The organism is Halomonas sp. 5021, assembly GCF_036663435.1.
Classification (GTDB): domain Bacteria; phylum Pseudomonadota; class Gammaproteobacteria; order Pseudomonadales; family Halomonadaceae; genus Vreelandella; species Vreelandella janggokensis.
This window is the reverse complement of sequence record NZ_JAXOVU010000005.1, coordinates 115,343-171,964: the sequence shown is the minus strand read 5'-3', so window position 1 is coordinate 171,964 and position 56,622 is coordinate 115,343. Positions and strand designations below refer to the sequence as shown.

The following is a 56,622-nucleotide window of genomic DNA, read 5'->3' as shown; positions in this document are numbered from 1 at the left end:
GCGGCGTGGTCACCATTCGCCACTCCCATGAAAAGGCCCGCAGACAACGGGCAATCAAAAAACGAACAGCGAGCCCAGGCCAATCGTGTAGATGCCTGGGCTCGCCGTCGGATGAACGTATCTTAACGGCCGGATTTTACGCGGTTCCAGATGCGAGTGCGAGCGCGCTGGATGTCCTGAGGCTTTTCAACCTGCACGTAGAGGTTATCCATCACGTCGGTATCAGGGTAGATGGCGGGATCGTTGAGAATCTCATCAGAAAGGTATTCATCCGCCGCAGCGTTAGGGTTGGCATACCGCACGTACTCGGTTATTTCGGCGGCGATTTGCGGGTCGAGAATAAAGTTGATAAAGGCATGGGCGTTATCAGGATTGGGCGCATCGGCGGGAATCGCCATCATGTCAAACCAGAGTGCCGCGCCTTCTTTGGGAATGCTGTAGGCAATTTCAAAGTCACGCCCAGCTTCTTCTGCCCGGTCGGCCGCCTGGAAAATATCACCTGAGTAACCGGCCGCGACACAAATATCACCGTTGGCCAGATCCGACACATAGCGAGACGAGTGGAAGTAGGTTATGTCATCACGTACTTTAGCAAGTAACTCACCTGCCGCCTCAAGGTCTTCACGGCTTTCATTTGTGGGGTCCAAGCCCAGATATACCATCGCGGGCGAGAGCATTTCATCGCCGGAATCCAGCATTGACAGCCCGCAACCTGCCTCGCTGAGTTGTCCGGTAATCTCAGGGTCAAAAAGCAAGGCCCAGCTGTCGACCGGGGCATCCTCACCCAGGATTTCTTTGACGCGATCAACATTATAGCCGATCCCGTTGGTACCCCACATATAAGGCACAGAGTACTCACTGCCTGGATCAACCGCTTCCAGGTTCTCCATCAATGCCGGGTTCAAGTGCTTTAAATTGGGAATCTTGTCGTGATCCAGCGGTTGATAAACATCGGCTTTCATCTGCCGCGTGAGGTAGTAGGTAGACGGTACCACCACATCGTAGCCGGACCGGCCCGAAAGCAATGCCGCATCCAGTATTTCGTTGCTGTCAAACACGTCGTACGTGACGTCAATGCCCGTGCGTTCCGTGAATTTTTCCAATGTATCGGGTGCAATATAGTCGGACCAATTGTAAACCCGGACTTCATCGGCATTAACGGTGGTTGCCGCTGCGGCAAGTGAAATGGCCGCAACGGCCCTGGAAAGTTTGTGGATGTTCCCCATTAACCTGCTCCTTAGTGAAACTAACGATAAACTCAAGTAAGGTTCTTGACCTTACCCGTTCGCCACTGCGCGACTGACCGTGCGAATTTTGCGACGCGGAGCCCGCTATCGCAAGACGATTGAGAAAAGTATTCTTTCCGCAGGTAGTCGGCCCACCTCCAGCGTAGCGCAACACATCACCTTGATGAATGGTGGTGCCTTCAATAGTTTTTTTCTATCTAACCGATGTTTTTTCCCAATTTTATTAGACATGACTTAATCCTTAGTCTAATAAGCAAGTTATTTTACTGTCATTCGCTGCCAATGGAGATGTTCTGAATGTCTTTGATCAATTCTGAAGTTAAACCTTTCAACGCAACCGCTTACTTGAACGGAGAGTTCGTTGACGTTTCTGATGCCGATCTACAAGGCCAGTGGAGCATCTTCTTTTTCTACCCAGCTGACTTTACCTTTGTCTGCCCCACTGAGCTTGGCGACCTGGCAGACAACTATGAAGAGTTTAAAAAGCTGGGTGTCGAAATTTACAGCGTCTCAACTGATACGCACTTTACTCACAAAGCCTGGCACGATAGTTCAGAGACGATCGGCAAACTGCAATTCCCCATGATTGCCGACCCGACGCTGCGCATTTCACGCAACTTTGACGTTTTGATTGAAGACGCGGGTCTCGCCGAGCGCGGCACCTTCGTTGTCGACCCCGACGGCAAGATTCAAATCGTTGAAATCAATGCCGGCAACATTGGCCGCAACGCCGAAGAACTTCTGCGCAAGGTGAAAGCGGCTCAATACGTTCGCGCCAACCCGAACGAAGTCTGCCCTGCCAAGTGGAAAGAAGGCGAAGAGACCCTCGCACCATCGCTGGATCTGGTCGGCAAGATCTAACCCAATTAACGGCACCGCAACGCGCTAGTTTTCAACAGGCACCCGGGCATCACCCGGGTGCCGTTGTCTGATCCCCCTGAAACGACGACCCAGTTGCCGTCACACACCTTTGCCAGCCAAGAGGTTGTTTCGATCATGCTCGACGCCAATTTAAAAGATCAGCTAAAAGCGTATTTGGAGAAAGTGACGCATCCACTTGAGCTTGTCGCCTCGCTGGATGACGAAGATAAATCAAAGGAATTGCTCAGCCTGCTACAAGAGATTAGCGGCTTGAGCGACAAGATCACCCTGTCAACGGAAGGCGACAATCCGCGCACACCGTCTTTTGCCATTACCCGGCCCGGCGAAGACACTGGCGTCGTGTTTGCTGGCATTCCCATGGGCCACGAGTTCACCTCTCTCGTGCTGGCTTTACTGCAGGTTGGTGGTCACCCGCCCAAGACCAGTGAGGATGTACTCGACCAGATCCGTGCGCTTGATCAGGAACTGGTATTTGAAACCTACTATTCCCTGTCTTGCCAGAACTGCCCCGATGTTGTTCAGGCACTCAACCTGATGGCGATTTTCAACCCCAACATTCGCCACGTTGCCATCGACGGCGCGCTGTTCCAGGACGAGGTGGAAAACCGTGAGATCATGTCGGTGCCCAGCATCTACCTCAATGGCAAACCCTTTGATCAAGGCCGCATGACCCTTGATCAAATTCTTGCCAAGGTGGATACCGGTGCCATCGAGCGCGAGGCCAAAAAGCTCAGCGAAAAAGCCGCCTTTGACACCCTGGTGATTGGCGGTGGTCCCGCCGGCGCCGCCGCGGCCATTTATTCGGCACGCAAAGGCATCAATACCGGCATTGCTGCCGAACGGTTCGGCGGTCAGGTGGCCGACACCATGGGCATCGAGAACTTTATCTCGGTATCGCATACCGAAGGACCCAAGCTGGTCAGCGCGCTTGAAGAACACGTCAAGGACTATGAAGTGGACGTGATGAACCTGCAGCGCGCCAACTCGCTCAAAGCTGCCGATACCGAAGGCGGCCTTCACGAAGTGATACTGGCGTCCGGTGCCACGCTTAAAAGCAAGACCCTGGTACTGGCCACTGGCGCGCGCTGGCGTGAAATGAACGTGCCCGGTGAACAGACCTACCGCAACAAAGGCGTGGCGTACTGCCCTCACTGCGATGGTCCGCTTTTCAAGGGCAAGCATGTCGCCGTGATCGGCGGCGGCAACTCTGGCGTAGAGGCCGCGATTGACCTGGCAGGCATTGTCAGGCACGTGACGCTGATCGAGTTCATGGGCGAAATGCGCGCCGACGCTGTCCTGCAGAAAAAGCTCAAGAGCCTGCCCAACGTGGATATTATCCTCAACGCCCAGACCACCGAAGTGATCGGCGATGGCAGCCGCGTGAATGGCTTGACCTACAAGGACCGCACCAACGACGAAATCAAGCACGTCGCGCTGGAAGGTATTTTTGTGCAGATTGGCCTGGTACCCAACACCGAATGGCTGAAAGACTCGCCCATCGAGATGAGCCCGCGCGGCGAAATCATTGTCGATGCACATGGCATGACATCAGTACCGGGCATTTTTGCCGCCGGGGACGTCACCACCGTACCTTACAAACAGATCGTCATTGCCATGGGCGAAGGCGCCAAGGCATCACTGGGCGCCTTTGACTACCTGATCCGTCTCTAGTGCCGACCCCAAAGTCCCCTGACCGATCCACGGGTAGTTGCTAACTACGTTTGGATAGGTTCCCTTTGACGTTGATCACACTGACGTCGCGCCCGCTACCAAGCGGGCTTTTTTATGGTCATCTACCCGTGGGCTGACAGGCTGCGACGGTACCTGTGACCTTGGCACCTGAATGGCATTCAAAGCGGTTCGTTGACATCGCACCACGCACGTTGGCACTCGGCATCAGTGTCAATCGATCACTGGCATGGACATCACCGTCAAGGTAGCCGTCTATACACACATGCCCTCCCTCCAGGTCAGCGCTGACCACGCTACTGGCGCTCAACTGGATCAGTTGATGCCTGGCAATCACAGCCCCCACAACGCGCCCTTTAATCGACACGCCTTCATTGGCAATGATGTTGCCTGCTATCTGCGTCGCGGCGCCCAGATAGCTTCCCTCTCTGCGTGGGGGCTCAAGCGATACACAACCGTCGCGAAGGGGCGACTCGTCAGGCGCCGTGAGCACACCGGACAAAGCTGGCAGGCTCTGTACATTATCAACCATTGCTGCATCATCGGTTCGGGCGCTTACGCTTGAAGCGTTATGGCTGCTCGCTGCCCGTTTTTTCAGTTTTCTACGCCTGCCATCCAAAATAATCAACGTCATAACCGTAACGCCAAGCAAAATCAGCCATGTTTCAGTACCCATGAGATGCGATGCCCCTGCTCTTCATTCAGCGTCAATGTTATAGACCCAAGCTGATAAGCTAACGTCAAGAATACAAGGCGAGTTGCGCGGTATCTTTGCGCTTTGACTTAACAATGTTCAGCGTAAATTAATATTATCGCATGAACCGATGCCATCATTTTGCTATTGACGCCTTGGCACCCCCTATCAACCCCAACAGGTATATCGCATGTTCAGTAAAACCAAACCGCCTACCGCGCCACACAGCACGACTGACGCTCAACAGGAAATACCTCAAACCGAGGAGACCATCAGTCTCCCCAAGGCGTCACGGCAAAGCACCTCGGTCATTGGCAGCAATACGCAGGTTCATGGGGATATCAACAGCGACGAAGACATTACCATCGAAGGCCAGATCACTGGCGTCGTGACCTGCAAACAACACACGGTGACACTGGGCAAAAATGGCAGCCTCAGTGGCGATGTCTACGCGCATACCTTGCGTGTTTCGGGTAGCGTGGACGGCAACCTGGTTGCCCTGCATAAGATAACGGTTCATGACGGGGCGCACGTGACCGGCACCCTCACCACTCCCTGCCTCGTTCTGGAGGACGGCAGCGTCTTTCATGGCAGCATCGACATGAATCCGGATAACGACATTTTCAACAGTGTCTTTTCATCGCAACCGCCGAAGGACTTCAACAGCAAGGGGAAAAACGAGTCGTCAAAGCCACAGGGTCCGCAGAAAGCCAGCTTCCCGGCTGACGACGCCGCCAATAGCAAAGAAACCGATACCCCTTAATGGGCAGGCGCGCACACCGGGCAGGCAGGATCCCTGGGGACATTAAAGTGCCGCCAGTGTCCGCTTAACGCCTCGAAAAGCGACAGTCCCTGGTGGGCTTTGCCTGCACCACTAAGCAGCTTGAACGCCTCAACGGCCTGAAAACAGCCAATCACGCCGACCAAGGGAGCCATCACGCCGCTTTCTGCACAGCTCAACGCATCGTCGCCCTGCCCATCGGGTGGGTACAAACAGGCGTAACAGGGCGCCTCGGGCAGACGCGGGTCAAATACCGCCAATTGACCTGAAAAACGAATCGCGGCCCCGGATACCAGCGGCACCCTGGCTTTTTGCGAAGCGGCATTGATAGCGTAACGGCTGGAAAAGCGATCCGTGCAATCAAGCACCACATCGGCGGCGGCAACCAATCGCTCGAGCAGCTCACCCTGGGCGTGCTCCTCAACCGTAATGACACGGCACTCGGGGTTGAGCGCCTGCACACTGGCCTTGGCTGAATCCGCCTTGTTGTGACCGATACTCGCCTGCTGGTGAGCAATTTGACGCTGCAAATTGGAAAGCTCAACGCTGTCCGCATCGACCAGCGTGATATGCCCGACCCCCGCCGCCGCCAGGTACAGCGCCGCCGGCGACCCTAACCCACCGGCACCGACAATCAGCGCATGGCTATCGATCAGCCGCTCCTGACCCTCGATATCAACCTCTGGCAGCATTATCTGGCGGCTATAGCGCAGCAGCGCGTGATCATCCATCATGGGCTACTTTTCCTCGAATTCCTCAAACTCAGGCACATGCAGGCTGAAGCTTTCTTTTACCTCCTCCATGACCACGTAACTCTTCGACTCCTTGACGCCCGGCAGGGTCAGGACGACATCACCAAGCAGCTGGCGATACGCCGACATTTCCGGAATACGGCATTTTAAAATGTAATCAAACTGCCCTGAGACCAGGTGACATTCCTGAATTTGCGGCAGTTTTTCGACGGCGCGTCGGAATTCATCGAAAACGGCGGGGGACTGGGTTTCCAGACTTATCTCGACAAACACCAGTAAATTCGCCTTGAGTGCCTGAGGGTCGAGAATCGCTTGATAGCCGCGAATAATACCGGCTTTTTCAAGACGCTTGACCCGCTCCAGGCAAGGAGTGGTCGACAGCCCCACCTCGGTGGCCAGATCCACGTACGAAATTCGCGCGTTTTCCTGCAGACAGCGCAGAATTTTCAAATCGATGCGGTCCAGCGTTTTGTTTTTTGCTTTCATGGCAGGATCCATTACTGAAGAATCAGGCGGTAGTTAAAAAGCCTAGCGTAACGCGTTCATGGCCTCCGAGGTCGCGAACCGTTTCAACGTTTTGATAGCCCGCTACCAGCATGGCCTCGCGAAGTTCGGCGGCTTGATCATGGCCATGTTCAAGCATCAGCCAACCCGAATCGGCCAGGTAAGCCTTTGCCGTGACGATGAGATGCAGCAAATCAGCCATGCCATCGGCGTCGGCCACCAGGGCAGACGCCGGCTCAAAACGCACGTCTCCCCGTTTCAAATGTGGATCATCCGCCGCTATGTATGGCGGGTTGGCGACAATCACATCGAAAGCTGCCGTTTCACGGGGCACAGCAAAGGCGCTAAACCAGTCACTTTGCTCGAAACAGGCATTGCCAAGGCCCAGCTTTGCGGCATTTGTTTGCGCCAGCGCGACGGCGGCAGGGAGCAGGTCGACGCCGGTCACCTGCCAATCGGGCCGTTCACTGGCAAACGCCAGGGCAATCGCGCCCGTTCCAGTACCGATATCCAGCAAACGGCCCTGAGGCTGTGCCGCGCGGCTTAACGCCAACGCCACCAGTGTTTCGGTATCGGGCCTGGGAATCAGTGTATCCGGCGATGTCATGAGGCGCAGACCCCAGAATTCGCGTTCTCCGGTCAAGTAGGCCACGGGATAGCCCTGGGCGCGGGCAGCCACAAGCGCATCGAATCGCGCCTGTTGCCAGGTTGAACAGCCTTTATCCCCCCAGGTATACAGCCAGGTGCGGTCACGTTGGATAACATGCCCAAGCAACACCTCGGCATCCAGCCGCGCACTGGGCGAGCCTGCCCGCACTAGCCGCTCCGTTGCCTTTCGTAGCAGCACATCCAGGGTCATCAGGCACCCTGCAGGGCAGATAACTGCTCCGCCTGATACTCGTGCACCAGCGGGTCGATCACGTCATCGAGCTGCTCGCCGCTAACCACTTCGGTCAACTTGTAAAGTGTCAGGTTGATGCGATGATCGGTAATCCGCCCCTGGGGAAAGTTATAGGTGCGAATACGCTCACTGCGATCCCCCGAGCCCACCAGCGAGCGGCGGGTATCGGCCTGGTCCTGGCGCTGTGCGTCCTGGGCACTTTGCTTCAATTTGGCCGCCAGCAGTGACATCGCCTTGGCACGGTTTTTATGCTGGCTGCGCTCTTCCTGGCATTCCACGACCACGCCGGATGGCAGGTGGGTAATGCGAATCGCCGAGTCGGTAGTGTTGACGTGCTGACCGCCCGCCCCGCTTGAGCGGAAGGTATCGACGCGCAGATCACCGGCATTGATATCCACATCACCAACATCGTCGACTTCGGGCATCACGGCCACGGTACACGCCGAGGTATGGATACGCCCTTGGGATTCGGTGGCGGGGACGCGCTGAACACGGTGCGCCCCCGACTCAAATTTCAGCCGGGCGTAGACGCCATCACCTTTAACCCGGGAAATAATCTCTTTATACCCGCCTTGCTCGCCATGGCTGGCACTCACCACTTCCACGCGCCAACCGCGCTTTTCTGCATACCGGGAATACATGCGAAACAGGTCACCGGCAAACAATGAGGCTTCATCGCCGCCCGTTCCCGCGCGGACTTCCAGGTAGACGCCACGACCATCATCAGGGTCCTTGGGCACCAGCAGTCGCTTGAGTTCAGCATCTAACGCGTCCAACTGCCCACGTCCGTCGTCGATCTCCATCTCAGCGAGTTCGCGTATCTCGGGGTCGCTGTCCTGGCTAAGCTGCTGTGCTGCGTCAATATCGTTTTCGATTCGGCGATAGCGCTGCCAAGCCCCCACCAGCTCATCAAGTTCGGCATATTCGCGGGAGTAATCGCGAAACCGCTGCTGATCCTGGATCACCTCAGGGTCAGACAACAGCATCGACAACTCTTCAAATCGGTCGGCAAAGCTATCTAAACGTTGGCGCAGTGTTTCTTTCATGCGGGCGTATCATCCTTCTGGCGATTGGCCGTCGATGTCGAGGGTTTCTCAAAGGCTGGCTTGGGCGGCATTAACAGGCGCGGTGCGGCTTCCAATAGTGCGTGATCTTCCTGAGACGCCGCATCGCGCAGCGTTTGTGTCGGCTGGTGCATCAGCCGGTTGGCCAGTTGGTGAGCCAGACGCTCGACAACCTTTGTCGGGTCCTCGCCACGCGCCAGCCGCTCAAGGGCCTGATCTCGCGCTGTATCCCTCAGCGACTCCCCATGGCGGCGATAACCACGAATAAGCTCGCCACCATGGCGAATACGCCGCTCATGCTGCCAGCCGCTAACGCCATGCTCAATCAGTGACTCCGCCTGATCAGCGGCCACCTGACGATGGCGACGGTTTTCCTGAATAACTTCTTCAAGGTCATCAACGGTATACAGGAACACATCGGCGAGGTCGCCCACTTCGGGCTCGATATCCCGAGGCACGGCAATATCGACCATGAACACCGGGCGATGACGACGTTTCTTGAGGGCACGCTCGACCATTCCCTTGCCTAGAATCGGTAGCGGAGACGCCGTAGAGGAAATCACGATATCCGCTTCTTCCAGCGCCGCCGGGATCTCCGGCAGGGTAATCGCCGTGCCGCCGAGCGGCGCTGATACCTGCTCGGCGCGCTCACGGGTCCGGTTGGCTACCGTCAGCTTTCGCACCCCGGCTTCATGGAGGTGTCGGGCGACCAGTTCAATAGTCTCGCCTGCCCCGATCAACAGTGCTTTTGAACGGCCAAAATCATCAAAAATCCGGCTGGCCATGCTGACCGCCGCATAAGCGACTGACACCGGGTTCTTGCCGATACCGGTTTCTGTGCGTACCTGTTTGGCCACGGCAAACGTATGCTGGAATAGCCGTTCGAGCTCGCTGCCCAAGCCTTGGGCTTCACGGGCCTGTTGATAGGCTTCTTTGAGTTGACCAAGAATTTGCGGCTCGCCAAGCACCATGGAATCGAGCCCCACAGCAACCCGCATCAGGTGGCGAACCGCCTCATTATCCAGGTAGTGGTAGGCACAGTGGGCCAGCTCATCGACCTTTAACTGATGAAAGCGGCTCAGCCAGTCAAGGACGGCTTTTTCGCCTGCCGCGTCAGTCACGCAATACAGTTCTGTCCGGTTGCAGGTCGACAGTACCGCAGCCTCACTGATTTGCGGGAGGGCACGCAGCTCCATCAGCGCGTGGTCGAGCTGCGCCGGTGTAAAGGCAACCTGTTCGCGCACGGCGATGCTGGCGGTGCGATGATTAATTCCCAGGGCAAGGAGCGTCATGGGTTAGGCGTCTTCGCTAGTGTGTCGGTCTTCACGTCAATTTGGGCTTGCTCAGGCAAGTCTGGACAGAGATATGAGGGCTAAACGCCGCACGATAAAGTGCACTATCTTATCACAGCACAGAATGATCTGGCGCACACCACTTTGCCGCAGGCAGGCAAGCCGCTATGCTGAGCACTCGGCCAACTGATTGAGATCCGCATGCCACTACGTCTGCTACTATTTTTCCTGGCCACCATCACGTTATCCGTGAGTGGCTGCCAATTGTCGCCCAATGCCAACGACGAGCGGCTTTCATTAACTGCCGACCCCATGGATAACGCCCCGCCTGTTACGCAGGGACTGGATGCTGCTGGCTTGAGCACGCTGCTGCAAGCAGAGTTTGCCGGGCAGCGCGGTGACTTCAAGCGGGCCAGCCAGGGTTACCTTGAGGCTGCCAGACGCTACGGCGCCGAAGCACTGGCTGAGCGCGCCACTTTTGCCGCCCGTTTCAGCAACGACGAAAGCCTGATCGAAGAAGCGGCGCAGAGCTGGCAAACCCTGAACCCTGAGGCCGACACCCCCAATCGACTTCTCGCTGCGCTTTCGCTGCAGCAGGGCAATTGGATGGAAAGCCTGGAGCGCCGTCTGGCCTTGAGTGAGGCGAATCAGGATGGCGAACTCACCGGTTTCGCCGAAACCGCCATCGCCGAACAGGGCCCTCTCAACCGGCTGCTAAGCCGGCTTGTCGAGCATTTGAATCAGGCCTCGTTCAGTGACCCGGCACAACAAGCCGATGCCCTGCTAGCGGCGGCGCTCTGGGAAGCGGCACTCGGGCGTACTGAACAAGCTCGTGACTATCTTGACCAGGCCTCAGGCTTGAGCGAGCGTCCCTCCTTGCTGCTGGTAGAAGGCCAACTGGCGTTTGAAACCGGCAACCCCGGCCAAGCCCGCCAGGTTGCCCGCCAAGGCCTGCAGGAAAACCCCGATGATGTGCGCTTTTTATTACTGTTGGCTCAGGCCGAGATTCGACTCGACAACCTTGATGCGGCCCAACAGCAGACCGACGCCCTGCTCGATCGACACACAGGCAGCGATGCGTTACGGGTCGCCCTTGCCCAGCTCTATCTGGATGAGGGCCACCCCGACCCCGCACAGCGGCTTCTTCAGCCACTGATGGGCCGGGATGACACACCCAACCTGGCCTACTATTTACTGGGCGTGATTGCCCAGTCTAAAGGCGATACCGACAACGCACTGCTTTACTACAGGCAGGTCGACAGCGGTGAGGAATTCCTGCCCGCTCGCGCCACGGCGGCGCAAATGCTCATTGATGACGACCGGCTCATCGACGCACGTGCTTTTTTACGTGTCGAACGCATGCGTCACGACGATTACTTCAGCGAACTGGTCAAACTGGAAGTGCAACTACTCGACGAACTGGGCCGCACCAATGATGCCGACACTCTTCTTACCCGTGAGTTGGCACGCACGCCAGACGATACCGACCTACTTTACTTCCGCGCGATGCGCGCCTGGGAGATGGGCGATATTGAACAAATGGAGGAAGACCTGCGCCATGTGCTTCGCATCGAACCCGACAATGCCGTGGCGCTGAATGCGCTGGGATATACCCTGGCGGATCTCGATCTTCCCGGTCGTCTGGAAGAAGCCCGCGAGTTGATTGAGCGCGCCTATGCGCTTGACGGCGACAACCCCGCGGTACTCGACAGCCTTGGCTGGGTGTATTACCGCCTGGGCAATGCAGAGAAAGCCCTCCCCTGGCTCGAAAAAGCCTATGCGCGCATGCCCGACCAGGAAATTGCCGGCCATCTTGCCGAGGTGCTGCATGCCTTGGGGCGCAGCGAAGAAGCACGCCAAATCATCCGTGATGTACAGCAACGCACCCAGGACCATCCGACGATTGATGGATTAATACAGCGTTATCCCGAACTCGACCCAGCAAACGACCTCTAAAACATCTACGGCGCTTACCCTCTCGCGACAGCCGTTGACCGATGAACTGACAAGGAGTCCGACATGCCCACTATTGCTTCCACCTGTATACCGCCCCATCCCTTGCGCCGGGCATCGAGGCTTGTGGCCTGTGCAGCGGCATTATTGCTCGCCGGGTGTGCCACTCAAGTCCCCCAGGACGAAGGCAGCCGTCAAGCCGGTGACTGGGACGCCCAGGAAGACCGGGTCAATGACTTTGACACCTGGACGCTGGTTGGCAAGGCCGGGTTGCGCACCCCTGATGAAAACACCAGCGCCAACCTCGACTGGAACCAGCACCCACATTATTTCCGCATGCTGATCAGCGGTCCTTTTGGCGGTGGACGTAACGTGCTGGAAGGACGCGAGGGGCGCTTTACCTTGTCCAACAGCGAAGGCCGCTTCGAGGCCGAAACCCCCGAAGCCCTCATGGAAGAACAATTAGGCTGGGCACTGCCTGTCAGCGCCATGCCCGACTGGGTACGTGGCCTGCCCGGCGGTAATGATAACTACCAGATGGAAACCGACGAATTCGGCTTCCCCAGTCATTTGGTCCAGGCCGGCTGGGAAATCGATTATCGCGACTGGGAGCGATTCGAAGGCATGTGGCTACCGCGCCGCCTGGTGATGAACTACGACGATATCCGCATCACGCTGGTCGTTAACGAATGGCGCTCCACAGACGAAGAAGGCCAGTAAGCCAAGCATTATGACAACCCTGACGCTGCCTGCGCCCGCCAAGCTGAATCGGCTTCTACATATTACAGGTCGCCGTGAGGACGGCTACCATCGTCTGCAAACGCTGTTTCAGATTATTGATTTATGCGACCAGCTAACCATCACCTCCCGCGATGACGGCGTAATTCAACTGACTAGCCGCATGCCTGGCATCGCCGCCGATGACAACCTGATCGTAAGAGCTGCCCAGCTGTTACAAAAGGTGAGCGGCACCCGCCTGGGTGCCACGCTGACCCTGGACAAAACGTTGCCCATGGGCGGTGGACTGGGCGGCGGTAGTTCCGATGCGGCCACGACACTCGTTGGCCTCAACACGATCTGGCAGCTTGGGTTCTCGCTTGACGAACTCGCCGCACTTGGGCTTCAGCTAGGCGCTGACGTCCCTGTCTTTGTTCATGGCCACACCGCCTGGGCCGAGGGCGTTGGTGAACAGCTCACCCCGGTGGGTCTCGACACCCCCTGGTTTGTGATCATTCACCCCGGTGTCAGCGTCTCGACACAGGCAGTATTCCAGGACCCGCAATTGACACGCGACAGCCGCCCCATTACTATGGCGCGCGCACTGCAGGGGGGAGCGTCGGAGTGGCGCAATGACTGTGAAGCGGTGGTCAAACAGCACTATCCAGCCATTGCACAAGCCCTAGACTGGCTATCACAGCATGCACCAAGCCGGTTAACCGGCACGGGCGCCTGTGTGTTTGCAGCATTCGAAGATGCGCAGACGGCACACGCAGTTGCCGAAGCAGCGGGCCATCATGGCTCCGCCTGGGTAGCTCGCGGACTCAACACCTCTCCTCTACATGATGCTTTGGGCTGCTGAATCGCCCGGTCATCGCATTAGGTCATTACTGGGGTATAGCCAAGTGGTAAGGCACCGGTTTTTGGTATCGGCATTCCCAGGTTCGAGTCCTGGTACCCCAGCCAGCCTAACGCTGACCTGCGTTTTCCTCCCTGAACCCCAACACTGCAAAGGTGGCTGCGCGTGTCAAAACTGATGGTTTTCGCCGGGAACGCCAATCCCGAACTCGCTCAAAAAATTGCCGAGAGCTTGGACAGCCGTATGGGTAACGCCACGGTGGGCCAATTCAGCGACGGTGAAATCGCGGTCGAGATCAATGAGAACGTGCGCGGTAAGGATGTCTTCATCCTGCAGTCCACCTGTGCGCCGACTAACGACAACTTGATGGAGCTGATCCTGATGGTCGACGCCCTGCGGCGCGCCTCAGCCACTCGCATCACGGCCGTGCTGCCCTACTTTGGCTATGCCCGCCAGGACCGCCGAGTGCGTTCGGCACGGGTACCCATCTCGGCCAAAGTGGTCGCCGACATCATGGTCAAGGCCGGGGTTGATCGCGTCATGACCATGGATCTGCACGCCGATCAGATCCAGGGCTTCTTCGACGTACCGGTCGATAACGTCTATGGCTCGCCGATTCTGCTCGACGACATCGAGCGTCAGAACTACAGCGATCTGGTCGTCGTATCCCCCGATGTCGGCGGCGTTGTGCGTGCCCGCGCCATCGCTAAACAGCTTAATGCCGATCTGGCCATCATCGACAAACGCCGCCCTCAGGCTAACCAAGCCCAGGTGATGCACATTATCGGTGAAATTGAAGGCCGTACCTGCGTGGTTGTCGACGACATGATCGACACCGCCGGTACGCTGTGCAAAGCCGGTGAAGCGCTGAAAGATCACGGTGCCAAGCGCGTCGTCGCCTACGCCACGCACCCGATATTATCCGGCCCTGCCGTCGACAATATCACCAACTCAGAACTTGACGAAGTCGTGGTGACCGACACCATCCCGCTTTCCGACGCAGCGCGGCGGAGCGGTAAAATTCGTCAATTGAGCGTTGCTGGCCTGATCGCGGAAGCCATCCGCCGCGTCAGCAATGAAGAATCTGTCAGCGCGATGTTCCACTAATCGCCTGACATCACAGCCCGCTTACGGGCTCCTGGGGACGTCGTCGTCTGGTCGCGGACGGCGGCGTTTCCTTACTCAAAACCAAGAGGCAATTCCATGTCTGATTTTAGCTTGAAAGCCAGTGTTCGTAACGACCTGGGGAAAGGTGCGAGCCGCCGCCTGCGTCGTGCGAACGAACAGGTACCGGCCGTTGTTTATGGCGGTAACAAAGACGCACAGTCGATCGCCGTTGAAAAGACCGCTTTTTACAAGGCGATTGAAGACGAATCGTTCTTCTCCTCGGTCATCACGCTCGTGATTGACGGCAAAAACGAGCAGGTCGTGGTACGTGACCTTCAGCGTCACCCCTACAAGCCGCTGCTCACCCATGCCGACTTCCTGCGTGTTGACGCCACCCACGAAATCACCATGAACGTGCCGTTGCACGTGACGGGCGAAGAAGCGTGTGTCGGCATCAAAGACCAGGACGGCGAACTGCACGTTCTCGCTAACGAAGTGGCGATCAGCTGCTTGCCGAAAGATCTTCCTGACTACCTGGAAATTGACATCAGCAATGTCGAGGTCGGCACCACGCTGCACCTGTCAGACCTGACCCTGCCGGCGGGCGTCACCTCGGTTGACCTGTCTCACGGTGAAGATCACGACAACGCGATTCTTAGCATCACCAAGATGAAGGTTCGTGCGACTGAAGACGACGAAGATGAAGGTGGTGAAAGCGAAAGCGGCAGTGACGGCGAAGAAGACAAAAGCGCCGAGTAAGCTGTCAGCGTTGGCCGTGCCTGCACGGCCTTCGTAATGTTAAGATCAAGCGCTTCGGCGCTTGATTTTTTTTGCGACCTGCCATGCGTGGCAGACGCCCTGGGGCCGCCGCTGGCGCGGCGTCAAAAATTTCTCCTGGAAATTTTTTGGAGGTGGAAAATGAGCCAGGTAACGGCCATCATTGGACTCGGCAACCCCGGGCCGGAGTATGCGACAACGCGCCATAACGCCGGCTTTTGGCTGGTCGATGCCATTGCAGGCAGCGTGCATGGCGAATTGCGTCCGGAAAAAAAGTTCCTCGGGCACTATGCCAAGGTACGCATCGGCGATCAGGACGTACATCTTCTCAAGCCCGCCACCTTTATGAATCGCAGCGGCGCGGCCGTCGCGGCACTGAGCCAGTTTTTCAAGCTTGCCCCCGAGAACCTGCTGGTAGCCCACGACGAGCTCGACCTGCCTCCTGGTCAGGCGCGTTATAAAACCGGTGGCGGCCACGGCGGCCATAACGGGCTGCGGGATATCGCCAGCGCACTCGGCAACCAGAAGCAGTTTCACCGCGTACGGATTGGCGTCGGCCACCCGGGCGACGCACGCCAGGTGACCAACTACGTGCTGGGCCGCGCTGGCAAGGAAGAACAAGCGGCGATTGAACGCGCGATCGAAGAATGCCAGGCAACCTTGCCCATGGCACTGGCCGGTGACTGGGCCAAAGCCATGAATCAGTTGCACAGCTTCAAGCTGTAGCGTTGCCCCCGTAGCTGGCAGCGGGCTGATCTCGTAGAATGGCCATTATTTCTCGCCTACCATTTTATTTCAGGAACACTTTATGGGTTTTAACTGCGGCATCGTCGGCCTGCCCAATGTCGGCAAGTCAACACTCTTCAATGCGCTTACCAAGTCGGGGATTGATGCAGAAAACTTCCCCTTCTGCACCATCGAGCCCAACGTCGGGATCGTTCCCATGCCCGACCCGCGCCTTAATGCGTTGGCCGAGATCGTCAAACCGCAGAAAGTCCTGCCGACCACCATGGAGTTTGTCGATATTGCCGGCCTGGTGGCAGGCGCATCAAAAGGCGAAGGGCTCGGCAACAAGTTTCTGGCCAATATCCGCGAAACGCAGGCCATCGCCCACGTGGTGCGCTGTTTCGATAACGACAACGTGATTCACGTCTCCAATCAGGTCGACCCACGCATTGATATCGAAACCATCAACCTTGAATTGGCGCTTGCCGACCTGGATACCGTCGAAAAGGCCAGCCAGCGGCTGGTACGGGTCGTCAAAGGCGGCGATAAAGACGCTATTGCCACCAAGGCCGTGCTGGATAAAATTCATCCGCACCTCGCCGAGGGGCAGCCGCTACGCAGCTTTGGCTTGAGCGAAGAAGAACAGCTTCAGGTGAAAAGCTTTGGCTTTTTGACGCTCAAGCCCACCATGTATATTGCCAACGTCAATGAGGACGGATTCGACAATAACCCTTATCTCGACGTGGTCAACGAAATCGCCGCTGAAGAAGGCGCTGTCGTGGTGCCGGTGTGCAACCAGATCGAAGCCGAAATCGCCGAGCTGGATGACGAAGAACGCGAGATGTTCTTAAGCGAGATGGGGATGGAAGAACCCGGCCTGGACCGCGTGATTCGCGCCGGTTATGCGCTGCTCGGCCTGCAGACCTATTTCACGGCGGGTGTCAAGGAAGTGCGCGCCTGGACTGTCAAGCAAGGGGCCACCGCACCGGAAGCGGCTGGCGCCATCCATACTGACTTCCAGAAAGGCTTTATCCGCGCCGAGGTGATCGCCTTTGATGATTTTGTCTCACTGGGCGGCGAGCAAGGGGCCAAAGACGCGGGTAAATGGCGACTGGAAGGCAAGGAATACATCGTCAAGGATGGCGACGTGGTACATTTCCGTTTCAATGTCTAGCCCGCAACCAGCCCCCTCAAGGGTAGCGGCGCACCTTAACGACCGATAACCCAGCGTTTAAGCGCCGCCTTCCTGGCGGCGCTGAAGCCTGCTAGGGTTAATCAATGCCTAATTCCTGCTACCCAGATGACCGCACGATTGGTCATACATCCCGATCCAATCGGGTTATTTTCAGCCTTCTGCTCCCGCTGGTCATGCTTTCAGGTTGCGGCCAGAGCGAGCCGACGATCACGCAGATCGATCCGCCTGAACCGGGCGGATCGCTTAACGTCGTTACCCGCAACAGCGCCACGACCTACTACCTTGATCGCCACGGGAATCCCGCGGGTCCCGAGCACGACCTTGTGGAAGCGTTCGCCGACGCCAACGACTGGGAGGTTGAATGGACACTTGCCGAGTCCACTTCAGGGGTGCTCCAATCTTTGCAGGGCGGTGAGCAACAGCTCGCCGCCGCTGGGCTGACGCACCTGCCCTCCCGGGATGAACACTTCCGCCAAGGCCCCACTCACACCGATATTGTCGAGCAACTGGTCTGTCACCGCGACATGCGCCCCATGCCACGCCAGGTAGAAGAAATGGCCGGGGTCGATATCCGGGTCACGGAAGACTCCAGCTACGCCGCAAAACTGCAGAGCCTGGTCAACCAGCATACGGGCATCGACTTCGAGGAAGATCCGCGCACCACTGAGATATTACTGACCGAAGTGGCCGAGAAGCGTATTGACTGCACCGTTGCCGACTCCAATATCGTGCAGTTGGTCCGCCGCCACTTCCCACACCTGGAAGTGGCCATCAACCTCACCAGCGGCGACCGGCTGGGCTGGTATCTACCCGCCAACCAACAGGCCCTGGCCAATATGGCCGACAGGTGGATGGCAACCCCCGAGGGCCAGGAAAGCATCAACGAGGTGCAGCAACGCTACTACGCCTATATCAGCGAGTTCGACTTTGTTGATCTGCGTGCGCTCAACCGGCGCATCGACGAACGCCTGCCGGACTTCCTCGACCTTTTCCTGGAGGCTCAGGAAGAGACCGGCATGCCAGCCGACCTGCTCGCCGCACTGGCCTACCAGGAGTCGCACTGGGACCCGCAAGCGGTCTCCCCTACCGGTGTGCGTGGCATCATGATGCTGACGCAGAACACGGCCCAATCCCTGGGTGTCGACAATCGCCTGAACCCGGCAGCGTCCATCGATGGTGGCGCCCGCTATCTTGCCGACCGCCATCAACGCCTTCCCGACAACCTCCCCGAACCGGATCGCACCTACCTGGCCCTGGCAAGCTACAACATTGGCCGCGGCCATGTGCTGGATGCGCAAAAGCTGGCCCGGGAGCTGGGCAAAGACCCGAATTCCTGGGAGGACATGAAGGAAGTCCTGCCGCTCAAAGCCGACAAGCGCTACTACCCGCAGACACGCTATGGTTACGCCCGAGGGTATGAGCCGGTGCACTATGTACAACGAATCCGTAACTACCAGGACGTGATTGCGCCCGCCATGCAATGGTTACCGCTATCGGCCGGTGAACCGTAACGCCGAGCATGGCGGGCTTGACGCGGCCAAGGCAGATGCGTATCATGCGCTTCCGTTGAATGGCTACGTAGCTCAGCTGGTTAGAGCACATCACTCATAATGATGGGGTCCCCTGTTCAAATCAGGGCGTAGCCACCAAGCAAATATTAAAAAAAGCCCGCTGACTCTGTCAGCGGGCTTTTTTATGGGTGACAGATAGGCTCAATTCAGCATCTTGCGGTTTAAAAAGCCGACCAGCGCCCGGGTAAGGTGCTCGACGTCGTGGGTACCCGCCGTTTCGCGCACCGAGTGCATCGCCCACTGGGGTAGCCCCACATCAATGGTGGGCACGCCGACCTCAGTGGCGGTAATCGGGCCGATGGTGCTGCCGCAGCCCATGTCAGACCGTGTCACAAACGACTGCACCGGCACGTCGGCGGCGCGACAGATATCCCGAAACAACGCGCCTGTCACGCTATTGGTCGCGTAGCGCTGGCTGGCATTGATCTTGATGACCGGCCCGGCATTCAGCAACGGTCCGTGCTGCTCATCGTGCTTTTCGGCAAAGTTGGGATGCAGCCCATGAGCGTTATCACAAGAGATCATCAGCGATGACTGGATCAGTTGAATCAGTGATTCGTCGCTGCCCTTTTCACTCCCCCTGCCCATTTGTGCATTGATACGCTTCAGCACATCGCCCAGAAACGGCCCCTGAGCACCGCAGGCGCTGGCACTGCCGACTTCCTCATGATCATTGGCGACCAGCAGCGCCCCCTGCTGACCGTCGCAGTCGAGCAACGCTTCCAGGCCTACAAAACACGACAGCAGGTTATCCAGCCGCGCGCTTGCGATCAGTTCCTGGTTGACGCCCACCAGCGAAGGCGGTTGAACGTCGTAAAAGCCCAACTCAAAGTCCACCACGTCGACCGCCCGCAGGCCATGCTCGGCTTCCAGCCAGCATGCCAGCAGATCCTCGAGCCTTTCGGTATCGCTTTGCATCAGCACGGGCGCCATCTGGGTCTGCGGGTTGATGCTGCGACCGGTATTGACGTCACGATCAAGGTGAATCGCCAGACTCGGAATCATCGCTACCGGCCGATCAACGTTAAGCAGCACACTTTCCAGTTGCCCATCGGCGTGGCGGATATGCACCCGTCCCGCGATCCCCAGATCGCGATCAAACCACGGCGCAAGCAAGGCACCGCCATATACCTGCACCCCCAACTGAAGCCAACCAGCGGCATGCTGGGTGGCATTGGGCTTTAAACGCAGCCCGGGGCTATCGGTATGAGCCCCCAGCATACGCATGCTTTGCAGTGGCCCTTTGGGCAGTTGAAAGGCGATCAAGGATGAATCGTTGCGTGTCACGTAGTAGCGCTGACCGGGCGACAATTGCCAATTGGCCGTTTCTTCCAGACGCTCGAAACCCGCTTGCGCCAGACGTTCCGCCATGGCATGAGTGGCGTGCCAAGGAGTGGGGGACTGGCGCAAGAACTCGCATAACCGCGAAACGCGATCAGCGTTGAATATTTCGGACATTGAAATCCTCATTTACCGACATGTTTGAGTCTCAGCAAAGCAGGTGACCTGCTACAATGCTCCTTCGGCCTTCGCAACTCATTGGTCAGATGCGGGTCTAGGAAAGCATGAGTGTACACAAATCCGGGAGAGCTTGACTGATGAGCTTGTTTGCAACGCTTTCGCGCTCAGTCGCCCTAACCATCATGCTGGTTGTCACCAGCCCGATGGCAATAGCGCAACTTGAGCCGACCGAAGAACAGCGCCAGGCGGCGGTCGAAATTGCCGATTCGCTCCGCTATGGCCACTACGCCGATGTCAGCTTTGATAAAGCCTGGTCGCAAGAAGCCTTTGATCGCTACTTGGATATTCTGGATGGCCAACGGGCCTACCTGCTAAGCAGCGACATTGAGCCCTACCGTCACCTGGAAACCGATCTGGCCGACACGCTTTTCGACGGCGATCTGGATGAGGCGTTCGCCCTTTACAACCGCCTCAACGAGCGCCATACCGCTCGGATTGAATGGCTGCTCGAACACCTCGATGACGAGGCGACGTTCAACTTCCAGGGCAACGAGCGCCTTGAGCTTGACCGCGAGGACGCCGCCTGGGCCGAGAGTCAGCGCGAGCTGGATGCATTGTGGCAAAAACGGCTGAAAAATGATGCCCTGACGCTGGCCCTGAGCGATCAGGACGAGGAACAGATCGTTGATAATCTTCGCCAGCGTTACGAGGGGCAGCTTTCACGCCTGGAGCAAACCGAACCGGAAGACGTCTTTGGCTTGATCATGGCCGCGGTGACCGGCACCATTGACCCGCATACCAGCTACCTCTCACCACGCCAGGGCGAATCGTTTGATATTCAAATGAGCCTCTCGCTGGAAGGCATCGGCGCACTCCTGCAATCCGACGGCGAATACGTCAAAGTCTCCAGCCTGGTCGCGGGCGGCCCCGCTGAGCGCGCCGGTGTACTTGAGCCCGCCGATCGAATTATCGGCGTCGGCCAGGAAGACGGTGAGATGGTCAACGTGGTTGGCATGCCCCTGGACAACGTGGTCGACCTGATTCGCGGCCCCAAAGGTTCCGTGGTAAAGCTGGATGTCGTGCCCGCCCAGGCGGTCGACATGACCCGCTCACAAACCGTTGAAATCACCCGCGATACGGTCGACCTGGAAGACCAGGCCGCCCAGAGCGAGGTGATTAATGTCGAACGTGATGGCGATACCCACCGCCTCGGGGTGATCGAAATCCCCACCTTTTATGTCGACTTCGACGCCTGGCAGGCGGGAGAAGATGACTACCGTAGTACCACCCGCGACGTTGCCAAGGAAATCGAGCAGTTAAAACGCCAGGATGTTGAAGGTATCGTGCTTGACCTGCGCAACAACGGCGGCGGCGCCCTTCAGGAAGCCAACTCGCTGATTGGCCTGTTTATCGACCGTGGCCCCACCGTTCAGGTTCGCGACGCTGATGGGCGTATCAACCTCTACGGCGACAGTGAAGCAGGCACGCTTTACGACGGTCCAATGGGCGTGCTGGTGAACCGGCTATCAGCTTCGGCGTCAGAGATTCTCGCTGGGGCCATTCAGGACTATGGCCGCGGTATCGTGATGGGTAGCCAGACCTTTGGGAAGGGCACGGTGCAGACGCTGAATGATTTGAGCCATGGCGAAATCAAGCTTACCCGCGCCAAGTTCTATCGCATTTCCGGCGCGAGTACCCAGAACCGCGGCGTCGAACCCGACATCGAGTTCCCTAGCCTGATCGACCCGGAGCGCATTGGCGAAAGCAGCCTGGACCACGCCCTGGAATGGGATACGGTTCAGGACGTCCAGTACCGGCGCTACGGAGAACCTGAGCGCTACCTTGATGCGCTTCAATCAGCCCACCAGAATCGCGCGGAGGAAAATCCCAACTTCCGCTACCTGGAGCGGCAATCGGCGTTGTCCCGGGAGCTTCGCGAGCAGAATACCAGCGTCAGCCTGAATCGTGAGCAGCGCGAACGTGAAACCCAGGCTCAGGAAGCCGAGCAGTTGGCACTGGAAAACCAGCGTCGTCGCGCCCTGGGGCTTGAAGAACTGGAAGAGTGGACCGACGCTCGCGACGAAGCCGCGCTTAGCGACAGTGACGGTGAAGACAGCAATACCGACGAGGAGGATGACACCTCAGTAGAGCGCGCCCAAGTGCTGGAAGCCGCCGAAATTCTGCTCGATTACGCGCACCTGGAAAGCACCCAGCGGTTCGTCAATCGGTAAGCGAATTAGCGTAAAAAGGAAAGGCTGCAACCGCGCCGGTGTCACAATGGCATCGGCGCTGTTTTTAGCGGGCTAGCAGAGCGCCGCTCGACGCGTTGGTCGGTCGCCCATGGCAGCCAAGCGTTGCGTCAAACGGGCCAATCGGGCCGCACTGCCCTGCTGTGCAGACTCGAGAATATGCCGCGCCCAAGTCGGCAATTGCGGCGCTAGCTGATAATACACCCATTGCCCGTCCCGCTGGTCCACCAGCAGCCCGCACTGGCGAAGCTGCGCCAGATGACGCGACACCTTGGGCTGGGACTCTTCAAGCACATAGGTCATTTCGCACACGCACAGCGATTGCTCATGGGCAATCAACAGCATCAGCATCAATCGCGTTTCATCGCTCAAGCACTTGAATACCTGCAGTGCATTCAACGGAGTGGATTTTCCCAAGACGATTATCCCCACCTGATCCATAATGCGGATAGTTTACGCCACTGGCGTAAGCATCGGCAAAGCCGCTGGCAATACGCGTCAAGCAGCCACGCAGAAGCAAGACATCAGGCGCTCGATAATAGTAGCGTCAAGAAGAATTAAACAAAGGACAAGCGCAATCGATTAATGGCTGGCGTCATAAAAGGAAGGAAAACAGACGCTAGATGGCTCCCCGAGCAGGACTCGAACCTGCGACCCAATGATTAACAGTCATTTGCTCTACCAACTGAGCTATCGGGGAACAATAGGACTACCGTAAACGGTAGGAATATATCGTGCGGGGCAATTTGGCTCCTCGAGCAGGACTCGAACCTGCGACCCAATGATTAACAGTCATTTGCTCTACCAACTGAGCTATCGAGGAACAATCTAATATTGCCGTATTTGAGATCAGTTTATTGGCTCCCCGAGCAGGACTCGAACCTGCGACCCAATGATTAACAGTCATTTGCTCTACCAACTGAGCTATCGGGGAACTGCTCAAACACGGTGCGTAGTATACTGATAGAAACGTAACGGTCAAGCATCGATTCCGCGTCAACGCTAGCCGCCCGTTGGTTGTGTCCGTATAATGCGCACAATCATAGGCGCCCAGGCGCAACGACACTCCATTCATCCCTCGTCCTTCCGACGACCCATAGATGACAGGTACCGATGGCGAAGAAGCTCTTCATCAAAACGCACGGCTGCCAAATGAACGAGTATGACTCCTCCCGCATGGCGGACATGCTCGGCGTTTCTCATCAGCTCGAACTGACTGATAACGAGCGCGAAGCCGATGTCATTCTTCTCAACACCTGCTCCATTCGTGAAAAAGCGCAGGAAAAGGTGTTCCATCAGCTGGGACGCTGGAAAAAACTCAAGGACGCCAATCCCGATCTGGTCATTGGCGTCGGTGGCTGCGTTGCAAGCCAGGAAGGCGAAGCATTGCGCAAGCGTGCACCCCATGTGGACATGGTGTTTGGGCCGCAGACACTGCACCGGGTGCCATCCATGCTGGATGCACGCCGCGACAATCAAATTGCCGCGGTGGATGTGACCTTTCCGGAAATCGAGAAATTCGACCACCTGCCTAAACCGACCTCAGACGGTGCCACCGCCTTTGTGTCGATCATGGAAGGCTGCTCGAAGTACTGCTCGTTCTGTGTGGTGCCCTACACCCGCGGCGAAGAAGTCTCTCGGCCGTTTGAAGCGGTGATGGATGAGGTCATTCACCTCGCCGACCAGGGCGTGCGCGAAGTCAACCTTCTCGGCCAGAACGTCAACGCCTATCGGGGCGAAAACCAGCTGGGCGATGAAATTGACCTTGCTGAACTGATCGCCTGTGTCGCGGCGGTCGAGGGCATCGACCGCATTCGCTTCACCACTTCGCACCCGGTTGAGTTCACTGACAGTCTGGTGGATGCCTACGCCGATATACCCGAGCTGGTCAGTCACCTGCACCTGCCGGTGCAATCGGGCTCGGACCGCATCTTGAGCGCGATGAAGCGTGGCCACACGGCAGAGGCCTATATCGAAAAGATGGAGCGGATTCTTGCCAACCGCCCGGATATAAGCTTTTCCTCCGACTTTATCATTGGCTTCCCCGGCGAGACGGAAGAAGACTTTGAAGCGACGATGGACCTGATCCATCGCATAGGGTTCGACCACTCGTTCAGCTTTGTTTTCTCGGCACGCCCCGGCACACCAGCCGCCGCGCTTGAGGATGAAACACCGGAAAGCGTCAAGAAAGAACGTCTGGCGATCTTGCAGGCGCGTATTCTCCAGCAAGCTGGCCAGATCAGTCGTCGCATGGTGGGCACTACCCAGCGCATCCTGGTGACCGGCTTTTCGCCAAAAGACCCAGGTCAACTGTCCGGGCGCACGGAAAATAACCGGGTGGTCAACTTCCGCGCCGCCAATCCCACCGAGCTGATCGGCTACTTCGTGGACGTGGAAATCACCGAGGCCCTGCCCAATTCACTGCGCGGTGAACTCGCCTCCCCTGAGCGTTATTGAACATCGCTTATCCCAGGTAATTGCCCCAACACCGCTTGGGGCAGTAAGCTGACATTGACACCCATCAACCGACAGGTTTTTCACTCTTGAGCCAGCCATCGCCTCAGGCCAACCGCATTACCACATTAAGCCTTGAACCCAATGACCCACAGCGCCTTGCCAGCCTGTGTGGTCAGCAGGATGAGCACCTGAAGTTGATCGAAAGCCGCCTGGACGTAACGCTGCGCAACCGAGGCAATGTGTTCCAGTTGGCTGGGCCCGCCAATCGCATCAAAGCCGCTGCCAACGTGCTGGAACACCTCTACCGTGAAACAGCGGCGGAAGAAGTATCGGCCAACACGGTCCACCTGTTTCTCCAGGAATCCGGCCTGGAAGCGCTGGAGGAAGAAGACGATATTGAAGGCGACAGCGGCGAAGTGATCATGCGCACACCGCGCACCATGATCAAACCCCGAGGCCTGAATCAGCAGCGCTACGTCACCAGCATTCGCGAACACGACATTAACTTCGGCATTGGTCCGGCGGGTACCGGTAAAACTTACCTTGCCGTCGCGGCCGCCGTGGAAGCGCTCAACCAGCAGGCAGTGCGACGTATTTTACTGGTCCGCCCGGCAGTGGAGGCCGGTGAGAAGCTCGGCTTTCTGCCTGGCGATCTCGCCCAGAAAATCGATCCTTACCTGCGTCCGCTCTACGATGCGCTCTACGAAATGATCGGCTTCGAACAGGTCGCCAAACTGATCGAACGCCAGGTGATCGAAATTGCCCCGCTGGCTTACATGCGTGGCAGGACGCTCAACAATGCCTATATCATTCTGGATGAGAGCCAGAACACCACGCCCGAACAAATGAAAATGTTCCTGACGCGTATTGGCTTTGGCTCCACCGCCGTGATTACCGGTGACGTCACCCAGGTCGATCTGCCCAAGGGCCAGCGCTCGGGCCTGATTCAGGTACTCGACGTGCTGAAAGACACGCCTGGAATTGGCGTCACCCACTTTGCCGCCAAGGACGTGGTTCGCCACCCACTGGTGCAGCGAATAATTGAAGCCTACGACGCCTTCGAGTCCCAGCAGGAAGCCGAGGAACGCGCCCGCCGGGAAACGCGCCAGCAAGAGCGGGAAGCCCGCCTGCAAGGCCGCGAAGGCCCAGGGGATACCAAGCGATGAGTGATATCGTGATCGATCGTCAGGCGGCTATCGACGACCAACAGCTACCGACGCAGGCACAGCTCATCCGCTGGGTGGGCGATGTGCTTGCCCGGCACCCCGACGACCCACGTCAGGAATTGACCGTGCGTTTCGTCGATCTCGCTGAAAGTCAGTCGCTCAATCATGATTACCGGGGCAAGGATAAGCCCACCAACGTGTTGTCATTCCCGTTCGAGAATCCACCGGGCATCACGCTGCCATTACTCGGCGATCTGGTGATTTGCCATGCCATTGTTGTAAAAGAGGCTGCAGAACAGCATAAAGCCCTTGAGCATCATTACGCCCATATGGTGATTCACGGCACCTTGCATTTGTTGGGCTATGATCACATTGAGGAGGAAGACGCCGAGGTGATGGAGCAATGTGAGCGCGAGCTGCTTGCCACCCTGGGTATCACCGACCCTTATATTGGCGACATATGAGACTTAAGGCCCATACGTTGAACTGGTACCGCGCCCCCGGTCAGTGATAAAACGTCCTTTCGAATCACGCTACCTGAGTCCGTCAACAAGAGATTACCTGCATGAGCGAAGACCGATCGAGCAACGCCAATCAACGATCCTGGCTCGAGAAACTCTTTAGCGCCCTTTCGGGCGACAACGACGAACCCAGCTCCCGCGATGAGTTACTGGAATTTCTACGCCACGCGGCAGGGCGTTTAAAGCTTGATCAGGACGCCATCATGATCATTGAAGGCGCACTGGAAATCAGCGACCAACAGGTTCGCGAAATCCTTATCCCCCGCTCACAGATCTCGGCGATCACTCTTGATCAGACCAGCGCAGAGTACCTGGCGCTCATTCAAGAGACCGGTCACTCACGCTATCCGGTGATTGGCGAAAACCTTGACGATGTAAAAGGCATTCTGCTGGTCAAGGATTTGTTACCGCTGCTTTCACAGACCCAGGCCGAGCGCGATGCGTTTCAACTGGCTGATATCGTTCGCTCGGCGATGTTCATTCCTGAATCCAAACGACTCAACAGCCTGCTTAAAGAGTTCCGCGACACCCACAACCACATGGCCGTTGTGGTCGACGAATACGGTGGCACGGCGGGCATTATTACCATCGAGGATATTCTTGAGCAGATTGTCGGCAACATTGAAGATGAGCACGACGCCGACGAGGAAGAGGATATTCGCGAGCTCGACAACAAGCGCTATGCCATCCGTGCCCTCACCACCATCGACGACTTTAACGAGCACTTCGATACCCAGTTCTCTGACGATGAATTCGATACCATCGGCGGACTGGTGATGCAGCAATTTGGCCACCTGCCGCAACGCGGCGAATATACCCACCTGGGCGGTTGGCGCTTTGAGGTCCTCAACGCCGACAACCGCCGCATCCGCCTGCTTGAGGCCTACCGGGAACAACGCCCTGACAGCAGCGACGACGAGCAGAACGACACCTAGCCTTCACGCCTCAACGTTCAGGACATAAGGATATCTCGCTATGGGTAGCATCCCAGCTGTGTATCGACAGCTAATCGCCGCACTGATGGCTGGCGGCTTCACAACGCTGACGGCGTCGCCATTTGAGCTATGGTGGTTAGGGCCGGTTGCCGCAGGCTTGATGTACGCAGGCACTCATCAACTGACCGCCGCCCAGGCGGCCCTCAAGGGCTGGCTCTACGGGGTGGCGTTGTTTGGCAGCGGTGCTTCCTGGGTCTACGTATCGATCCACGACTACGGCTATACCGGCGTACCGCTTGCGCTGTTTCTCACCGCCCTGTTCGTCTGCGTACTGGCGCTGTTTTACGCCGGCACGCTGTGGCTCTACCGCCGCTTTACCGGCCCCCGACTGGCCCTTGTCAGCTTTGCCGGCATCTGGGTGCTGGGAGAAGTCCTGCGCACCTACCTATTCACCGGTTTTCCCTGGCTATTACTCGGCTCAGGCTATGTAGACTCGCCGCTGGCCGGCTGGGCGCCCATCGGCGGTGTCTATCTGCTATCGCTGCTGGTTGCCCTCAGTGGCACACTCGGCGCGGCGCTGCTGCTGCGCCGCCAATGGTGGACACTCGCGCCACTGGCGGCTGTCTGGCTGTTACCACTGGCGTTGCCCTCGCAGTGGACCACACCCGCCGAAACACCCACGCGGGTCGCACTGCTACAGGGCAATCTTCCCCAGCTCGAAAAATGGACCCCTGAAGGCCAGCGCAATGCCGCCAACATTTACAGCGACTTGACCCGCGACGTCGCCGATAACGTTGACCTGATTGTGTGGCCGGAAACGGCCCTGCCCATGGTGGAAACCCAGGCACGCCCGGTGCTTGAGCGCGTACAGAGCAATCTGCCCACCGACACGGCACTGATGACCGGCATCGTTCAGCGTGACATCAACGAGCGCTACTTCAACAGCGTGGTAGGTGTGGGTAATGTCGAAGGCAGCTATCAAAAAGAGCATTTAGTGCCCTTTGGCGAATACCTGCCACTGGAAAGTCTGCTGCGCGGGGCTATCGACTTTTTCAACCTGCCCATGTCGAGCTTTACCAAAGGGGAGTCCGACCAGGCGCCAATGCAGGCTGCGGGGGTCAGCATCGGCAATGCCATCTGCTATGAAATCATTTACCCGCAGTTGGTGGCCGACCGCGCCAGAGACAGCGATGTATTGATGACGCTGTCCAACGATACCTGGTTTGGCGCCTCGATCGGCCCGCACCAACACTTGCAGATGGCGCGTCTCAGGGCGCTGGAAAATGGCCGCTACGTGCTTCGTGCGACCAGCAACGGCATTACCGCGATCATTGATGCACAGGGTCGCGTGGTCGAGCGCGCGCCCCAGTTCGAGACCACATCGCTCACCGGCGAGTTCTACGCCACCCAGGGGTTAACGCCGTTTACCCGGATGGGAAGCTGGCCGGTGTGGTTTTTAGCCGCACTCATGGTGCTGGTGGGTGTGCCGCAGACTCGCCGCCGGTAAACTGGGCAATCAGGTCGGTATGCGGCCGGGTGTCGATAACGCCGTTACAGGTATTGCCATGCTTAAATCTCGCCCCTTCTTATTGCTCGTCGCGCTTCCGGTAATCCTGGCGTTGCTACTGGGCGGCGCCATTTTTGGCGGACAGGCATTATCCGACAGCAATGTCGACGATGATATTCAGCGTGCCCTGTCGCAAACCCTCGGCTCCCCCGGTGACATCGAGCTTGCCAAGCTACAGAAGGTGCAATACGGCTACACCATTTGTGGGCTGTACCGTACCGCTTCGTCTGACCGCGGCTACGCGTCGTTCATGTACGATACGCAAAGCGACGACGTGATCCTGGATATAAAGTCACGACGTTATAAGTCGCGCTGCAGTCTATCCGTCGCCTGCCAGTAACCTAGTCCCCCTGATCCACCAGCTGGTTGATATCGGCAACGGCATCAGTGATCGGATGGCTGTCACGGATCAGGAATCGTGCCTCTCCTTCCCGGTCAAATGCAAAAACCGCGCTTGTGTGCGTCACAATATAGTCACCACGCTGGTTGGGTTCTTCGTAATCATACGTGACACGCATACGGTTGGTCAGGGCGTCTATTTCCGCCAGGTCTCCCGTAATGCCAATAAACTCAGGGCCGAAGGCATTGGTGTAGCGCTTTACGACCTCGGGGGTATCACGCTTCGGGTCAACGGAGATGAACAGCACCTGGATGTCGTCACGGACGTCATCGTCCAATCGGTTCAACGTGCCTGCCAGCCTGGCCAGCGTAATCGGGCACACATCCGGGCAATAGGTATACCCAAAGTAAACCAGTGTGACCTTACCCCGATACTCTTCAGCCTCGACGGCCTGACCGTTTTCGTCAATCAACGAAAAATCCAGCGGCGGCATGATCTCGTGGGTTTCTGCCGTGCGCCAGCTTCGATCAACACAGCCGACGAGCCACAGCGCAGCCAGCACAATAAACAACTGTTTCATCATTGACTCGTCCTGCGTGACAGCGTATTAAAGCGATACAGGGGATACCACATCGAACGTGACCGACAGCTGCTGAGCATCGTCAAACTCCAGCATCACCTCGACATCATCACCTTCAGAAAAGGTTTTCAGACGCCCGATAAACATCAAGTGATGGCCTTTTGGGGCAAACTCGAAACGCTCCCCCGCCTCGATTTCCACTTGCTCCATGGCGTGCATATGCGCCATGCCATTTTCCTCGCTGCTCATATGGATCTCGACGTCTTCAAAGGCCTCGCTTTGCGCGCCGACTAAAACAGCTGTCTCGTCGCCGGTATTATGTAGCTGAAAATACCCCGCTCCCGGCTGCTCACCGGGCAACAAACTCAATCGCGCGTTACTGACCTGCACGTCCTGTCCACTGGCATGTCCGGCGGTTATCAGCATCAGCAGCATGCCACCGGCTAACAGCCGAGGGGCCTGGAATAGGTGACTGACCATCTTATTTCTCCTTTTGGGGAAGGACTGAGTTTTTCGGTGCTGTTCTAGTCAACTGACACGCTAGACGCTTTGCGCGCTGACGATGTTGAGCATCTCAAAAGCTTCATCACCATAGCCAGATTCCAGGTTTCCGCAACCCTGATGCGACATTATGTCAGCGACACCGTCGATTGTCTGGTTATACGAAAAAAGCCCCACCGTTAAGGCAGGGCTTCATCAGGCGGAACGTACTTGGTCACCTATTCAGGTATTTCACCCAACACTTCAGGAATCGTGGTCTTTACATAGCGCCCGGGGGCGGGCTCGATCACGCTTAACTCGCCCTCACCTGGCTGACGTGCGGCGACCATTTTTTTCGGATCCGGGTCCGCATAGCCATTTTCGGTGACCCAGGCCTGCCAGTGAGGCCACCACGACCCTTCATTGAAGGTCGCCCCCTCAAACCAGGCTTCATGGCTTTCAGGCAGCTGATCGTTCGTCCAGTGGCCATATTTTTGCTTATGGGGCGGATTGACGATACCGGCAATGTGCCCCGAACCGCCCAGCACAAAGGTTGATGGCCCTTTTGGCAACAGCGCGCCGTAATAGGAGCTGTTCCACTTGGCAATATGGTCTTCCTTGGCCGACACAAAATAGCTGGGCGCCGATATTTTCCTGAGATCGATCTTCACCCCGTCAAGTTCGATGCCGCCGGGCTCGACCAGCTTGTTCTCCAGGTACATGTGCCGCAGGTACCAGGCATGGGTTCCGGCAGGCAGGTTGGTACCGTCCGTGTTCCAGTAAAGCAGGTCGAAGGCAGCCGGGGTTTCACCTTTCAGATAATTATTGATGTAGAACGACCAGAAAAGATCGTTTTCACGCAGCAGGTTAAAGGTATAGGCCATCGAGCGCCCGTCCAGATAACCTTTCAACTGCATACTCTCTTCAATGCCCTCTACGACGCGTTCGTTGAGGAATACACCGATATCGCCGGGATCACGGAAGTCCTGCAGGGTGGCCATGTAGGTCACCGATTTAACCTTGCGGCCACGCCGTGTGCTGGTGAGATAGGCCACGGTCGATGCCGTCAGCGTGCCGCCAACGCAGTAACTCAACAGATTGACGGACTTTTCACCGCAAGCCTTTTCAATCGCTTCCATGGCGGTAATCGGGCCCAACTGCATGTAATCGGCCCAGGTGATGTCATGCTGTTCCGGCCCCGGATTGCGCCAGGAAATCAGAAATACGCTATGCCCCTGGTCGACAAGCCACTTCATCATCGAATTATCTTCGCGCAGATCCAGTACGTAGTACTTGTTGATCCACGGTGGCACGACCAGCAGTGGTGTTTTATAGGTTTTTTCGGTGGTGGGCGTGTACTGGATCAGCTGCATCAACTCATTTTCATACACCACGGCCCCAGGGGTAACGGCGATGTTTTCGCCAACGCCAAAGGCACTGCGATCCGTCATACGGACGTTGATGCCCTCGGCAGAATTGGCCAGGTCATCGCGCAGCCGCTCAAGCCCCTCCACCAGATTCTGCCCCTTGGTTTCCAGCGTGCGGCGCATGACCTCGGGGTTCGTCGTGACAAAGTTGGTCGGCGACATCGCGTTGACGACCTGACGCGCATAAAAGGCCAGGTTGCGCTTATGGGTTTCGTCCATCCCGCTCAGACTGTCCACCAGCTCATCCACCATCTGGGAAAACAGCAGGTACTGCTGCATGATGGCCATGAAGTGGGGTTCCCGGGTCCAGGCCTCGTCCTTGAATCGCCGGTCGCCTTTCTCCGGCGTGACCATTGGCGATACCTCTTCACCGGCCATCGCCCGCATGCCCTGCTGCCACAGCAGCCACTGGTCCTGCAACAGGCGTGACTGGGTCTGCCATAATAGCGTCGGGTTCTGCATTAATGACTGCGCGCCGGCTTCAAAGCTTTCCCGCATGTCGCTATACACGGAGTCTGCCGCTTCGCTTGGCGCAATGCGCGATAACAGATCCTGCATGAGACCTTGATACTGCTCACCAATATCTTTCAGCTGTGCATTCCACGCTTCCAGCTCTTCTTGAGAAAGGCCATGGGGCGGTAATTCCCACTCTGCTGACATCTTCGTTCTCCTTTACCGGCGCGGCAACGCTAACGCAGCCTGTTTGATGGCAGGTAATCAAAGGCTCAAAATAGGCGCGGCGCCCTTGGGCGCCGCGATCAATCGGGTCAATCAGCTTTTACGCGAGGATTGGCTGCTCGCTTTTGCGGACTGCTCACCCTTGGCGGCGGCTGGCTGCTCGCCTTTGGCCGCGGCGCTGGCCTGGTCGGCCATCTGCTTGCCTGCTTCACCAAACAGCTTTTCCATCTCTGCCTTGAATTCAAGGCTCATCTCGCTCATCACGCGAGCGTCTTCCTGCATTTTCTGAGACAGCTCGTTCATCATCGCCGCTTGCTGCGTGCCGAAGTCGCGCAGGCTTTCAGCATCCTGAACGTCGGTTGCGCTGCGCAGGCGCTCGGTACCCATCTGGCTGTAGCGCTTCATCGCTTCCAGCTGATATTGGGTCATCTTTTCCATGTTGTTGAGCATCAGCGAGTTCATCTTGCGCATCGGCTCAAACATTTGGCGGGTCTGGGCGTTGAAGGCGTCCATCATTTTATCTTGCATGGTATCTACTCCTCTATTCGTTCCTTGGCATGAGCCGTGAGTGACTCACTTGAACACGAATTGCTGCACTGCAAAAAGAGTAATGATTGACAGGTCATGTTGCAACTACCTTGACGAAAACGGCCTCTAGCGCTTTGGTCGTGTCCGGGTTTCATTACTCCGATTTCCGTTTTGCCCGTGACCGGGAAGATGCCGTTGCCTTGGCATTAGCATTGGCACTCTTGGTACTTGTCGTGCCACTTTGAGCCTTTTCCTCTTCAGGTGCATCGCTGCTACTGGCATTCCCGGCTTGTTTCAACATATCCAGCATCATCTGCTGATAGGTGCCGAAATTGGACAACCCCTGTGAAAGGCCCTGCTGCATCATGGGCTGCTGCAGGAAAGGCCGCATCAGGCTCATGGGGTCATACCCCTCAACGCCGGACTCCATTTGCCGCTGGATGTTCTCAAGCAGGTGTTGCTGAAACGCTTCAACGTCGGGCAACCCCAGCGCTTGGCGAAACTCATCGGGGGTGAGATCGAACTCAACGTTAATCTTCATTGGCGGCTCCTGCTTCATTAACCAATATTAACCAATATTGTTTTATTTGAGTGTAGCAGCGATATGCGAGGGACACCTTGCCGCTAGCGTTGGGTTAAACGTGGTGTATCAACGCTTACTGCACCGTTTTGCCCACGCTGCCGCAGCCAGTGATCCATCAACGTTATCGCCATCATCGCTTCCGCGATGGGCGTTGCGCGAATACCCACGCAAGGGTCATGACGACCTTTGGTCACCACCTCGACGGCATTGCCGTTGACGTCGATCGAGCGCCCCGGCGTGGTGATGCTCGACGTCGGCTTGAGCGCCAGGCGGGCCACAATGGGCTGGCCGCTGGAAATCCCCCCCAGAACACCGCCGGCGTGGTTGGACAAAAAGCCTTCCGGCGTCATCTCGTCGCGATGCTCACTGCCTCGTTGATCGATGCACCCAAACCCGGCGCCAATCTCAATCCCTTTTACCGCATTAATACTCATCAAACCATGCGCCAGATCAGCATCCAGGCGATCAAATACCGGCTCACCCAGCCCGACCGGAACGCCTTCGGCCACCACGGTGATCTCCGCGCCGACGGAATCCTGATCGCGGCGCAATTGATCCATGTAGTCCTCAAGCTCGGGCACTTTGGCGGGATCGGGGCAGAAAAACGCGTTCTGCCCGACAGCATCCCAGGAATTGAAATCTATCTTGATCGGGCCAAGCTGGCTCATATAGCCACGCACCTGCACTCCCTGAGCCGCCAGATACTGTTTGGCAATGGCACCCGCGGCGACCCGCACCGCGGTTTCCCGCGCGCTTGAACGCCCTCCCCCACGATAGTCACGGTGACCATACTTGTGGTGATAGGTGTAGTCCGCGTGGGCAGGGCGAAACTGGTCCTTGATTTTTGAATAATCTTTCGAGCGTTGATCGGTGTTCTCGATGATCAAACCAATCGAGGTGCCGGTCGTTTTGCCTTCGAAAACGCCCGACAGGATTTTCACCTGGTCCGCTTCCTGGCGCTGGGTGGTATACCGCGAGCTACCGGGGCGGCGGCGGTCCAGGTCGTGCTGCAGATCCGCCTCGGAGAGAGGCAACCCTGGCGGGCAGCCATCGACGATCGCGCCTAGCGCCGGGCCGTGGCTTTCCCCGAAGGTGGTAACGGTAAATAGTTTGCCAAATGTATTGCCGGACATGAGCCTTAGTTCCTCACGCAAAAGACGCCGCATGGGCGTCGAGTTCAGCAGCGCTCAGGGCAAAGACACCCTGGCCGCCACGCTCGAATTCAAGCCACATGAACGCCACTTCTGGAAAAGCAGCCTCCACGTGGCGGTCTGAGTTGCCCACTTCGACAATCAGCCACCCCTCATCGGTCAGGTGCGCACGTGCCTCGCGCAGAATGCGTCGTACGATATCCAGACCGTCGCTACCCGCTCCCAGCGCTAAGGCAGGCTCGTGGCGAAATTCGGCGGGCATGGTGGCCAAGTCACGCTGATCGACATAGGGCGGGTTCGAAATAATGACATCAAAGCGCTGGCCCTCCAGCCCGCTGAACACGTCGGCTTCAACCGCACGTACGCGCTCGCCGACATCGTGGCGGGTGATATTCTGGCGCGCCACGGCAAGGGCTTCCTGGCTAATGTCGGCCAGCGTCACCTCGCAAGTGGGCAAATAAAGCGCGGTGGCAATGCCGATACAACCGGAGCCGGTGCACAAATCCAGTACCCGCTCGGGCGGCTCCTCGGGGAACCAGGCCGCGAAGCCGTCCTCGATCAGCTCCGCCATCGGTGAGCGCGGGATCAGCACGCGTTCATCAACGTTAAACGGATAACCGGCAAAAAAAGCCTCACCTAACAGGTAAGGCAGCGGTCGGCGCGTGGTGATTCGCTCACGGGTAAGGACCACTATGCGCTCGCGCTCCATCGGCAACAACCGCGCATCCTGTACACCCGGGTCGACATTCCAGGGCAAATGCAGTGCCCCCAGACACAGCGCAACGGCTTCGTCCCATGCCGACTCGGTGCCATGGCCGTAATAGAGTCCCGCCAAATAGAACTCGCTGGATACCCAGCGCAGGTAGTCACGTAAGGTTATGAGCTCGCTCACCAGCGCCGTATCCGGCAGGGTGAGGGAGGAAGGCGAAGTCTCGGCGTTGAGAGGCTGGGTCACATTGGCTCCTGGTCAACAAAGGCGACCATCCCCATCGGGAGACGGCATGGCTAAAGAAAAGATTGTACCTTTGACGCTGCCCGGTTCACAGCAGCGTGCATCTCGCTATACTGTGCGCCTGTTCTCCGTTTTGCCCATTTGCCATTTGAGCCTGTCATGACACGACACCGCCACCTGCCCGATGATGACGATATCAGTGCTTTCCGCCAGGCGCTGAAAGCCGCGGGCGTGCGTCGCATGGCCACCAATCAGGCCGACCCCGGCAAACCCAAGCGCAATGATGATGCCCAGCAGGCCAGACGGCAGGCGGCGGTGGAAAGCAGTACCTTTGCCACCAGCGGCCGCACCTCCGACGGCCGGGTCGAGGCGGTACGTCCTTCCGAATACCTGGAATTCAGCGTCGCCGATTTGCCCTGGCGCACCTTCAGCCAACTCAAGCGCGGCCAGACGGCTTGGCAGGCTGGCCTAGATTTACATGGCTACACCCTTGAAGAAGCCCGGCTGGAGCTAGAGAGCTTTCTACGTGACGCGACCGCTCAGGGGCTTCGCTGCGTGCTGGTTGTCCACGGCAAGGCCTGGGGCACCACTGCCGATTTTCCAGTACTTAAAAGCCACACCAATGCTTGGCTGCGCGAGTGGCCCGGGGTCCTGGCATTCTGTTCCGCCATCGAGATCGACGGCGGCACCGGTGCGGTCTATATCCTGCTACGTAAGCGCGGTCAGTAGGCTCGTTATTCTGCCACACCCGATTCTTGCGCATCCGACGCACTATCGGGCACGTGCCGCGCCAGGGCCTCATCGGCCAGGTGACGGCCCAGGCGGATCAGATCCTTGGCACGGTGAAACTCGTACGTACTGCACACCGTTTTGGGCACTTCGATGAGAATATCGGGCGGGTAACCGGCAATTTTATATTTGGCCAGTGCCGCTTGGGTAATATCGAATGATTCGAGGATCATATCCAGCTTGCCCCATTCGCGCTTGCCGCGAAGGTCCATCGTTTCATCCACCTCACCCTCTTCTTCGCTACTGCTGCCCAGTTCGCTCCATAGCCGCCGCGTGGTGGCGCGCACCTCGTCCATCCAGCCGCCAATATTGGCATCGCGGTCACGCTCCCGGGTGGTGCGGCTGTCGTTATTCTCATCCTTGGGAAGCAGTGCCTCCAAAGACACCGGCTGCGGGCTGTGGGCAGTCACGTTCACCGCCACCACAAAATCTGCTTCGTGGGCGGCCAGTATGGGCATCATGGGCAGCGGGTTCAGCAGACCTCCGTCGACCAGTACCTGATCCCCCAGATGCACAGGGGTAATCACGCCGGGGACGGCGATTGATGCCCGTATCGCGCGCAGCAGCGGGCCGTTTTGAAACCATACCTCGCGCTGGCGCACCAGATCAGTGGCCACGGTGGTCACCGGAATCGGCAGGTCTTCCATCAATGTATCGCCCACCAGCCCTTCCAACTTGCTCATGATCTTGCTGGCCCGCATGGCACCCATTGGGCTCCAGGTCACATCGACCAGCCTGAGCACATCCAGATAGTCCAGATCACACACCCATTCGCGATAGTCAGGCAGTTTACCCGACGCATAAATACCGCCTATCAGCGCGCCCATGGAACACCCGGCGATCGAGATGATCTCGTAGCCCCGTGCCTCCAACGCCTCAATCACGCCGATGTGTGCATAGCCCCGGGCACCGCCGCTACCCAGCACCAGTGCCACTTTATTACCTCTCGATACACTGCCATCGGTCAGGCTCTGTTCGTTCATCGCTCGTTTCCTACGACTGATCCCGACGTTTCATTAATGATTGCGTCATCACCTCGGCAACCCCAGATACCGCCTTGGGCTCCAGGTGAAGGTGATGACCGCCTGCCAGTACATGGCGTGTTAAGTGCGGTACCGCCTGGCGGGCTTTTTCTGCCCAGTCGCGCTTGCCTAAGATGCCTTCCTCACCTTCTATCAATAGCACCGGTGCCTGGATGTCGGCCAGTAGCGCTAACACCTGGGAAGGTGTAAAGCGTACCAGCGATGGCTTCAACAAGCGGCTGTCGGTGCGCATCTGCACGTGTCCGTCGGCCGTTACGTCGGCATTGCGCTCCACCAGCGGCGTGGCGGTGATGGTGTCTAACGGTGTAACGCCACCGGCCACTCGAGCCGCCACCGCGGTGGCCAGATCAGGATAACGCGGCGCCCGGGAAATGGGCCGCCTATGCGCCATTAACCCCTTGCGCAGTTGGCTTGTCGTGTCACCAGAGGGCGTATTGAGCGCACCCAAGCCATCCAGCAGCGTCATGAACTCAATGCGCTCCGGCACGGCGGCAGCCAATAGGCAGGCCACCGCGGCGCCCATGGAGTGGGCGAGCAATGCCACTCGCTCAATGGCCAAATCGTCCATGGCATCAAGCACGTCGTGGCAATAATCCCACAGCGCATAATCCTCGCCCGCCGCCGCATGTGCTGAATGCCCGTGACCACGAAAATCGATAGCCACAATGCGAATATCCAGTGCTTCCACCAGCAACGGCGCTAACCGTGAAAAACTCGCCGCGTTATCGAGCCAGCCGTGGAGCGCCAGCCAAGTAGGGGCCGCATCACGCCCCCAGCTCAGCGCCGCCAGACGACCTTGGGCGAGGTAAAGGGAATGAGGATAACGCGTTGCAGTGGGTTGAGACATTATGAACCTATCCTAAGCAAACCAACCGCCCCAGGCGGCAAGATGACGGCATAAAGCACAAACGGTACCATGCCAAACACCGATGTCTGTACAAAATTACGGGCGCTCGCCAACGTCCATCTTTTTCCTGCTAATGAGGCTTTTATGAAACCCCACCGTGACACCCGAACACGCAACTGGGTCTTTTTTATCGCCGTGACCAGCGCCATTGTGGTGGGCCTCTGGCTGGCAAGATAAACCTTCACGAAGGTTCCTAAAGACGGCCAGCCCTTGCAATTTTCTCCTCATGGCCGAATACTGTATATAAATACATATACTGCCAGTGAGGAGGCTGACCATGACGCAGCCGTTATCGCCTATCGCGCCAGCCGTGCCGTTAACGCATCAGTCGCTGCCCTTTCCTCCCCTACATGGCCGCGCTGGGTTTAGCGGCTTCCCCTCCCCCGCCCAGGATTACGAACCGCGCACGCTGGATCTCAACGTGCGCCTGATCAAGAACCCCACCCACACGTTTTACCTGACCGCCACCGGTGACAGCATGGAGGGTTGGGGGATTTTCGATCGCGACCTGCTGGTGGTTGACCGCAGCCTCTCGCCCCGTCTGGGGCATATTCTGGTGGCCATGTTCGACGACGAACTTCTGATCAAGCGCTACGCGCTCTATCGCGGCACGCCGCATTTGTGCTCCGCTCACCCCCATTACCCACCGCTGCCCCTGAAAGACAGCGAGTGTCAGGTATGGGGGGTGGTTCGGGCGGTCATTCACGAATACCTGCGGTGATGTAACGGTCATGATCGGTCTTGTCGACGCCAACAATTTTTACGTCAGCTGCGAACGCGTCTTCCAGCCTCATCTGGAAGGCAAAGCCGTTGGTGTGATGTCCAACAACGATGGCTGCGTGATTGCCCGCTCCGCGGAAATGAAAGCGATGGACATTCCCATGGGCACTCCCGCCTTCAAACTGGAAGGGCTACGCCAGCGCGGCGAGATTCATCTGCTGTCATCCAACTATGAGCTGTATGGCGACATGTCGGCACGGCTCGCCCAACTGCTGCACGACGCTTGCCCCGACATCGCCCCCTACTCCATCGATGAAATGTTTATCTATCTGGAGGGCATGAGCAAGCACCAGTGCCAGGCTCTGGGTGAGCGCCTACATCGGGACATACATCGTTGCCTTGGATTACCGGTATGCATCGGTCTGGCACCGACCCACACCCTGGCCAAGCTCGCCAATCATGCGGCCAAGAAGCAGCCACACTACCAGGGCGTTTGCCTGCTTGGCGGGAATGATGCCAACACCACAGCCTTGCTAAAGCAAACGCCGGTCAGCGAAGTATGGGGCGTGGGCAGGCGGCTTGCCGAACGGCTTGCCATTAGCGGCATCCATAGCGCCTGGGCGTTACGCGAGTGCGATAAAAAACAGCTGCGCAAACGCTTTTCCGTGGTGCTGGCACGCACTGCCCTGGAACTGCGTGGCACCCCCTGCCTGGAAATGAACGCGGTGGATCAACCCCGCCAGCGCATCATGACATCCCGCTCTTTCGGTCAACCCACCAGGGTAAAGACTCAGGTACACGAGGCACTGCGCCGCCATGCCCAGCGTAGTGCCGAAAAACTTCGCGAACAGCACAGCCTGGCACGCTCGGTGATGTTGTTCTTGAAAACCAACCGCCATCGTCAAGACCAGCCACAGTACTTTCCCCACACCCTGGTCGCGTTACCCACCCCCAGCGACGATACACGCGTTATTCTCGACGCCGTCCGCCAGGGCCTTGAACAGATATATCGACCCGGCTATCGGTTCATGAAAGCCGGCGTGATGTTGCTGGATCTCGTCGATGCCCAACAGCATCAGCTATCGCTGCTCGATGCACCCGCTCGACACCATCCGCTGCTAATGGCCACGGTGGACGCCATCAACCAGCGTATGGGGCAAGACACGATCCGCTTCGGGATGACCGATGACGACGCGCCATGGCACCTACGCTGTGCCCACCGTTCCAACCGTTTTACCACGCGCTGGGATGAGCTACTGGAAGCCGGCACTCACCCCGGCGCGATTGCCGATGCCCGGAAAAAACGGCAACAGCCGAAGCCGTAACAGCCCTCAGCGGTGCTTCCACACATGGTGCAGACGCGGGCTTAACGTTTCGCCCAACGCCACCATGGCACCCAGAATCACCAGTAACCACGGCCAGTGCGCGACAAACGAGACCTGATAGATTCCCAGCGCGTCGATAAAGATCACCACAATCCCGAGCGGGCTAACGTAACGCACCATGGTCAGCCACAGCGCATAAGGCAGCGGTGCAAGCCCCAGTTCATCGCGAAACGTCTCGCTCTTCAACACAAAGCCTGCCAGCACGACCATGCCCAGGCCGCCCAGCGGCATCATGAAGCGCGAGGTCAGGTAGTCCAGCCAGTCAAAGAAATTCTTCCCCGCCAGCGTCCAGTCGGCGCCCAGGTTGAACGACATCATCGCCAGGGTACTGATCAGCCATAGCACGATACCCGTGCCCCACGAGGCTGCTTTACGCGAGATACCTTTGTTATCACATAGCCAGGATACCGTCGCCTCGACCATTGAAATCGCCGAGGTCAGTGCGGCCATCGACAGCATCAGGAAAAACAGAATGCCAAACAGCGTGCCCAGCGGCATCGCTTGAAACGCCAGCTGCAAACTCATGAAAATAAGCCCTGGGCCTTCAGCAGGATCCATGCCGTTGGCAAAAATCACCGGAAAAATGGCCAGTCCGGCCATTAACGCCACCACGGTGTCGGCAATCGCCACGCTTAGAGTAGTGCGGCCGATGGAAGTCCCTTTTGGTAGATAGCTGCCGTAAGTCAGGATTGCCCCGGAAGCCAGCGATAACGTAAAAAAGGCGTGACCCAGCGCGGCCAGCATGCCTTCACTGGACAGACTGCCCGCATTGAAAGAAAACAGGAAACTGAACGCCTGACCAAAGCCGCCGGAGAAAACGCCAAACACAATCAACAGTGCCAGCATCAATACCAGCCCTGGCATCATCCAACTGACGTTCTTTTCAATGCCTTCCTGCACACCTTTACCGACGATCAGCATGGTCAGCAGCGTGACCAGGGTGCTCCAGAAGCCCAGATTCCAGGGGTTAGCGTTATTGGCCCCAAACACCGCGGCCATATCGTCAACGCTGCTACCCGAAAGTCCGCCGGTCAGCATCTTCCAAAGGTAGGAGAACGACCAGCCTGCTACAACGACATAAAACGACAGAATCATGAAGCCGCAGAGCATCGCCATCCAGCCGATCAATGACCATGCTGAAGACCGACCGGACTCGTTGACCACCCGCCGAATGGCATCGACCGGGCTACCCAGGCCGCGCCGCCCAAAGGCAATCTCGGTCATCATGACCGGCACCCCCACCGCCAAGATACAGGCGAGGTAGACCAGCACGAAGGCCCCACCACCAAATTCACCGGTGATATAGGGAAACTTCCAAATATTGCCTAATCCAACGGCCGAGCCCGTCGCCGCCAGCATAAAGCCCCAGCGGCCTAACCATTGGATGCGCGGTTGCCCAGAAGACGCCATGATCTACCACCCTGTTGGAAAAAAGCGCTTATCCTAGGGATTTTGCAGCGAATGCGCAAAAAAACGTGGCGCGCGCTCGTCGATTACGTGGCATAAACCGCTGCTTTGGCGTCGGCATCGAGACGCTGCGCGGTTTGGTCGACGCGCCGCAGCCAGGCGAGCAACAGCGCCCCCAGAGCTACAAAGCCACCCGCCAGCCAGAGGCCGACGTTATAATGGCCGGTCACCTCCGCCAGCATGCCGGTGAGCGCCGGGGCGATGATCTGCGCGCTGCCGTAGGCCAGGGTCATTTTGCCCATCAGCCTTGCCGGGCTGGCGGGATATAACCGACCCGCCATGGTCAGCACCAGGCTGACACAACCCAGAAAGGTGCCGCCATAAAGCACTGCGCTGAGCAGCACCGCCGCCAGATTCGCCGTCATGGCGGGCAGCACAATACCGACAACCTGTAGGCTCATGGCCAGTATCAGGGCTCCCAAATAGCCGATACGGCGCGCCACAAGGTCCCACAGGATGACCGCAGGGGCCGCCGCCAGTCCCACCAACGCGAAGGTCCAGTTACCGGCACCGGCCAACAGCTGTTCGCGTTCCACAATCGTGACAATAAAGGTGGCGCTGATCACATAGCCATAACCCGCACAGAAATAGGCGGCCAGCATCCAGCGCATAAAGGTATGGGTGGGTGGTTTAGCGGCGGCGGTCTTATCCCCCGAGGTACCGGTCACGACAGTCGATGGCCGCGGCAGCCAGCGCCAGGCGGGCACCAACAGCCCTACCGCGAGCAGGCTGAACGCCCACCACTGCGCCTGCCAGTCCATTGACAGCGCCAGCATCGCTTCTACCGCAACGGCAGCGAGCACAATGCCCAGGCCCAACCCGGCGAAATGCATGCCCAGTTCAACGCGCTGGCGGTGCTGAATCAGCCAATGCATGATCAGCCCAGAGGCCAGCAGCATCGCACCGCTGCTTGAAAACCCCGCCAGAAAGCGCAGTCCCGCCCAGAGCCAGAAATGCTCGGTCAAGGCCATACCCGCCGTGGTGAGCACTGCCAGCACCAGACACAGCCGATACAAGGTATCTTTGACATGGATGCTGCGCACGGTTGCCGCCAGCAGGGCGCCGAGCATATAGCCGGCGTAGTTCAGCGCTGCCAGCCAGCCGCCATCGGCGTCGCCTATCCAACTCTGCTGCTGCATGACGGGCAATAACGGCGTATAGGCAAAACGCGCCACCCCAATACACAGCAACTGACTGAACACACCCGCCAGCAGCACCTTGAAGCGCTGGGAGCGAAGGGTAGCGGTGGTCATATCGACGCCCTCGTCGTGAGCTCATGATTGCCATATGCGGCTTTACTAAACCCATCATAAGCTGAACCTCACTGACATGGCATCGTCTAAACGTCGCCTGCCAAGTGCGCGTATGGTTGCATAATCTGGCACACTAGGCTGCATTATCCACCAACGGGAGAAAGCTGAATGAGCGATAGTGCAAAACCCTGGACACAACCGATGCCTGACGCGCAATTCAAACTGATGCGCGATATTCTTGCCGCCCCCAGCCCTGTGGGCCTGGAGGCAGCGATGACGTACGGCGTGCTAAAACCGCATTTTGAGTCTTTCGCCCCTGCGGACTGGCATCTGCACCAGTTCAAGGGCAATGCGGGCGTCGTGCTCGACACCCATCCCGGTCAGGATGACATGTTCAAGGTCATGATCATCGGCCATGCGGATAAAATCCGCATGCAGGTCCGCTCCATTGGTGAAGACGGCAAGATCTGGATCAACACAGACTCCTTCTTGCCCACCGTACTGGTCGGCCATGAAGTGAAGCTGTTTAGCGAAGACCCGGAAGCCCCCGGCAACTACCGCTGCATTGAAGGCGGCACGGTGGAAGCCCTGGGCGCCATTCATTTTTCTGACCCCGCCATGCGCGATGGCAGCAAAGGCCTGAAGAAAGAGCAGATCTATCTGGACCTGCAGATCCACGGCGAAAACAAGAAACAGCAGGTATTGAACCTCGGCGTACGCCCCGGCGACTCGATTATTTTTGATCGCCCTATTCGCCCCGGCTTCAGCCCCGACACCTTCTACGGCGCCTATCTGGATAACGGCCTGGGCTGCTTTGTAACCGCTGAAGTAGCGCGCTTAATTGCCGAGGCAGGCGGCACCCAAAATGTACGAGTATTGTTCGCGATTGCCAGCTACGAAGAGATTGGCCGTTTCGGCAGCCGCGTTATGGCGGGCGAAATGAAACCTGATGCGCTGATTGGCGTCGATGTGAACCACGACTACGTGGCCGCTCCCGGCATCGGCGACAAACGCATGCAGCCGTTAGAGATGGGCAAGGGCTTCACCATGGCGGTGGGCTCGATCGCCAGTGAACAGTTGAACCGCGTGATTGCCGAAGCCGCCAAGGCGAACGAGATCCCCATGCAGCGCGACATGGTCGGCGTTGATACGGGCACCGACGGTATGGCAGGGGTGTTGGCGTCTGTAGACAGTGCCGCCACGTCGATTGGTTTCCCGATCCGCAACATGCACACGATTTCGGAAACCGGCAATACGCAGGATGTATTGGCCGCCATCCATGCGTTAACCCACACACTGAAAGCGCTGGATAAGCTGCCTGACCTCAAGCGTGAATTCCTCGATAACCATCCACGCCTTGACCAGGCAAGCCCACTCGGCCATCAGGGCAGCGACAAACCCGACGAGGAAAAAAACGACGATAAAGCCGATTAATTGCGGCGTGTCCCATGAAAAAACCCCGACCATCTCTGGTCGGGGTTTCGTCATGTCTTCCTTGAAAAGTCTTCACGAACGTCCTGTTCGTGCATCCTTGAGTCCATCAAGCGTCCTGCTTGGTTTTCCCTAGTGCGCATCCTCTGCGCTAGATGTTCACAGTGCACTTCTAAAGCCTTGGTTTATCTAACCCAGGATATGAAAGCCGAAAAAAATGATTAATTTGCTCACCGATGTCATCGCAATGGCCTATGGTTAATAGTCCACCACTTGTCGCTGCCGGGTTGTGTGACGAGTAATTCACGGCTAGGCCCAACAACACCCACGGGTAGGAGGTCAGCGTGCAACCTATCATCATCAACTACAAAGTTCGCGGTGTTGACATCATTTGTCGCCGCTGCGGTAATTTCGAATCAACCACCTCAGTATTTTTAGCCCGCTTTCGCCTCGAAGGTACTGGCGAGCAAAGCGCCGTCTTGCGCTGTTTGAGCTGCCAAACCAGCACCGGTATACCGCGAAGTGCGCTCGATACGCTGACGCACGCCCGCGCTGGTTGACGCTGGGCTTTTTAACGCCCCCATCAAACGATGCTATCGGCCAGAGGCGGCAATATTGTCGCCTCTGGCTTGTATAAGCCAATAAATTAGAAGAAATTAATATAAATATTTTACATGTAAACAATAAAATTTATTAACTGGACAACTCGCGTGGTTAGTCAAGATTTTACTGATCGGGTCGATAAGTACTATGTGGCTGGTTCTCACACATAACACATATTATCGACATCATCAGGAAGCATTATGACGCGCATGACAACAACACAAAAACTGTGGGGTACGCTTGCCATTATCTGGATCGCCATGCTGTTAATGGTCGGATGGCTGGCATGGGAAAATCGACAAACCATCGAGAGTGAACGGCGGGATAGCCTGCAGTACGTTATCGAAAGCGTACATAGCCAGATTGAGGCGCTCCAGGCAAAAGTCGATGCAGGAGAACTGAGCCTTGAAGAAGCCCAAGAGCGGGCCGTAGACAACATGGCCAGCGTTCGCTTTGGGGACGGCGAGTATATTTTTGCGTTTGATAACGACCTGAACATCGTTTCTCACCCTAGCCGCGATACCGGCACCAGCATGACGGACTACCAGGATGCCAGCGGCCTACTGCTGTATGCCGAGCTGCTCGAAGTGGCGCAGGCTGGAGGCGGTCACGTGGGTTACTACTCCACCCGCCTGGGCGGTGAGGAGCAAATTCCCAAGTTGAGCTACGTCGACCACTTGCCCGAATGGGGATGGTCGCTGGCCTCCGGCGTGTATGTCGACGATATCAACGCGGCGTTTGTGTCGAGTCTGATTCGCTCAGCCGTTATTTTGCTGATCATTGGGGTGCCGGTGACGCTACTGATGGGCTGGGTGATTCGCGATGTGTCCCGCCGTTTAGGGGGTGACCCACGCTACGCCGCCAGCGTGGTTCGGCATATTGCCGACGGCGATTTAACGCGCACGACACAACTCTCCGCCCGCGATCAGCAAAGCCTGCTGTTTGATATTGATCGTATGCGTGAAACGCTATCAGACACCATTGGCAGCATTCACCAGAGCGCGGATAACGTGAACACCTCTGTTGAACAGATCGTCGGCGTTAACGAAGAGTTATCCACGCGGACAGAACAACAAGCGGCGTCCCTCGCCGAGACCGCTTCCAGCATGGAGCAACTGACGGCAACGGTAAAACAAAACGCCGAACACGCTGACCACGCAAGCCAGTTGGCAAGCAAAACCACCGACAATGCTCAGCAAGGTAGCGAAGCGATGGCATCGGTGATCGATACCATGTCGACGATTAACGATAGCGCGAAACAAATGAGCAGTATCATCGAGACGATCGACTCGATTGCATTTCAAACCAATATATTGGCGCTTAACGCCTCTGTTGAAGCGGCTCGGGCGGGTGAACAGGGGCGTGGCTTTGCTGTGGTCGCCAGTGAAGTCCGCCAACTGGCCAGCCGTTCAGCGGCAGCGGCACAAGAGATTAAGACACTGATCGACAACTCTGACACCCATATCACGCAAGGTAGCCGCCAGGTGCGCGACACCGGTAGCGTGATTAGCGGTATCGTCGACAATATTCGGCAGCTTGATACGTTAGTGAAAGAAATCTCGGCGGCTACCAAGGAACAAAGCTATGGCATCGAGCAGGTCAACGAGGCTGTCACCCAGATGGATCAAATGACCCAGCAAAATGCCGGACTGGTACAAGAAAGCACCGGGGCCACCCAACGCTTGGCGGATCTCAGCTTTGAGCTACGCCAGCGGGTTTCACATTTCCAGATTGCCGGGTCCCAAGCCGCAATGCAGACCCTTCCCTCCTCTCACCATGGCTAAATAAAGCCTTTCTGGCTGGGCAAGTCCCTTACATGGCCTGCCCAGCCAGTCCTCGCACATTGGCTAAAACCACCTTAAACATCGCCCTGGTTATCCAGCTCTACTGCCTCATGCATTCGCGTTAGAATGTCGGGCACCGCTGCCTGAACGCGGTTCCAACTGGGAATAAAGGGTCGTTCGCGGGGATTATCCAGAAACAGGTTGCCCGCTTCCAGCAGGTTGCTGGCGAACAGTTCAACGGCCTGCTCTTCGCTGTGACGATCCAGACTCAAACCGTTCATAGTGGCGTCATGGTCATAAGCCTCGATCAGGTCCAACGCCAGCCGGTAGTAGGTGGCTTTCAGGGTGCGAAAATCTTCACTGCTGAACGTGATCCCTTGAGTGGCCAGCTTTCGGTAAAGGGCTTTGGCGATATCCAGGCTCATGCGGTTCAAACCGGTATCAGGGTTTTCCTCGCTGACCGGCTGGTGCTTATGGTCGTAGGCATCGGCAATGTCGACCTGACAAAGCTGACGCGGCGAGTAATTGCGCTGAAGCTCGGAGAGAACGCCAATCTCAAGCCCCCAGTCTGCCGGGATGCGGATCCCCTCCAACACGTCGCTACGCATGGCGAACTCACCCGAGAGCGGATAGCGGAAGCTGTCCAGGTAATCGAGGTAAGGCAACGGACCACACACAGTTTTTAGCGCCCTCAGCAGCGGCGTCACCATCAGGCGCGATACTCGCCCGTTGAGTTTTCCCTCGGCAATGCGCGGGTAGTAGCCCTTGCAGAAACTGTAGTTAAAACGGGGATGGGCAACCGGGTACATCAATCGCGCCAGCAGCCCCCGGTCGTAGGTCAGAATATCGCAGTCGTGCAGCCCCACCACCGATGACCGCCCAGACGCCAATACATAACCCGCGCAATACCAGACGTTGCGCCCTTTACCAGGTTCAAGTGCGCCCAGCCCGTGCTGTTCAAGCTCGGTGTCCAGGGCACGCAGGCGGGGCCCGTCGTTCCATAGGATACGTGTGTGCTGAGGCAGGCGTGAAAAGAACTCCCGTGCATATAAAAACTGCTCGCGATCGGCCCGGTCCAGGCCAATCACGATCTCGCCGAGATAGGACACCTTGACCAGTTCATCGACAATGGCCGAAAGTGCCGGACCCTCAAGCTCTGAAAACAATGATGGCAGGATCAACCCCATCGGGCGCCGCCGGGCAAACTGGCTGAGTTCTTCTTCCAGCGCCTCAACCGGGCGACGCGTCAGATTGTGAAAGTCAGTAATCACGCCGTTCTGGTGGAAATCACTCATGCGTTTGCCTCCTTTGCATCACGCGGATTGGTCGGCGTAAACGCGTTACCCCACCAGTGAGACATGCCTTCTACCCAGCCCTCGGGGCCAGTGGCTTGTGTGCGGTAAAGATGGGGGTTAGTAGGGTCAACCGTCAGCTCATGGTGGCCACGGATCACGACCGCCTGATCGACGACGTTTAACATCGACACGTCGTTGGGGCCATCGCCCAGGCCGATGGACAGCGGCTCACGACCGCGCAGCGCCCGGAATCGTCCAACCAGCCAGGTGACCGCACTGCCCTTGTCGGATGCACGACCCATAACATGATAAAAGCGGCCACCCTGGGTAAGTTGCAGGCCGTCACCTTCCAGGGCGCGGCGAAACCTCTCCAGCGACGCGTCATCGTCGTGCCACAGCAAGGGCTCGCTACCCTCGCGCTGGCGGGCAAGTTGTGCCTGGATAGCGTCGAGTCCGGTCAGCCCCGTCAAGTCGTCAAGGGTAAGCTCACTCATCGGGGTAAACCGCACATCGAGCCGTTTGCGCCAGACCTTCAAACGGGCCCGAATAAAACCAATATCAACGCTTGGATGCTTGATGACCATCCCGTCGCGGCCGTTGCCCGGCCGATCCAGCCGCGCGTGGCACCAACCAGGCGGAAGGCCGATGACAGCACCATTTTCAGCCACAAACGGGGTCATCGTCAGCCCAAGCGTTTCACGCAGAGGAAGCAGTTCAGCACGCGTTTTACTGGTCACGGGGATCACCGGTACCTTCGCCTGCTTTAATCGGGCGAGCCAAGTCCTCGCCGGGGAGGCGTCATAGCTATGGTGGTCAAGCAGCGAACCGTCGAGGTCGGTGACCACAAGGCGCGACAGCTCCACTTGGTCATCGGGGGGCGCCGAAGCGCTGGCGTGTTCAAGCATGGCGCAGCCTCTCTACTGCTAAGCGGTGGACGCGCTCAATCACCACTTGTTGGAGATGGCGATGACAGCGTGTTTATTGCCTAGCACAATACGTGCCAACACTTTTAACGCTTTGATATCCATAAGGTGGAGAGGGGGAATACCCAGAGTCGAGAACGGTTGCCCCCGAGGCAGACATTGCAGCGCGCTTTTTTGGTGCACTCAGAGAGGGCATGCACAGACACCAGCGCCAGGATGGTGCCGCCCAGCATTACATTTGATAACAAAAAAACCAATACAAAGCTTGGCAAGACTTAATAAATAGCTATACTCAAATTGTACCCACTGGCAACCCTGTACACCCCACCCCCTCTGCCAGTGGGCTGCAGTGAGCCAAGCCCTTTATGCCCGCCTTCCCCGGCGGGCTTTTTTTCTGCAAGGGTTTTATTCTACGTGGATGACAACTTCGACTCGGCGGTTACGCGCCCGCCCTTCTGCCGTGTCATTATCTGCCAGGGATTGAGTAGCCGCCAGCCCAACGGCACGTAAGCGATCCGATGCAACGCCCGCCTCTTCCAAGGCCTCCACAATCGCGATCGCCCGGGCACTGGATAGCGCCCAGTTGGATGAATATTCAGGGGTGTCAATCGTTCGACTATCCGTATGGCCCTCAACCCATACTTCACCGTCATAACGCTGGATGGTGTCAAGCAACGTGCTGATCAGTTCGCTTCCACCATCGGTTAACCCGGCTTCTGCTGAGGGAAACAGCAGCTTGTCCTGCACTCGCAAACTGATACCTTCTTCTACCCGTGAGACTTCGACACCTTCTAAATCAGGTAGATAAGGGGAGCTCTCCATCTGCTCTCTCAGGGCCAATGCAGCGTCAATGGCATTATCGCTGAGCGTCTCGACATTACTTGGGGGATTATCCGTGAGGACCACCATATAATCAGCCAGCGGAAATTGAAGCGCTGACTGTTCAACCGGCACCAAGGGCATCGGCAAACGGCGTTCAGGCAACGCGGCTGGTGATTCTGCTACCGGGTCAGGCATGGCGAGCAGCGGGGGGACACCCCGCGTGGTTCGTCTGGGCCGCCCAGCCACCCCCTGAGCCGCCGTGATCGTGCTGGTCAGCAACTCGCCACCCAGCCAGTTGGTCGAATATCTTCGCTCATCACGCATATTGGCAAGGGCTTCTGGCAGCGGTACTTCAAGCGGCGGAGGCGAATCAAAAAGCGGTTCAGGTGGTGGTTCTGTGGCCATCCACGCCGGGCTTGTGGCACCGGCTGCCGCAATAATGATCACAAACAGCGCCACCAGCAGCGTCATGATATCGATGTAGCTCACCATCCAGATGCTACCGCTGTCATCTTCACGGTACGGGGACATGAGCGAGTCGTGGCGAGGTCCACTGCGGTGATCTTCAAGCATCCGTGTGATTACTCATTCAAGTTTTTGGCCCCCTGGCCGACTATTAATGCGTGGCGTTGTCATTAGCGCTGCCTAGTCTATCAAAAAGCCGTTTCGTAGCGAGAAGGAACCACCCGGTGCGCACCCGTAAAATTGATATACCCTCGTCAGCGCTACGCCCACTCGTCATCGGCATGGCCTGTCTGACGCTAAGTGGCTGCTTCTATGCCAATACCTCGCAAGCGCCCATTGCCACTACGTATCCCTATAGTGAACAGCAGCGCATGCAGGCTGCCCATCACTGGAATGTTCTTGCCCGCCATGAGGCGACGCAGATCCTGAAGCGCGAGCGTGTCCGTTTCCGCGATTTACACATCCCGGATGCCCCGCAAGACGCCAACCACGCCTACAGCGGCGGCGAATTTGGCCGCGGCTTTCGGACTCTGCTCACCAGTGAACTGGTCTCGCGCGGTGCCAACCTGACCACCAAACCTCTGCCCAGCAGCGCCGAGGTTCATATTGACGTTGACGTCGTTGAGCACCGGGATCGAGACTTTGTACGCCCACCGATGGGGGCATTCACCGCCTTGGCAGGCGGTATAGCCGTGGCCGCGATACCGATCAATCAATGGGCGGAACCCGCCCTGGGACTTATCCCGGCCGCTGTCGCCGCTGACGTGACCAGCGGCAGTTGGACACACACCGGTAACGAAGAGATCATCGTCACCACCCAGATTCTCGACGGTGAGCAAATCCTCTATTCATCGTCGAACATTTATTACATTAACAGCGGCGACCGACGTCACTATGCGCCCGACCGTACCCCCTCAGCGCCGTCAACGCCGTCGGTTTCCATTACGGATAGGTGGTAATGCCATGTCTGCGATGTCATTTTCCGTTATGCACTTAACGCGCCCGCTTTCCGCTATCCGGTGGTTAACGGCCGGTCTTTTTGTATTGAGCCTTATGGGTTGTAGTGCGCTTGGCGGCGGTAATACGCAACAACAGGAACCCGCTCCAGACCTGCCCGAACTTGCACAAAAAGCGGCTGAGCAGATGGTGGCAAGCAACCCCGACATAACACGTTATAGCCCCATGATTGCCGCGACGTTCGTGAGCATCGACAACCTGAGTCAATCCTCCACGCTTGGGCGTATCAGCTCGGAACTCATGGCATCGGCACTGGGGCGCCAGGGCATGCAGGTGCGCGAGGTCAAGATGCGCGACAGCATGTTTATCGAAGAAAGCGTTGGCGAGCTGATCCTGTCTCGGCAAGTTCAGCGTCTGAGCGCACAGCACGATGCACGCTCCATCTTGATGGGAACCTACGCACAGGGGCAGGATTATGTCTACGTCAGTGCCCGCGTGGTGCGTTCAAGTGATGCCATGGTCCTGGGGAGTGCCGACTTCAGGCTTGCGTTGAACAACAATACGCGCAGCCTGCTTGAAAGCCAGGGCGGCTGGTAACGCCCAAAACACACGAACCCGCGCTTAACGGCGCGGGTTCGTGGCAAGTGCCCAACGGTTAATTGCCGACTAGGACGCTAGGACTGTTTCACCTTGCTGATAACCCACAGCAACACCACAGCGCCGACGATGGCCGTTACCAGTGACCCGATAAACCCACCGGCCTGCAGACCCAACAGGCTAAACAGGAAACCACCCAAGACGGCGCCCACAATGCCGACGCCGATATTGCCCAAAACGCCAAAACCTCCGCCTCGCATGATGTTGCCAGCAATCCAGCCAGCCAGACCACCAATAATCAACCAAGCAATGAAACCCATATCGCCTCCTTTCCGTACCTGTGGTTAATGTTATCCTGTTTCCTTGCGTGTTTTAACATAGCACACGGCGTTAATAATATTCATTGACAGTGGCTACGCTGAAAAAAGGATTGCCTATGATTCCCGACTCCCTCCAGCAGTTGCTTGATGGTGTAGACGGCCAGCAAACGTCTCACTGGCAAGGCCGCGACCTTGTACTGTTCAACGCCCCCTGGGGGGAACTGATTGTCTCGCTGCAAGGTGCCCAGGTGCTGCACTTTCGACCACCCAATGACCTTGGCTGGTTATGGGTAACCCCCACCCCACAGCCCATGCCTGGAGCCATCCGTGGCGGCATTCCGCTTTGCTGGCCCTGGTTTGCCGATGAACGCTACGCTGACGAAACGCCCGACCGGAGCGGCACCTTCCACGGCTTGGCGCGGCATGCCGACTGGCGGTTGGAAGCGGCCGATGAACATGCCGAGGGAATCGAACTTCACCTCTCCCCGACGCAGCCGTTGCACTCCCAACTGACGGTGCGCGCGGTCGTCCAGGCCAATGCCCAGCGGCTCGCAGTGGAATTGATCACTGAAAACGTGGGCGAAAGCCCGGTAAAGGTCAGTGGCGCACTGCATTCCTATCTCGCGGTCGACGATGCTCATCAGTGCCGGCTGGAAGGGTTGACCGGTGCACGCTATCTCGACAAGCTGCGCGACTTTGCGGAAAGCGAGCAGCAAGGCATCCTGGCCATTCGCGGTGCGGTAGACCGTATCTATCACTCCAACGAAGCCGTGATGCTTCATGACGGCCCCCGCACGCTGCGCATCGGCAAACAGTCCAGCGATTCCACCGTGGTGTGGCACCCGGACCAACAGCCCCCTGCTGATACCTCTATCGAGGCCGCCAAACGCTTTGTGTGTGTCGAGGCCGCCAATACCCGTCTGGATCCCGTATGGCTGGTCCCCGGTGCCCAACATCTACTGGGTACGACGTTAAGCAGAAGCTGAGCTTTGCAAACCTTGATAGAGGACAACGCGCCATGCGCCAGCCGTTTCATCGCGAGCTGAGTAACCTGATAGAACGCGGCCGCGACCGCCAGCTTCGGCTGGCGGTCACCGGCCTCTCCCAGGCGGGCAAAACGGCCTTTTTGACCTCCCTGGTCAATCAACTCCGCCACGCTGGCGTTGAAGCACAGCTAGACCTGCTGCCGGCAGCCCGCGAGGGGCGCTTGCTCGGCGCCCAACGCCTTAACCAGCCTGACCTGGGCGTGCCGCGATTTCCCTACGACCCGGGAATGGCCGCGCTGCGCGATACCCCACCCCGTTGGCCTGAGCCCACCCGGGGGATCAGCGAACTGCGTCTGCAGTTACGCTACCGCCCCGCTCATCAGGGCTGGTTAGCGCCCGACATCGCCCACCTCACGCTGGATTTATTCGATTACCCCGGCGAGTGGCTGCTCGATTTACCGCTGCTGCAGCACGATTTTTACAGTTGGTGCCAGGCACAGCCGCTGCACTCAGGCGACCAGCGCCGCGCCATGTTCCAAGAATGGCTGACCGAGGTGGAAACCCTCGACCCCGCTGCCGACGCCGACGAAGCGCAACTGGCAAGCCTAGCTGAAGCTTATGCTCAGGGGCTTCGACGCGCCAAGCAGGCCGGGTTCTCCAACCTCCAGCCGGGGCGGTTTTTATTGCCAGGCGAGCTGGACGGGGCGCCGGTATTGCAGTTTTTCCCGCTTCCCAAGCTCAATATGCCCAAAGAACAACTGGAGGCACTTCCTCCCGACAGCCTGTATGCCACCCTGGCGGCGCGCTTTCGCTACTACCAGCAGCAGGTCGTGCGCCCCTTTTACCGTGACCATTTCCGCCGCTTCGACCGCCAGATTGTCCTGGTGGATGTATTGGGTGCGCTCAATGCCGGGCCTGAGCGGTTCGAGGACCTGTCCCAGGCGCTCAGCCAGCTGATGCACAGCTTTGATTATGGCCAGCGAAGCCTTTTGACGCGGCTGTTTGCCCCCAAGATCGATAAGCTGGCCATCGCCGCCACCAAAGCGGACCATGTCACCCCCGACCAGCACCGCCATGTCGTACAACTGCTGGAAGCCCTGCTGGCCGAGCCGCTCAAGGATCTGCGCTTTGCCAACATTCCTGTCAAGGCACTTTCGCTGGCCGCGATTCGTGCCACCGAAGCCCGCGAAGTGGTGCATAACGGTCAGCGTTCGCCCGCTCTGCGGGGCACCACGCTTGAGGGCGAAGATGTCCTGGTGTATCCCGGCGATGTGCCGCCCCGCTTGCCGACGCACGACTTCTGGCAACAGCAAGGCTTCGACTTCCCCAGCTTTCGCCCAATGGATACGCGATCTGAAGCCCTTGGTCACATTCGCATGGACGCCGCTATCGATTGGCTGATTGGAGATAAACTCACATGACCACCCCTCAGCCACGTCGGCACTTCAGCCTTGATGACCCCCAGGAAACCCGCGACGGTCCTGATGCCGAGCTGCGCCAGCGTAAAACCTTTACGCCTACCGATCACCACCAGCCCCTGCCCCCTTCCGCCGAGGAAAAAGCCCTCCCCGAGGCTCGTCTAGGCGCGCCGCGCAAACGCCGCTGGGGGCTGATGCTGGCGCTGGGCGGAGGCGCCGTATTGGGCACCCTGGAACTGGCCACGGGTATTCCCGAGGCGATGGCCCAGTCCCAGTGGTTGACGATGGCCTGGCAGGCATTCGGCATTGGTTTGATCGGACTGGGCGGATTATCGTTGCTCAAGGAACTGGGCCGCTTAAGACGCTTAAAACGCCACGACCGGCTGCGCAGCGACCTGGCCGAGTTGCCTGAACGCTCTGCCAAGCAAGCCCAGCAGATGGCCGAACAGCTCAAACGCCAGCTCAAGCTGGCCGACGATGATCCGCACTGGCAAGCGTTCAGAGGCGCCTGTCAGCCCCACCATAGCGGCGAAGAGATCCAGACATTATTGCGCTACCACCTCCTCGCCCCCCGGGACCGGGAAGCACAGCGCTTGATTACACGCATGTCCGGCGAAACCGCCATCATGGTGGCAGTCAGCCCCCTGACACTGGTCGACATGGCGCTGGTGGCCTGGCGCAGCCTGGCGATGGTGGATCGGCTATGCCGTCTTTATGGCCTTGAACTGGGCTACGCCAGCCGTCTGCGGCTGTTTCGCCACGTGTTGCATAACATGGCGTTTGCCGGGGCAAGCGAGCTCGCCACCGATGCCAGCATGGATATGCTATCGCTGGATCTGGCCAGTCGCCTGTCCGCAAGGGCCGGCCAGGGCCTCGCCACCGGACTGCTCAGCGCCCGCCTTGGGCTACGCGCGCAGCGGCTGTGCCGCCCGGTGGCTTTTACCGCCGAAGAGCAACCCAAACTCAGCGACTTGCGCCAGGATCTGTGGCGACAAATCAAGCGCCTCGACAAGGAAACCACGCCCCAAGACCGCTCATCCCGGCAGTAAACATCCTGATAGGCGGCTTCCGTTGAAAGCCCGTTAGGTTTCAACGCTGATTGTCGCCATGATAGTCGCTTGTCTCACCATTCTCGAATGAGGAGAAATCTTGCATGAATGATTCAAGCGATTCTGAATCCCCACCCATGGCAGACGACATGCAGACTGACTATGTCGTTGGCCAAGACAATATCTCAGGAAAACTCGGCCCCTTTGGTTTTGATATTCACAACCGGGTCTTTGCTGTATCAGCAGTTGCGTCAATTATTTTCATTCTCCTCACCCTGTTGTTCCCCGATCGGGCAAGCAACACCTTCCAGGCCATCGTCGCCTTCTCCACGGGGACACTGGACTGGTACTTCATGATCATAGTGGACTTCTTTATTCTGTTTTCCCTGGCGCTGGTCGTCCTGCCCCACGGATCGGTCAGGCTGGGCGGCCCTGATGCCCGTCCAGAGCACAGCTACCTCTCCTGGTTTGCGATGCTGTTCACCGCCGGGATCGGCATCGGCCTGCTGTTCTTCGGGGTGCTGGAGCCGGTTTATCATGCCAACGTCTCCCTGCCTTTGGGGGTTACCTCGCCGTTCGGGAGCGACGGGGAGTTGAACCCTGACGCAATTGCCGACGCCAG

At 57.8% G+C, this 56,622-nt stretch carries 55 protein-coding genes and 5 tRNA genes (2 of these 60 only partly in view); 32 read left to right on the top strand and 28 right to left on the bottom strand.

Features of this window, described 5'->3' with window-relative positions:
• A protein-coding gene (locus R3F64_RS10730; protein ID WP_199285058.1) for an ABC transporter ATP-binding protein crosses the window boundary here: on the bottom strand, window positions 1-16 show its beginning. The gene continues 1,166 nt to the left of window position 1, outside the view; only the first 16 of its 1,182 coding nucleotides appear in the window; it begins with the start codon at window positions 14-16; its stop codon lies beyond the left edge, outside the window.
• A 106-nt stretch (window positions 17-122) separates the two neighbouring features.
• The gene (locus R3F64_RS10725) at window positions 123-1,226 is read right to left on the bottom strand and encodes a polyamine ABC transporter substrate-binding protein (protein ID WP_199285057.1); all 1,104 of its coding nucleotides are present in this window, start codon (window positions 1,224-1,226) and stop codon (window positions 123-125) included.
• Window positions 1,227-1,544: 318 nt separating this feature from the next.
• Between R3F64_RS10725 and ahpC the strand changes: the two genes are divergently transcribed.
• Window positions 1,545-2,108 carry an alkyl hydroperoxide reductase subunit C gene (gene ahpC, locus R3F64_RS10720; protein ID WP_085917427.1) on the top strand — a complete coding sequence of 188 codons (564 nt, stop codon included), beginning with the start codon at window positions 1,545-1,547 and terminating at the stop codon, window positions 2,106-2,108.
• A 135-nt stretch (window positions 2,109-2,243) separates the two neighbouring features.
• Entirely contained in the window at window positions 2,244-3,800 is a 1,557-nt protein-coding gene (ahpF, locus tag R3F64_RS10715; protein ID WP_332611439.1) for an alkyl hydroperoxide reductase subunit F, read from the top strand.
• 118 nt (window positions 3,801-3,918) lie between these two features.
• On the opposite strand, the gene R3F64_RS10710 is transcribed toward ahpF, so the two are convergent.
• The gene (locus tag R3F64_RS10710; protein WP_176243618.1) at window positions 3,919-4,350 is read right to left on the bottom strand and encodes a bactofilin family protein; all 432 of its coding nucleotides are present in this window, start codon (window positions 4,348-4,350) and stop codon (window positions 3,919-3,921) included.
• 352 nt (window positions 4,351-4,702) lie between these two features.
• Between R3F64_RS10710 and R3F64_RS10705 the strand changes: the two genes are divergently transcribed.
• Window positions 4,703-5,275: a bactofilin family protein gene (locus R3F64_RS10705; RefSeq protein ID WP_085917424.1), complete on the top strand. Its 573-nt coding sequence runs from the start codon at window positions 4,703-4,705 to the stop codon at window positions 5,273-5,275.
• On the opposite strand, the gene R3F64_RS10700 is transcribed toward R3F64_RS10705, so the two are convergent.
• The 5 genes from R3F64_RS10700 to hemA are packed head-to-tail and all read right to left on the bottom strand — an operon-like array spanning window position 5,272 to window position 9,806.
• A complete protein-coding gene (locus R3F64_RS10700) occupies window positions 5,272-6,027 on the bottom strand; it encodes a HesA/MoeB/ThiF family protein (RefSeq protein ID WP_085917423.1) in 756 nt (251 codons plus the stop codon). The two genes, R3F64_RS10705 and R3F64_RS10700, sit on opposite strands and share 4 nt — an antisense overlap.
• A gap of 3 nt (window positions 6,028-6,030) precedes the next feature.
• Window positions 6,031-6,531, bottom strand: a complete 501-nt coding sequence (locus tag R3F64_RS10695; protein ID WP_085917422.1) for an Lrp/AsnC ligand binding domain-containing protein — start codon at window positions 6,529-6,531, stop codon at window positions 6,031-6,033.
• A gap of 22 nt (window positions 6,532-6,553) precedes the next feature.
• The gene (gene prmC / locus R3F64_RS10690) at window positions 6,554-7,408 is read right to left on the bottom strand and encodes a peptide chain release factor N(5)-glutamine methyltransferase (protein ID WP_332611366.1); all 855 of its coding nucleotides are present in this window, start codon (window positions 7,406-7,408) and stop codon (window positions 6,554-6,556) included.
• Complete coding sequence (gene prfA / locus R3F64_RS10685; protein WP_085917420.1) at window positions 7,408-8,496, bottom strand: peptide chain release factor 1; 1,089 nt, start codon at window positions 8,494-8,496, stop codon at window positions 7,408-7,410. Before prfA ends, prmC begins: the two co-directional genes overlap by 1 nt.
• Window positions 8,493-9,806, bottom strand: coding sequence for a glutamyl-tRNA reductase (gene hemA, locus R3F64_RS10680; RefSeq protein WP_085917419.1), 1,314 nt, complete (start codon window positions 9,804-9,806; stop codon window positions 8,493-8,495). Before hemA ends, prfA begins: the two co-directional genes overlap by 4 nt.
• 201 nt (window positions 9,807-10,007) lie before the next feature.
• Between hemA and R3F64_RS10675 the strand changes: the two genes are divergently transcribed.
• The 10 genes from R3F64_RS10675 to R3F64_RS10630 all read left to right on the top strand — a co-directional run bounded on the left by R3F64_RS10675 (window position 10,008) and on the right by R3F64_RS10630 (window position 18,789).
• Window positions 10,008-11,762 (top strand): tetratricopeptide repeat protein, encoded by a 1,755-nt coding sequence (locus R3F64_RS10675; RefSeq protein WP_332611363.1) that lies wholly within the window; start codon window positions 10,008-10,010, stop codon window positions 11,760-11,762.
• Window positions 11,763-11,825: 63 nt separating this feature from the next.
• Window positions 11,826-12,479: a lipoprotein insertase outer membrane protein LolB gene (gene lolB, locus R3F64_RS10670; protein WP_264826336.1), complete on the top strand. Its 654-nt coding sequence runs from the start codon at window positions 11,826-11,828 to the stop codon at window positions 12,477-12,479.
• 10 nt (window positions 12,480-12,489) lie between these two features.
• Window positions 12,490-13,338, top strand: a complete 849-nt coding sequence (gene ispE, locus R3F64_RS10665; protein ID WP_332611360.1) for a 4-(cytidine 5'-diphospho)-2-C-methyl-D-erythritol kinase — start codon at window positions 12,490-12,492, stop codon at window positions 13,336-13,338.
• Window positions 13,339-13,367: 29 nt separating this feature from the next.
• Window positions 13,368-13,442, top strand: a tRNA-Gln gene (locus R3F64_RS10660).
• Window positions 13,443-13,500: 58 nt separating this feature from the next.
• Entirely contained in the window at window positions 13,501-14,442 is a 942-nt protein-coding gene (locus R3F64_RS10655) for a ribose-phosphate pyrophosphokinase (protein WP_175474729.1), read from the top strand.
• A 96-nt stretch (window positions 14,443-14,538) separates the two neighbouring features.
• Window positions 14,539-15,201 carry a 50S ribosomal protein L25/general stress protein Ctc gene (locus R3F64_RS10650; protein ID WP_085917415.1) on the top strand — a complete coding sequence of 221 codons (663 nt, stop codon included), beginning with the start codon at window positions 14,539-14,541 and terminating at the stop codon, window positions 15,199-15,201.
• 159 nt (window positions 15,202-15,360) lie between these two features.
• Window positions 15,361-15,945, top strand: coding sequence for an aminoacyl-tRNA hydrolase (gene pth / locus R3F64_RS10645; RefSeq protein ID WP_085917414.1), 585 nt, complete (start codon window positions 15,361-15,363; stop codon window positions 15,943-15,945).
• An 82-nt stretch (window positions 15,946-16,027) separates the two neighbouring features.
• Entirely contained in the window at window positions 16,028-17,119 is a 1,092-nt protein-coding gene (ychF, locus tag R3F64_RS10640; RefSeq protein ID WP_085917413.1) for a redox-regulated ATPase YchF, read from the top strand.
• Between the two features lie 104 nt (window positions 17,120-17,223).
• The gene (gene mltF / locus R3F64_RS10635; protein WP_199285051.1) at window positions 17,224-18,651 is read left to right on the top strand and encodes a membrane-bound lytic murein transglycosylase MltF; all 1,428 of its coding nucleotides are present in this window, start codon (window positions 17,224-17,226) and stop codon (window positions 18,649-18,651) included.
• A gap of 61 nt (window positions 18,652-18,712) precedes the next feature.
• Window positions 18,713-18,789 (top strand) — tRNA-Met (locus tag R3F64_RS10630).
• A gap of 63 nt (window positions 18,790-18,852) precedes the next feature.
• On the opposite strand, the gene R3F64_RS10625 is transcribed toward R3F64_RS10630, so the two are convergent.
• Window positions 18,853-20,169, bottom strand: a complete 1,317-nt coding sequence (locus R3F64_RS10625; protein ID WP_199285050.1) for a M18 family aminopeptidase — start codon at window positions 20,167-20,169, stop codon at window positions 18,853-18,855.
• Window positions 20,170-20,309: 140 nt separating this feature from the next.
• Between R3F64_RS10625 and R3F64_RS10620 the strand changes: the two genes are divergently transcribed.
• A complete protein-coding gene (locus R3F64_RS10620; protein WP_332611350.1) occupies window positions 20,310-22,403 on the top strand; it encodes a carboxy terminal-processing peptidase in 2,094 nt (697 codons plus the stop codon).
• Between the two features lie 72 nt (window positions 22,404-22,475).
• On the opposite strand, the gene R3F64_RS10615 is transcribed toward R3F64_RS10620, so the two are convergent.
• The 4 genes from R3F64_RS10615 to R3F64_RS10600 form a co-directional block, all read right to left on the bottom strand.
• A complete protein-coding gene (locus R3F64_RS10615; protein ID WP_176243617.1) occupies window positions 22,476-22,862 on the bottom strand; it encodes a metalloregulator ArsR/SmtB family transcription factor in 387 nt (128 codons plus the stop codon).
• A 183-nt stretch (window positions 22,863-23,045) separates the two neighbouring features.
• Window positions 23,046-23,121 (bottom strand) — tRNA-Asn (locus tag R3F64_RS10610).
• 47 nt (window positions 23,122-23,168) lie between these two features.
• Window positions 23,169-23,244, bottom strand: a tRNA-Asn gene (locus tag R3F64_RS10605).
• 35 nt (window positions 23,245-23,279) lie between these two features.
• Window positions 23,280-23,355: transfer RNA gene (locus R3F64_RS10600), tRNA-Asn, on the bottom strand.
• 179 nt (window positions 23,356-23,534) lie between these two features.
• Between R3F64_RS10600 and miaB the strand changes: the two genes are divergently transcribed.
• The 6 genes from miaB to R3F64_RS10570 all read left to right on the top strand — a co-directional run bounded on the left by miaB (window position 23,535) and on the right by R3F64_RS10570 (window position 29,407).
• Window positions 23,535-24,878, top strand: coding sequence for a tRNA (N6-isopentenyl adenosine(37)-C2)-methylthiotransferase MiaB (miaB, locus tag R3F64_RS10595; RefSeq protein ID WP_332611347.1), 1,344 nt, complete (start codon window positions 23,535-23,537; stop codon window positions 24,876-24,878).
• Window positions 24,879-24,964: 86 nt separating this feature from the next.
• Window positions 24,965-26,044, top strand: coding sequence for a PhoH family protein (locus R3F64_RS10590; protein WP_332611345.1), 1,080 nt, complete (start codon window positions 24,965-24,967; stop codon window positions 26,042-26,044).
• Complete coding sequence (gene ybeY / locus R3F64_RS10585) at window positions 26,041-26,508, top strand: rRNA maturation RNase YbeY (protein WP_085917407.1); 468 nt, start codon at window positions 26,041-26,043, stop codon at window positions 26,506-26,508. Before R3F64_RS10590 ends, ybeY begins: the two co-directional genes overlap by 4 nt.
• 101 nt (window positions 26,509-26,609) lie before the next feature.
• Entirely contained in the window at window positions 26,610-27,500 is an 891-nt protein-coding gene (locus R3F64_RS10580) for an HlyC/CorC family transporter (protein ID WP_332611342.1), read from the top strand.
• A gap of 40 nt (window positions 27,501-27,540) precedes the next feature.
• A complete protein-coding gene (gene lnt, locus R3F64_RS10575) occupies window positions 27,541-29,007 on the top strand; it encodes an apolipoprotein N-acyltransferase (protein WP_085917405.1) in 1,467 nt (488 codons plus the stop codon).
• Entirely contained in the window at window positions 28,982-29,407 is a 426-nt protein-coding gene (locus R3F64_RS10570; RefSeq protein ID WP_233337383.1) for a hypothetical protein, read from the top strand. The genes lnt and R3F64_RS10570 overlap by 26 nt, the downstream gene beginning before the upstream one ends.
• A 1-nt stretch (window position 29,408) precedes the next feature.
• Here R3F64_RS10570 and R3F64_RS10565 read toward each other — a convergent pair whose 3' ends face one another.
• The 7 genes from R3F64_RS10565 to prmB all read right to left on the bottom strand — a co-directional run bounded on the left by R3F64_RS10565 (window position 29,409) and on the right by prmB (window position 35,789).
• A complete protein-coding gene (locus tag R3F64_RS10565) occupies window positions 29,409-29,987 on the bottom strand; it encodes an SCO family protein (protein ID WP_332611339.1) in 579 nt (192 codons plus the stop codon).
• A gap of 27 nt (window positions 29,988-30,014) precedes the next feature.
• Entirely contained in the window at window positions 30,015-30,467 is a 453-nt protein-coding gene (locus R3F64_RS10560; RefSeq protein ID WP_264826345.1) for a copper chaperone PCu(A)C, read from the bottom strand.
• 239 nt (window positions 30,468-30,706) lie between these two features.
• Window positions 30,707-32,554, bottom strand: coding sequence for a class I poly(R)-hydroxyalkanoic acid synthase (phaC, locus tag R3F64_RS10555; RefSeq protein ID WP_085917402.1), 1,848 nt, complete (start codon window positions 32,552-32,554; stop codon window positions 30,707-30,709).
• Between the two features lie 111 nt (window positions 32,555-32,665).
• Window positions 32,666-33,100, bottom strand: a complete 435-nt coding sequence (locus R3F64_RS10550) for a phasin family protein (protein WP_085917401.1) — start codon at window positions 33,098-33,100, stop codon at window positions 32,666-32,668.
• A gap of 154 nt (window positions 33,101-33,254) precedes the next feature.
• Window positions 33,255-33,641, bottom strand: coding sequence for a hypothetical protein (locus R3F64_RS10545; protein ID WP_085917400.1), 387 nt, complete (start codon window positions 33,639-33,641; stop codon window positions 33,255-33,257).
• A gap of 83 nt (window positions 33,642-33,724) precedes the next feature.
• On the bottom strand, window positions 33,725-34,816 hold the full coding sequence (gene aroC / locus R3F64_RS10540) for a chorismate synthase (protein ID WP_085917399.1): 1,092 nt from the start codon (window positions 34,814-34,816) through the stop codon (window positions 33,725-33,727).
• A 13-nt stretch (window positions 34,817-34,829) separates the two neighbouring features.
• Window positions 34,830-35,789: a 50S ribosomal protein L3 N(5)-glutamine methyltransferase gene (gene prmB, locus R3F64_RS10535; RefSeq protein ID WP_085917398.1), complete on the bottom strand. Its 960-nt coding sequence runs from the start codon at window positions 35,787-35,789 to the stop codon at window positions 34,830-34,832.
• Window positions 35,790-35,945: 156 nt separating this feature from the next.
• On the opposite strand from prmB, the gene R3F64_RS10530 reads away from it, so the two are divergent.
• Window positions 35,946-36,515, top strand: a complete 570-nt coding sequence (locus R3F64_RS10530) for a Smr/MutS family protein (RefSeq protein ID WP_085917397.1) — start codon at window positions 35,946-35,948, stop codon at window positions 36,513-36,515.
• 5 nt (window positions 36,516-36,520) lie between these two features.
• Here the strand turns inward: R3F64_RS10530 and R3F64_RS10525 are convergent, their stop codons facing one another.
• Window positions 36,521-37,558, bottom strand: a complete 1,038-nt coding sequence (locus R3F64_RS10525; RefSeq protein WP_085917396.1) for a patatin-like phospholipase family protein — start codon at window positions 37,556-37,558, stop codon at window positions 36,521-36,523.
• Between the two features lie 10 nt (window positions 37,559-37,568).
• Window positions 37,569-38,465: an alpha/beta fold hydrolase gene (locus R3F64_RS10520; RefSeq protein WP_309782710.1), complete on the bottom strand. Its 897-nt coding sequence runs from the start codon at window positions 38,463-38,465 to the stop codon at window positions 37,569-37,571.
• A 337-nt stretch (window positions 38,466-38,802) separates the two neighbouring features.
• Here R3F64_RS10520 and R3F64_RS10515 point away from each other — a divergent pair, with 337 nt between their 5' ends.
• Together R3F64_RS10515 and R3F64_RS10510 are read left to right on the top strand one after the other, a co-directional pair.
• Window positions 38,803-39,246 carry a LexA family protein gene (locus tag R3F64_RS10515; RefSeq protein ID WP_085917394.1) on the top strand — a complete coding sequence of 148 codons (444 nt, stop codon included), beginning with the start codon at window positions 38,803-38,805 and terminating at the stop codon, window positions 39,244-39,246.
• A gap of 10 nt (window positions 39,247-39,256) precedes the next feature.
• Complete coding sequence (locus R3F64_RS10510) at window positions 39,257-40,570, top strand: Y-family DNA polymerase (protein WP_332611332.1); 1,314 nt, start codon at window positions 39,257-39,259, stop codon at window positions 40,568-40,570.
• Window positions 40,571-40,576: 6 nt separating this feature from the next.
• Here the strand turns inward: R3F64_RS10510 and R3F64_RS10505 are convergent, their stop codons facing one another.
• Together R3F64_RS10505 and R3F64_RS10500 are read right to left on the bottom strand one after the other, a co-directional pair.
• Window positions 40,577-42,040 (bottom strand): sodium-dependent transporter, encoded by a 1,464-nt coding sequence (locus R3F64_RS10505; RefSeq protein ID WP_332611330.1) that lies wholly within the window; start codon window positions 42,038-42,040, stop codon window positions 40,577-40,579.
• A gap of 83 nt (window positions 42,041-42,123) precedes the next feature.
• Window positions 42,124-43,350, bottom strand: coding sequence for a YbfB/YjiJ family MFS transporter (locus R3F64_RS10500; protein WP_332611328.1), 1,227 nt, complete (start codon window positions 43,348-43,350; stop codon window positions 42,124-42,126).
• Between the two features lie 168 nt (window positions 43,351-43,518).
• On the opposite strand from R3F64_RS10500, the gene R3F64_RS10495 reads away from it, so the two are divergent.
• The 3 genes from R3F64_RS10495 (at window position 43,519) to R3F64_RS10485 (ending at window position 47,168) form a co-directional block, all read left to right on the top strand.
• A complete protein-coding gene (locus R3F64_RS10495) occupies window positions 43,519-44,784 on the top strand; it encodes a M20/M25/M40 family metallo-hydrolase (protein WP_199285039.1) in 1,266 nt (421 codons plus the stop codon).
• A 341-nt stretch (window positions 44,785-45,125) separates the two neighbouring features.
• Window positions 45,126-45,341: a hypothetical protein gene (locus tag R3F64_RS10490; protein ID WP_085917389.1), complete on the top strand. Its 216-nt coding sequence runs from the start codon at window positions 45,126-45,128 to the stop codon at window positions 45,339-45,341.
• Between the two features lie 243 nt (window positions 45,342-45,584).
• Entirely contained in the window at window positions 45,585-47,168 is a 1,584-nt protein-coding gene (locus R3F64_RS10485) for a methyl-accepting chemotaxis protein (RefSeq protein WP_199285038.1), read from the top strand.
• 74 nt (window positions 47,169-47,242) lie between these two features.
• Here the strand turns inward: R3F64_RS10485 and R3F64_RS10480 are convergent, their stop codons facing one another.
• The 3 genes from R3F64_RS10480 to R3F64_RS10470 all read right to left on the bottom strand — a co-directional run bounded on the left by R3F64_RS10480 (window position 47,243) and on the right by R3F64_RS10470 (window position 50,781).
• On the bottom strand, window positions 47,243-48,463 hold the full coding sequence (locus R3F64_RS10480; protein WP_332611326.1) for a glycosyl transferase: 1,221 nt from the start codon (window positions 48,461-48,463) through the stop codon (window positions 47,243-47,245).
• The gene (locus R3F64_RS10475) at window positions 48,460-49,368 is read right to left on the bottom strand and encodes an HAD-IIB family hydrolase (protein WP_264827634.1); all 909 of its coding nucleotides are present in this window, start codon (window positions 49,366-49,368) and stop codon (window positions 48,460-48,462) included. Before R3F64_RS10475 ends, R3F64_RS10480 begins: the two co-directional genes overlap by 4 nt.
• Window positions 49,369-49,791: 423 nt before the next feature.
• Window positions 49,792-50,781, bottom strand: coding sequence for an OmpA family protein (locus R3F64_RS10470; protein WP_264827636.1), 990 nt, complete (start codon window positions 50,779-50,781; stop codon window positions 49,792-49,794).
• Between the two features lie 173 nt (window positions 50,782-50,954).
• Here R3F64_RS10470 and R3F64_RS10465 point away from each other — a divergent pair, with 173 nt between their 5' ends.
• Window positions 50,955-51,632, top strand: coding sequence for a hypothetical protein (locus R3F64_RS10465; protein ID WP_085917520.1), 678 nt, complete (start codon window positions 50,955-50,957; stop codon window positions 51,630-51,632).
• A 4-nt stretch (window positions 51,633-51,636) separates the two neighbouring features.
• Window positions 51,637-52,227: a FlgO family outer membrane protein gene (locus R3F64_RS10460; RefSeq protein WP_176243616.1), complete on the top strand. Its 591-nt coding sequence runs from the start codon at window positions 51,637-51,639 to the stop codon at window positions 52,225-52,227.
• Window positions 52,228-52,304: 77 nt separating this feature from the next.
• Here the strand turns inward: R3F64_RS10460 and R3F64_RS10455 are convergent, their stop codons facing one another.
• Window positions 52,305-52,547 (bottom strand): GlsB/YeaQ/YmgE family stress response membrane protein, encoded by a 243-nt coding sequence (locus tag R3F64_RS10455; protein ID WP_085917384.1) that lies wholly within the window; start codon window positions 52,545-52,547, stop codon window positions 52,305-52,307.
• 116 nt (window positions 52,548-52,663) lie between these two features.
• Here R3F64_RS10455 and R3F64_RS10450 point away from each other — a divergent pair, with 116 nt between their 5' ends.
• From R3F64_RS10450 to R3F64_RS10435, 4 genes are all read left to right on the top strand, one after another.
• The gene (locus tag R3F64_RS10450; RefSeq protein ID WP_199285034.1) at window positions 52,664-53,533 is read left to right on the top strand and encodes a D-hexose-6-phosphate mutarotase; all 870 of its coding nucleotides are present in this window, start codon (window positions 52,664-52,666) and stop codon (window positions 53,531-53,533) included.
• Between the two features lie 32 nt (window positions 53,534-53,565).
• Complete coding sequence (locus tag R3F64_RS10445) at window positions 53,566-54,954, top strand: YcjX family protein (RefSeq protein ID WP_085917382.1); 1,389 nt, start codon at window positions 53,566-53,568, stop codon at window positions 54,952-54,954.
• Window positions 54,951-56,000 carry a YcjF family protein gene (locus tag R3F64_RS10440; RefSeq protein WP_332611324.1) on the top strand — a complete coding sequence of 350 codons (1,050 nt, stop codon included), beginning with the start codon at window positions 54,951-54,953 and terminating at the stop codon, window positions 55,998-56,000. Before R3F64_RS10445 ends, R3F64_RS10440 begins: the two co-directional genes overlap by 4 nt.
• 104 nt (window positions 56,001-56,104) lie before the next feature.
• Window positions 56,105-56,622 carry the beginning of a BCCT family transporter gene (locus R3F64_RS10435; RefSeq protein WP_332611322.1) on the top strand. 1,123 nt of this gene lie beyond the right edge of the window, so only the first 518 of its 1,641 coding nucleotides appear in the window; its start codon is at window positions 56,105-56,107; its stop codon lies off the right edge, out of view.

Bases quoted from the DNA above. Each gene is read 5' to 3' on its own strand.
- R3F64_RS10725 (WP_199285057.1), bottom strand. From the start codon at position 1,226: ATGGGGAACATCCACAAACTTTCCAGGGCCGTTGCGGCCATTTCACTT.
- ahpC (WP_085917427.1), top strand. From the start codon at position 1,545: ATGTCTTTGATCAATTCTGAAGTTAAACCTTTCAACGCAACCGCTTAC.
- ahpF (WP_332611439.1), top strand. From the start codon at position 2,244: ATGCTCGACGCCAATTTAAAAGATCAGCTAAAAGCGTATTTGGAGAAA.
- R3F64_RS10710 (WP_176243618.1), bottom strand. From the start codon at position 4,350: ATGGTTGATAATGTACAGAGCCTGCCAGCTTTGTCCGGTGTGCTCACG.
- R3F64_RS10705 (WP_085917424.1), top strand. From the start codon at position 4,703: ATGTTCAGTAAAACCAAACCGCCTACCGCGCCACACAGCACGACTGAC.
- R3F64_RS10700 (WP_085917423.1), bottom strand. From the start codon at position 6,027: ATGATGGATGATCACGCGCTGCTGCGCTATAGCCGCCAGATAATGCTG.
- R3F64_RS10695 (WP_085917422.1), bottom strand. From the start codon at position 6,531: ATGAAAGCAAAAAACAAAACGCTGGACCGCATCGATTTGAAAATTCTG.
- prmC (WP_332611366.1), bottom strand. From the start codon at position 7,408: ATGACCCTGGATGTGCTGCTACGAAAGGCAACGGAGCGGCTAGTGCGG.
- prfA (WP_085917420.1), bottom strand. From the start codon at position 8,496: ATGAAAGAAACACTGCGCCAACGTTTAGATAGCTTTGCCGACCGATTT.
- hemA (WP_085917419.1), bottom strand. From the start codon at position 9,806: ATGACGCTCCTTGCCCTGGGAATTAATCATCGCACCGCCAGCATCGCC.
- R3F64_RS10675 (WP_332611363.1), top strand. From the start codon at position 10,008: ATGCCACTACGTCTGCTACTATTTTTCCTGGCCACCATCACGTTATCC.
- lolB (WP_264826336.1), top strand. From the start codon at position 11,826: ATGCCCACTATTGCTTCCACCTGTATACCGCCCCATCCCTTGCGCCGG.
- ispE (WP_332611360.1), top strand. From the start codon at position 12,490: ATGACAACCCTGACGCTGCCTGCGCCCGCCAAGCTGAATCGGCTTCTA.
- R3F64_RS10650 (WP_085917415.1), top strand. From the start codon at position 14,539: ATGTCTGATTTTAGCTTGAAAGCCAGTGTTCGTAACGACCTGGGGAAA.
- pth (WP_085917414.1), top strand. From the start codon at position 15,361: ATGAGCCAGGTAACGGCCATCATTGGACTCGGCAACCCCGGGCCGGAG.
- ychF (WP_085917413.1), top strand. From the start codon at position 16,028: ATGGGTTTTAACTGCGGCATCGTCGGCCTGCCCAATGTCGGCAAGTCA.
- mltF (WP_199285051.1), top strand. From the start codon at position 17,224: ATGCCTAATTCCTGCTACCCAGATGACCGCACGATTGGTCATACATCC.
- R3F64_RS10625 (WP_199285050.1), bottom strand. From the start codon at position 20,169: ATGTCCGAAATATTCAACGCTGATCGCGTTTCGCGGTTATGCGAGTTC.
- R3F64_RS10620 (WP_332611350.1), top strand. From the start codon at position 20,310: ATGAGCTTGTTTGCAACGCTTTCGCGCTCAGTCGCCCTAACCATCATG.
- R3F64_RS10615 (WP_176243617.1), bottom strand. From the start codon at position 22,862: ATGGATCAGGTGGGGATAATCGTCTTGGGAAAATCCACTCCGTTGAAT.
- miaB (WP_332611347.1), top strand. From the start codon at position 23,535: ATGGCGAAGAAGCTCTTCATCAAAACGCACGGCTGCCAAATGAACGAG.
- ybeY (WP_085917407.1), top strand. From the start codon at position 26,041: ATGAGTGATATCGTGATCGATCGTCAGGCGGCTATCGACGACCAACAG.
- R3F64_RS10580 (WP_332611342.1), top strand. From the start codon at position 26,610: ATGAGCGAAGACCGATCGAGCAACGCCAATCAACGATCCTGGCTCGAG.
- lnt (WP_085917405.1), top strand. From the start codon at position 27,541: ATGGGTAGCATCCCAGCTGTGTATCGACAGCTAATCGCCGCACTGATG.
- R3F64_RS10565 (WP_332611339.1), bottom strand. From the start codon at position 29,987: ATGAAACAGTTGTTTATTGTGCTGGCTGCGCTGTGGCTCGTCGGCTGT.
- R3F64_RS10560 (WP_264826345.1), bottom strand. From the start codon at position 30,467: ATGGTCAGTCACCTATTCCAGGCCCCTCGGCTGTTAGCCGGTGGCATG.
- phaC (WP_085917402.1), bottom strand. From the start codon at position 32,554: ATGTCAGCAGAGTGGGAATTACCGCCCCATGGCCTTTCTCAAGAAGAG.
- R3F64_RS10550 (WP_085917401.1), bottom strand. From the start codon at position 33,100: ATGCAAGATAAAATGATGGACGCCTTCAACGCCCAGACCCGCCAAATG.
- R3F64_RS10545 (WP_085917400.1), bottom strand. From the start codon at position 33,641: ATGAAGATTAACGTTGAGTTCGATCTCACCCCCGATGAGTTTCGCCAA.
- aroC (WP_085917399.1), bottom strand. From the start codon at position 34,816: ATGTCCGGCAATACATTTGGCAAACTATTTACCGTTACCACCTTCGGG.
- R3F64_RS10530 (WP_085917397.1), top strand. From the start codon at position 35,946: ATGACACGACACCGCCACCTGCCCGATGATGACGATATCAGTGCTTTC.
- R3F64_RS10525 (WP_085917396.1), bottom strand. From the start codon at position 37,558: ATGAACGAACAGAGCCTGACCGATGGCAGTGTATCGAGAGGTAATAAA.
- R3F64_RS10520 (WP_309782710.1), bottom strand. From the start codon at position 38,465: ATGTCTCAACCCACTGCAACGCGTTATCCTCATTCCCTTTACCTCGCC.
- R3F64_RS10515 (WP_085917394.1), top strand. From the start codon at position 38,803: ATGACGCAGCCGTTATCGCCTATCGCGCCAGCCGTGCCGTTAACGCAT.
- R3F64_RS10510 (WP_332611332.1), top strand. From the start codon at position 39,257: ATGATCGGTCTTGTCGACGCCAACAATTTTTACGTCAGCTGCGAACGC.
- R3F64_RS10505 (WP_332611330.1), bottom strand. From the start codon at position 42,040: ATGGCGTCTTCTGGGCAACCGCGCATCCAATGGTTAGGCCGCTGGGGC.
- R3F64_RS10500 (WP_332611328.1), bottom strand. From the start codon at position 43,350: ATGACCACCGCTACCCTTCGCTCCCAGCGCTTCAAGGTGCTGCTGGCG.
- R3F64_RS10495 (WP_199285039.1), top strand. From the start codon at position 43,519: ATGAGCGATAGTGCAAAACCCTGGACACAACCGATGCCTGACGCGCAA.
- R3F64_RS10485 (WP_199285038.1), top strand. From the start codon at position 45,585: ATGACGCGCATGACAACAACACAAAAACTGTGGGGTACGCTTGCCATT.
- R3F64_RS10480 (WP_332611326.1), bottom strand. From the start codon at position 48,463: ATGAGTGATTTCCACCAGAACGGCGTGATTACTGACTTTCACAATCTG.
- R3F64_RS10475 (WP_264827634.1), bottom strand. From the start codon at position 49,368: ATGCTTGAACACGCCAGCGCTTCGGCGCCCCCCGATGACCAAGTGGAG.
- R3F64_RS10470 (WP_264827636.1), bottom strand. From the start codon at position 50,781: ATGCTTGAAGATCACCGCAGTGGACCTCGCCACGACTCGCTCATGTCC.
- R3F64_RS10465 (WP_085917520.1), top strand. From the start codon at position 50,955: ATGGCCTGTCTGACGCTAAGTGGCTGCTTCTATGCCAATACCTCGCAA.
- R3F64_RS10460 (WP_176243616.1), top strand. From the start codon at position 51,637: ATGTCTGCGATGTCATTTTCCGTTATGCACTTAACGCGCCCGCTTTCC.
- R3F64_RS10455 (WP_085917384.1), bottom strand. From the start codon at position 52,547: ATGGGTTTCATTGCTTGGTTGATTATTGGTGGTCTGGCTGGCTGGATT.
- R3F64_RS10450 (WP_199285034.1), top strand. From the start codon at position 52,664: ATGATTCCCGACTCCCTCCAGCAGTTGCTTGATGGTGTAGACGGCCAG.
- R3F64_RS10445 (WP_085917382.1), top strand. From the start codon at position 53,566: ATGCGCCAGCCGTTTCATCGCGAGCTGAGTAACCTGATAGAACGCGGC.
- R3F64_RS10440 (WP_332611324.1), top strand. From the start codon at position 54,951: ATGACCACCCCTCAGCCACGTCGGCACTTCAGCCTTGATGACCCCCAG.